This is a genomic window from Microbacterium sp. NPDC058062 (assembly GCF_042885375.1).
In the GTDB taxonomy this organism is placed as follows: domain Bacteria; phylum Actinomycetota; class Actinomycetes; order Actinomycetales; family Microbacteriaceae; genus Microbacterium; species Microbacterium trichothecenolyticum_C.
On the sequence record NZ_JBHVSC010000004.1, the window covers coordinates 1 to 54,585 of the forward strand.

Consider the following 54,585-nt stretch of genomic DNA (forward strand, 5'->3'; position numbering starts at 1 on the left):
CCACACCGCGCCAGAACACCCGCTTCACAGACCTCAAGGAACTGAACATCACACCCCCTCAACTCAGGGTGTTGCGCTCATCCCTTGAAACCGCCCGGGTGACAGGCCGATCCTCGCGGGATTTCCGATTCCGGCGGGGAGATTTGGGGCGGGGACACCTGGCGGCGGACCAACCTTCAGCTAGACTGATGGCATGGAAATCCTCCGCCACGTCGTCGTGCTCGTCCACCTCGTGGGCTTCGCCATCCTCTTCGGCGCCTGGGTCGTCGAAGCGGTGAACGGAAAGCACCAGATCACGCGCCTCATGAACTGGGGCCTCGCGATCGCCGGTCTCGCCGGCCTCATCCTCGCCGCCCCGTGGGGCATCGACTACGACCTCAACTACGTCAAGATCGGCGTGAAGCTGGTCATCCTCGTCGTCATCGGCGCGCTCCTGGGCATCGGCGCCGGCCGGCAGCGCAAGACCGGCTCCGTGCCGGGCGCCATCTTCTGGTCGATCGGTGTGCTCACCTTCGCCAACGCCGCGATCGCGGTGCTCTGGCGCTGACCTCCTGATTCACGAAACGGATGCTGCGGCCCTGGGCTGCAGCATCCGTTTTCCGTCTCTGCGGCCGCCGCGGAATCCCGGGAGTAGGCTGGTCTTTTGTGCCGGGCGACAACGCCCGCACCCACGGTGATCCAGTGCAGTGCCGCCTGACGCGTCACCCTGCGCCCGGCGTCCGCCCACCGCCTCATCCCATCCGGATGCCTCGCTCCGCGCATGCCCCAGGTGAATATGTCCTCCCCCAGCACGACCGCCGCGACCTCCGCGGCACCCGCAAACCCCCGCTCCCGCGTCATCCTCGCGAGCCTCGTCGGCACCACGATCGAGTTCTACGACTTCTACGTCTACGCGACCGCCGCCGTCCTCGTCTTCCCGATCCTCTTCTTCCCGACCGGCAACGACACCACGTCGCTGCTGCTGTCGTTCAGCGTCTTCGGCGCCGCCATGATCGCCCGCCCCCTCGGCGCGATCGTGTTCGGGCACTTCGGCGACCGGTTCGGCCGCAAGGCGACTCTCGTCGCGTCGCTGCTCACCATGGGTATCGCGACGTTCCTCATCGGGTGCCTGCCGACGTTCAACGAGATCGGCGTGTGGGCTGCGATCCTGCTGCTGATCCTGCGCCTGTTCCAGGGCTTCGCGCTCGGCGGCGAGTGGTCGGGCGCCGCGCTCGTCGCGACCGAGAACGCCCCGAAGGGCAAGCGCGCCTGGTACGGCACGTTCCCGCAGCTCGGTGCACCGCTCGGCTTCATCATCGCGAACTCGGTGTTCCTCGCGATCAACTTCCTGCTCCCTCACCCCGACGGCGCGGGTCAGCGCTCGGCCGACTTCCTCGCGTGGGGCTGGCGCGTACCGTTCCTGTTCTCGGCCGTCATGGTGATCATCGGCCTGTGGGTGCGCCTGCGCCTCGTCGAGTCCGACACGTTCGTCAAGGCTGAGGAGAAGGGCGCGATCCGCAAGTTCCCGCTCGGCACGGTCCTGCGTCACCACTGGTGGCACCTGATCCTCGGCACGTTCATCATGCTGGCGACCTACGTGCTGTTCTACCTGATGACGAACTTCACGCTCTCGTACGGCACGAAGGCGGCCGACCTCGAGGTCGCGTCCGCGGCCGCGCAGAAGGCGGCGGAAGCCGCAGGCACCGCGTTCGACCCGGCGGCCTTCGCCGCGCAGTTCTACCCGGGCCTCGGCTTCGGCTACACCGACTTCGTGCTGATGCAGATCATCGGCGTCGTGTTCTTCGGCATCTTCACGCTGCTGTCGGGTCCGATCGCCGACACGATCGGCCGCCGCCGTCTGCTGCTGTGGGTGACGGGCCTGATCATCGTGTTCGGCCTCACGTTCAACCTGTTCCTGTCGCCGCAGCTCGACCCGAAGTTCACCGGCGCCCTGACGCAGGCGTTCCTGATCTTCGGCTTCATGCTGATGGGCTCGACGTTCGGTCCGATGGGCGCCGTCCTGCCCGAGCTCTTCCCGACGAACGTCCGCTACTCGGGCTCGGCGATCTCGTACAACGTGTCGTCGATCCTCGGTGCCGCCCTGGCGCCGATCGTCGCGGTCGCGCTGTGGGCCTGGGCCGACGGCAGCCCGTGGCTCGTCGGCCTGTACCTCTCGGCGATGGGCGTGCTGACCTTCATCGCGCTCCTCCTCTCCCCCGAGACCAAGGACGTCGACTACGACGCCGACCTGGGTGTGGGAGCCACCGGCTCGCTCTAGTCCCGGCTTCTCAGAACCATGGATGCCTCGACCCGGCCGGGTCGAGGCATCCGTCGTCTCCGTTCACGTGCGTCGCTCGTGCCGGACGGGCTTCGTGTGCGAGGGTGCGTCGGCCGCCTCGGGGAAGTCGCAGCGGAACTCACCCTCGTACCCGAACAGGAAGCCGAAGACGCGGTTGCGCACCTCGAGACGGATGCGGAAGACCTGTGCGACATCGTCGTAGCTCTCACGCAGCTCGGCCCGACCGCTGAAGAGCATCGGGAACCGGAAGCCCAACGGGCCCTCGTAGAACCGCTGCCGGTCGGACCGCAGCAGGAGGCTTCCGTCGGGCTCCGCTGTCAGCCGGAGGTCGACTGCGAGGTGCTGATGGGTGCCGAGGTAGTCGAGGATCCGGCCGTCATCGCCGAGGACCATCGTGGCGTCGAAGCGGCGCACGGCACGCGGCATCCGGAAATGACGCACGAAGGTGACCGTCTCGCGTCCGAACGGGTCCCGGTACGGATGGTTCTCGATCGTGAACGCGATGCCCTGCCCCGTCTCGGGAATGAGGATGTTGCGGAAGCGCCCGATCTGCAGGAAGGGGATCGTCCACCAGGGGCCCCGGCGAATCGTGCTCATGGTGCCGCGGCCGACGCACGCGTAGCCCGCCGCGAGCCCGACTCCGAAGCGACGCTGCAGCATGGGGTGGAGGCGGGCGAAGTCGTCCCCCATCGCGCGTGCGAAGATCGACGTCGCGACCGCGGTCTGGGCGCTCACGGGTGCACCAGCTCGTGGAGCGTCGCCGGGGCGTCCTCCATCACCCGACGGCCGCGAGGACGGCGCTCGCACCGGGCGGCGCGAGGACGCTCTGCGCGCCGGAGCCGCAGCACGGATCGCAGCGGCCACCGCTCGGGCGGAGTGCCGGTCTCGGCCCAGATCCGCAGCCGATCGAAGCTCCAGGCGGTCGCCCAGCCGATCAGCGGCCGAACGATCAGATCCAGCGCGCGACCCCACTGCGGGCTGTAGTCGTACCCGGTCGTGAAGACGACGCCATCACCGTCCGGGCGGTACCGCCAGTAGCCCTGACCGGAGCCGAGCGGCGAGAGCCGGCTGTCGCTGTCGAAACGGAGTGCGGACGTGCGCGTTCCATCGGGACGCTCGCGTTCGCCGATCGTCGTTCCGGTGCCTGTGATGGTGCGGCCCGGCAGCTGCCGTTCGTAGACGAAGCGCGTGCCGCCGCCGACCAGGGGCGCGGTCGGAGTGATGCCGCTGAAACGCACGTCCCAGCGCGCGTGCAGCGCCGGGTCCTGGGTGAGCTGCCACACCCGCTCCATCGGCGCGGCGATGCGGATGCTGACGTAGATCGCGCGCCGGGTCACCCCAACGATCCGATCGCCGCGACGAAGAGCCACACCGCCGTGAACGCGACCGGTGCGCCGAGAGCGATGGTGCCCCACACCGTCATCGCGCGGAGGAAGCGCCGCCCCTTCTGCCTTTCGCCGAACATGTTGAGTGAGGACAACGCCGCAACCGACCCCACAATGACCGCCGAAACGGCCGGCATGGCGACGGTGGCGGGAACGACGGGCAGCACGAACATCACCCACGATGCCGCCGTGGGCAGCCCATCGCCCAGCGAGGCAGCCCAGACGCACGCCGACGCGACGACGATGAGCACATTCACCGCCGTGAGAACGCGGAACCACCGCTCGCTCCAGAGCCCCACGTCCGCCGCGGCCGGGGACTCCTCGGATGCACTCGCCGCGGCTTCGCCGTGGCTCACGCCTGCACCTCGGCGATGAGGTCGAGCAGTTCGCGCAGCGGCTTGCGGAGCACACGCAGCCGGACCAGAGGAAGCGACAACTTGAGGAGCCGGAGACCCCGATCGAGGAGCCTCCTCGTGCGCTCCCGGCCGTCGGACGTGTCGTAGACCCAGAACAGGGCGAGCAGCAGGTGACCGAGCATCAGCGCCGACGGCAGATCCTCGTCGAACTCCGCGGGGAGCTTGTCTGCGGCACCGGCGATCGCCTCGCGGAAGAGCCCCACCACGATCTCGCGCGATTCCGAGGAGTCGCTCGACAGCGGGTTGATCGACGACCGCGGCGAGACCGCCGCCGAGAGGAACTCCGGGGCGAAGCGGTGGTAGGGCTCGAGCTGCGCGAGCCCCGTGCGGAAGACGATGCCGAGCCGCTCCACGAGATCGTCGCTCGCCTCGAGGAGCGGGAGCGCCGCCGCGCGGTGCTGCTGCTGCACGTCGAGATAGAGCTCCTGCACGAGGTCGTTCTTCGACGCGAAGTGGTAGTTGGTCGTGCCCACCGACACGCCGGCCTCGGACGCGATGAGCCGGATCGTGGTCTGGTCGTAGCCACGTTCCCGGAACGAGCGCAGGGCGATGTCGCGGATGAGCGCCCTCGTGCGCTCGCTCTTGGTTGCGGTGCCGACAGAACTGGACATGTTCAGAAACTAGTCCCATTTCTGAACACGTTCAATAGCGAGCGCGCAGGACGCCACCGCCGCCGCCGCGGCGAGTGCGATGGGCCTCCGCGTCAGGAAGGGTCGGCGCCGTCGCGGAGCGAGCGGTCGCGCGTGAGCTGCGCCTCGCGCCGGGCTTGCCGACGCTGCCGCAGGGTCTCGCGATCGGCGGCGCGCTCCGCCTGCTCGCGCTCCCGCTGCTTGCCTCCGAAGTGCGCTGACGCGAGCAGCATCGCGATCAGCACGAGCGCGAGCGCGCGGGCGACCCAGAGCAGCGCTTCGGACTCGACGGTGTAGCCGAACGGGATCCCGAGCAGCGCGAACAGCACCGGAAGCGCGCCCGCGCGTCCGGGTGGCAGGTCGTCCAGAGCGAACGCGCCGACGAAGACGAAGGTCGTGAGCAGCGCGCCGGCGGTGCCCCAGAAGAGCAGCCATCCGCCACCGGACTTGCCGGTCAGCAGGCGGAGGATGCCGCGCCCGAGCGCCTCGAGCGGCAGGAGGAACAGGAACAGCGCGAGGAATCCCAGGAGCGCCGCCAGGTACGCGAAGACGAGGATCCAGATCACGTCGACGAAGGGCGGCCAGTCGGCGCCGGTACCGGCGGAGAGCAGTCCCGGCGTGATGATCGCCGTCATCGCCGCGGGCAGGTACCACATCAGCCTCGTGCGGGAGTCGCGCCCGTCGCCGGCCCTCGCCCACCAGATGCGGATGTAGACCGCGACGAGCACCATGAGGATCCCGAAGGTGCCGACGATCTCGCCGAGACTGTCGTCCCACGGCATGGTGCCGAAGCCGATCGAGACGACGACGGCCGACGCGATGCCGATCGCGCAGAAGACGAGTTCGACGACCAGCACGGGATCAGTCGAGGAACAGCGCGCGGAGGCGCTTCGTCGTGAACACCAGACCGATGGCGATCATGACGACGTAGTAGAGGACGTGCCACCACATCTCAGGGGTGAGGATGCCCGTGGTGAGACCGCGGACGAGCTCGACGCCATGCCACAGCGGGAACGCCATGATGATGTGCTGGATCCACTCGGGGTAGATCGTGATCGGGTACAGCGTCGCCGAGAACAGGAACATCGGCAGCAGCACGAAGTTGATCCAGTCCATCTGCTGGAACGTCTTCATGTAACTCGTGACGGCCATGCCGAGGCTCGCGAACCCGAAGGCGATGAGCAGCACCGCCGGCAGCGCCAGGATCGCGGTCCACGCCAGGTTGAGGCCGAGGATCTGCATGATGATCATGAAGCCGGTCGCGTACAGCAGGCCGCGCAGCAGCGCGTAGAGGATCTCGCCCAGCGCGACATCGAGCGGCCCGAGCGAGGTCGCCAGCATGCCCTCGTAGAGCTTGCCGTAGTTGAGCTTGAAGAAGACGTTCCACGTCGAGTCGTAGATCGCGCCGTTCATCGCCGAGACGGCGAGCAGAGCGGGCGCGATGAAGGCCGCGTAGGGCACCTCCACGCCGCTGGAGGTCTGCACGTCGCCGATGAGCGAGCCGAGGCCGATGCCCATCGATGCGAGGTAGAAGACGGGCTCGAAGAAGCCCGAGAGCACGACGGCCCAGCTGGACGAGCGCGCGGCGATGAGGCCGCGCTGCACGACCGACTGCGGGTTGCCCGCCCACAGCGCGCGCACGCCGCCGGCGCGGATCGCGCCCGTCTCGGTCCCGGTCGCGACGGTCATGCGCCGAGCCTCCTCTGGAAGATGCGGCGGCCGATCACGTAGCCGCCGATCGACAGCAGGAGCAGGTAGCCGACGTGCACGACGATCACGAACGGGTCCATGGGCAGGCCGTAGGTGGCGACCCGGCCGAGCTCGGTCGCGTGCCACAGCGGCGACACCCACCCGATCCACTGCAGCCAGAGCGGCAGCGTGGCCAGCGGGTAGAAGGTGCCCGAGAACAGGAACATCGGCATGAAGATGAAACGCTGCACGAGCGCGACCTGGCCCTTGTCGTCGGTGATCGACGCGGCGTACGCCATGTACGGGATGCCGAACGCAAGGCCCGCGAGCAGGCCGATCGGGATCGTGAGCCACCCGGTCTCGGGGTTCGACACCGCCTGGAACAGCCACAGGAACAGGTAGTACGCGACCACCACGACGATGATGCGGGCGGAGGCGCCGGAGATGACGCCGCCGGCGATCTGCCCCGGCGAGAGCCCGGTCGCACTGAAGCCGAAGAAGTACCGGCGCCACTTGAAGCCGGCCATGACCGGATACGAGAACTCCTCCGACGCGACGGAGATCGCGGCGGTCATCAGCAGGGCCGGCGCGACGAACACGAGGTACGAGACCTCGACGCCGTTCTGCGTGATCGGGGCGTCGATGAGCGCGGCGAGGCCGACGGCGAGCCCCAGCAGGTAGAGGATCGGCTGGCCGAGCGCACCGACGATGATGGTCCAGCCGTACGCGCGCATCGCGCGCACCATGTGCTCGGTGACGTACCAGGTGCCGAACGCGCGGGGCTTGCGGCCCCACTGCATCGCCTCTTCGCGCAGCTCGTCGAGCGAGGGCTGCACACGGGTCGTGGCGTCTTCGGAGGGAAGGCTCATTCGATCAGCGACCTTCCGGTGAGCCGGAGGAAGACGTCTTCGAGGCTCGAGCGGCGCACGAGCGACGTGATCGGGGTGAGCCCTCGGTGCGTCACCGTCTCGAGCGCCGCCTCGCCGTCGTTCGCGTAGACGAGGATGCGGTCGGGCAGCACCTCGACACGGTCGCCGATGCCCTCGAGCTGCGGCGCGACCTGCTCGTTGCGGTCGGAGCCGAAGCGCACCTCGAGCACCTCGCGGCTGGAGTGCTCGCGGATGAGCGACGCCGGCGTGCCCTCGGCCATGATGCGGCCCTTGTCGACGACGATCAGCCGGTCGCACAGCTGCTCGGCCTCGTCCATGTAGTGCGTGGTCAGCACGAGGGTGGTGCCGCGCTCCTTGAGGCGGAACAGTCGGTCCCACAGCACATGGCGGGCTTGGGGGTCGAGGCCCGTCGTCGGCTCGTCGAGCAGGAGGATGCGCGGGTCGTTGATGAGGCCGCGCGCGATCGTGAGCCGCCGCTTCATGCCGCCGGAGAGCTGCTCCACCTTGCTCTTGGCCTTGTCTTCGAGCTGCGCGAACGCGAGCAGTTCGTCGGCCTTCTGGTGGCACACCTTGCCGGGCAGGCCGAAGTAGCGGCCGTAGATGTAGAGGTTCTCGCGGGCGTTGAGCTCGCCGTCGAGGTTGTCCTGCTGGGGCACGACGCCCAGGCGTGACCGGATCTCGGGGCCGTAGCGGTCGGGGTCGAGCCCGAGGATCGACAGATCTCCGCCGGTGCGCGTCGACACCGCGCCCACCATCTTCATCGTCGTGGACTTGCCCGCACCGTTCGGGCCCAGGAGCCCGAACGACTCGCCCGGCGCCACCTCGAACGACAGGCCGTCGACGGCGAGGAAGTCGGGCTTGCCTTTGACCTTGTAGGCCTTGACGAGGTTCTCAGCGGTGATCACGGGGGCGGGCACCGGACTACCCTAACGCCCCGCTCCGACACCGCCCAGTGGCCCACCGCGTACGGTCGTCGTCAACTCACGTTGACACCTTGACGAGTGTCAACTACGGTTGACGACGGATGCCGCGGGCCGCGGCATCCGTGACCGAAAACGAGAGGCTGCCCGATGAGCGGCGACGAACTGACCACCCTGATCGGGGCGGCAGGCGGTCGCGAGCCGATCGCGGAGCTGCACCGTCTCGCCGAGGTGCGCCGCGAGCTCGCGCGCGCCGAGGAGGTGCAGGTGCGCAAGGCGCGCAACCTCGGCTTCTCGTGGCAGGCGATCGCGGGCGCCCTCGGCGTGAGCCGACAGGCCGTCCACAAGAAGTACGGTCGAAGGTAAGCCCCCTTCACGAACGAGGTACACCCATGCCCTCCGCCGATCTCGACGAAGCCCCTCCCGCCCCCGCTGCGGCGGAGTCCCCCCGCGCCCGCCGCGGGCGCTCCCGGCGCGGGAAGGCCGAAGAGGGGCCGCGCGCGACGTTCTCGCAGCTGCTCCCCTACCTCTTCGAACACAAGCGCACGCTCGCCGTCGTCGTGGTGCTGAGCATCCTGAGCGCGGGCGCGTCGCTCATCCAGCCGCTCCTGGTGGGCCAGGTCATCACGCGCGTGCAGGAGAACCTCGACCTCGGGCTGCTCATCTGGGCGCTCGTGGGGTTCGTGCTGCTCGCGTCGCTCATCTCGGGCTGGCAGCACTACCTGCTGCAGCGCACCGGCACCGCCGTCGTGTACTCCAGCCGGCGCCGGCTCATCTCGCGCATCCTCCACCTGCCGATCAGCGAGTTCGACGCGCGCCGCACCGGGGACCTCGTCTCGCGCGTCGGCAGCGACACCACGCTCCTCTACGCCGCGCTCACCCAGGGCCTCGCCGACTCGATCGGCAACGGGCTGCTCTTCGCCGGCGCGCTCATCGCGATGGCCATCATCGACCCGGTCCTGCTCGCCATCATCGTGCTCGTGATCGGCATCTCGGTGCTCGGCGTGGTGCTGCTGAGCGGCCGCATCCGCACCGCCTCGACCGAGCAGCAGGAGAAGGTCGGCGCCCTCGCGTCGGGCGTCGAGCGCGCGGTCGGCTCGATCCGCACCGTCCGCGCTTCGGGCGCGACGGCGCGCGAGGTCGACGCGGTCACTGCGCAGGCGACCGAGGCCTACCACGTCGGCGTGCGCATCGCGAAGGTGTCGGCGCTGGTCGTGCCGATCGCCAACGTCGCGCTGCAGGTGTCGCTGCTCGTCGTCATCGGCCTCGGCGGCTTCCGCGTCGCCACGGGCGCGCTGTCGATCGCGAGCCTCGTGACCTTCATCATGTTCCTGTTCATGCTCATCGCCCCGCTCGGTTCGTTCTTCGGCGCCATCACCTCGGTGAGTCAGGCGCTCGGCGCCCTGGGTCGCATCCAGGAGGTGCTCGACCTCCCGACCGAGACGCAGGACGACGACGACATCGCGGCACGCGCGCTTCGACCTGCTCAGGGGGCGGTCGCTGAGCCTGTCGAAGCGGCCGCGATCGAGTTCCGCGACGTGCGGTTCCGCTACCCCGAGAACGTCGTCCAGGCGCGGCGCAAGGCCGAGTCCGAGGCGCTGGCGGTGCTCGAGAGCGCACACGTCGACACCTCGACGATCATCCTGGGCGACGGGGCGGGAGACTCGGGACTGGAGGGGTTGGCGGATGCCGCAGCATCCGTCTCCGCCGACACCGAGGTGCTGCGGGGCGTGTCGTTCTCGGTGCCGCGCGGGGCGCGCGTCGCCCTCGTCGGGCCGTCGGGGGCCGGCAAGAGCACGACCCTCGCGCTCATCGAGCGCTTCTACGACCCGACCGACGGAGCGATCCTCCTCGACGGCACGGACGTGCGCACGCTAGACCGCGACGCGCTGCGGGCGCAGCTCGGCTACGTCGAACAGGACGCCCCGACCCTCGCCGGGACGATCGGGGACAACCTGCGTCTGGCTTCGCCCGAGGCTTCCGATGCGGACTGCGAGGCCGTGCTCCGCGCCGTGAACCTCGGCGAGGTGCTCGACCGCAACCCGCTGGGCGTCGACGCGCCGGTGGGCGAGTCGGGCGTCATGCTCTCGGGCGGCGAGCGTCAGCGCCTCGCGATCGCGCGGGCGCTGCTGGCTGCTCCCCCGATCCTGCTGCTCGACGAGTCGACGTCGTCGCTCGACGGGCTCAACGAGCAGCGCATGCGCGAGGCGATCGACGCCGTCGCGGCCGGCCGCACGCTCGTCGTGATCGCGCACCGCCTGTCGACCGTCGTCGACAGCGACCACATCGTCGTCATGGAGCACGGCCGCGTCGTCGGCCAGGGCACGCATTCCGAGCTCGTGCAGACCACGCCGCTCTACCGCGACCTCGCGAAGCACCAGCTCCTGGTCTGACGCGGAGAGAATAGGCGCCCGGCCCCTCTGCCAAGAAGAGGGCCGGGCGCCGGTCTGTGTGCGACCGTCACCGGTCGCGACCGAGACCGAAGCCTCGACCCCTCGCACAGGCGGGGCCGAGGCGTCGGAACCGGATCAGGCGCGCTGCAGGCGGTACCGGAGCGCGGCGAGCTCGGCCCACAGCGGAGCGGGGACGCGGCCGTCGAAGGTGCGGTAGAACTCCTCGGTGAGGTCGGCCTCGTGCAGCCACAGCTGCGGGTCGACGGCGAACAGCTCGTCGAGATCGGCCTGCGGCACGTCGATGCCGTCGACGTCGAGGTCCTCGGTGCGAGGCAGGCGGCCGATCGGGCTCTCGACCGCGCCGACCTCACCCTCGATGCGGCGGATGATCCAGTCGATGACGCGCGAGTTGTCGCCGAAGCCCGGCCACAGGAAGCGTCCGTCGGCGCCCTTGCGGAACCAGTTCACCTGGAACACGCGCGGTGCGCGGTCGAAGCGCAGCTGCTGTCCGACCTTGAGCCAGTGGCCGAAGTAGTCGGCCATGTTGTAGCCGCAGAACGGGAGCATCGCGAACGGGTCGCGGCGCAGCTCGCCGACGGTGCCCTCCTGGGCCGCCGTCTTCTCCGACGAGATGTTGGAGCCCATGAACACGCCGTGCGTCCAGTCCGTCGCCTCGACGACGAGCGGCACGTTGGTGGCACGGCGGCCGCCGAACAGGATGGCGTCGAGCGGCACGCCCTGCGGGGCGTCCCAGTCGTCGGCGATCTGCGGGCACTGGGCCGCGGCGACGGTGAACCGCGAGTTCGGGTGGGCGGCGGGGCGGCCGGAGGCCGGCGTCCACGGGTTGCCCTCCCAGTCGGTGAGCTGTGCCGGCGGCTCGTCGGTGAGGCCCTCCCACCACACGTCGCCGTCGGGGCGCAGCGCCACGTTCGTGAAGATCGTGTTGCCCCACAGCGTCTCGACCGCGGTGACGTTCGTCGACTGGCCGGTGCCCGGCGCGACGCCGAAGAAGCCGGCCTCGGGGTTGATGGCCCAGAGGCGGCCGTCCTCACCCGGACGCAGCCACGCGATGTCGTCGCCGAGGGTCTCGACGCGCCAGCCGGGGATCGTCGGGCGCAGCATGGCGAGGTTCGTCTTGCCGCACGCCGACGGGAACGCCGCGGCGATGTGGTAGGCGCGACCGGCCGGGTCGATGACGCGGATGAGGAGCATGTGCTCGGCGAGCCAGCCCTCATCGCGGCCGATCACCGAGGCGATGCGCAGCGCGAAGCACTTCTTCGCCAGGATCGCGTTGCCGCCGTAGCCCGAGCCGTACGACCAGACCTCGAGGGTGTCGGGGAAGTGGACGATGTACTTCTCGTCGTTGCACGGCCACGCGACGTCCTGCTCGCCCGGCTGCAGCGGGGCGCCGACCGAGTGCACGGTCTTGACCCAGTGGGCGCCGCCCGCGATCTCGCGCAGCACGTCGGTGCCGACGCGCGTCATGATGCCGATCGACGTGACGGCGTAGGCGCTGTCGGTGACCTGCACGCCGACGTGCGACAGGGGGCCGCCGACCGGGCCCATCGAGAACGGCACGACGTACATCGTGCGGCCCTTCATCGAGCCCTCGAACAGCGGGGTGATGGTTGCGCGGATCTCGTCGGGCGCGGCCCAGTTGTTGGTCGGGCCGGCGTCCTCCTCGCGCTCCGACGCGATGAACGTGCGCGCCTCCGTGCGCGCCACGTCGCTCGGGTGGGAGCGGGCGAGGTACGAGCCCGGGCGCCACTCGGGGTTGAGCTTGATGAGCTTGCCCTCGTCGACCATCTCGCGAAGGAGCATGTCGTTCTCCGCACGCGAGCCGTCGACCCAGTGGATGCGCGCCGGCTGCGTGAGCGCGGCGATCTCGTCGACCCACGCGCGCAGAGCGACCATGCCTTCGCCCTGAACGGTCGGCAGCTCGCCATACGTCCGGGCGAGGGCGGGACGGGCGGTGGTGGAGCCTTCGGTTCGGGGGAAGATGTCGGCAAGGGCCATGGTGTCGCTCCTCGTTGATTCGACCGTCAGATGGTTTCGACGATGCAGATTCGTGCTCTTCCTCTACTTTCGGGCGTAACAGGCAGCTCTTCCCACGAAATCTGGTGTCAAGAGTTGCAATTCTTTCGCTAGCATCAAGGAATGCCCCCGACGTCACTCGAACTGTCGACCCTGGGCCACCGCATCCGTCATCAGCGTCTCGCCCACGGGTACACGCTCGATGAGCTGGGCGCGCTCGTCGGGGTCGCCGGAAGCCAGCTCAGTCTCATCGAGAACGGCAAGCGCGAGCCGAAGCTGTCGCTGCTGCAGGCGATCGCCTCGACGACGGGCGTCGAGGTCGGCGACCTCCTCTCCGCCGAGCCGCCGAACCGCCGCGCGGCGCTCGAGATCGAGCTCGAGCGCGCGCAGTCGGGCTCGGTCTTCCGCCAGCTCGGCGTCACCCCGATCAAGGTGACCAAGGGCATGTCCGACGACACGATCGAGGCGATCCTGGGCCTGCACCGCGAGCTGCAGCGGCGTGAGCGCGAGGCCATCGCGACGCCCGAGGAGGCACGCCGCGCCAACACCGAGCTGCGCCTCATGATGCGCGAGCGCGACAACTACCTCCCCGACATCGAGAAGCTCGCCGAGAAGCAGCTCAAGGCGGCGGGCCACGTGTCGGGCGCCCTCACGCACCGCACCGTCAGCATCATGGCCGAGAAGCTCGGCTTCGAGCTGATCTACGTGAACGACCTGCCCCACTCGACGCGCTCGGTCACCGACCTCGAGCACGGGCGCATCTACCTGCCGCCCGCGTCCATCCCCGGCGGCCACGGCCTGCGGTCGATGGCGCTGCAGGCGATGGCGCACCGCCTGCTCGGCCACAAGAGGCCCACCGACTACGCCGACTTCCTGCAGCAGCGGCTCGAGATCAACTACTACGCCGCGTGCTGCCTGATGCCCGAGACCGCGTCGGTGTCGTTCCTGCAGCAGGCCAAGAAGGACCGCAACCTCGCCGTCGAGGACTTCCGCGACGCGTTCGGCGTGACGCACGAGGCGGCCGGCATGCGCCTCACCAACCTCGCGACGCACCATCTGGGGATCAAGCTGCACTTCCTGCGCGTCGACGGGTCGGGGGCGATCTCACGCGTCTACGAGAACGACGACCTGCCGCTCCCGATGGACGTCACCGGCGCCGTGGACGGCCAGATCGCGTGCCGGAAGTTCTCGGCGCGCGCCGCCTTCTCCGAGCAGAACCGCACCACCGAGCACTACCAGTACACCGACACCCCCGCCGGCACCTACTGGTGCTCGACGCAGACCGGCACCACCGCCGAGGGCGAGTTCTCGATCACGGTGGGCGTGCCCTTCGACGACGCGCGGTGGTTCCGCGGCCGCGAGACGCAGAAGCGCGCGACCTCGACCTGCCCCGACGAGTCGTGCTGCCGCCGGGTGGCCTCCGGCGTCTCGGAGCGCTGGGCGGGCAAGGCCTGGCCGAGCGCGCGCGTGCACATGCAGATGTTCTCGCCGCTCCCCCGCGGCGCCTTCCCCGGCGTCGACGACAACGAGGTGTACGACTTCCTCGACCGCCACGCCTGACGCGCGTCGGGAGGGATGGATGCTGCGGGCCTAGGCGGCCGCCCCGTTCTATGCCGTGATGAAGTCGCGGTAGCGGTCGAGCGCGCCGGCGATCTCCTCGTCGGTCGCCGCCCCCGGGGTGAACAGCTCGGGCACCGGGGACTCCGCGTGCCGGCCCACGGCCAGCGAGTGCGTCCACACGCCGACCGCCTCACCGCGCGCGACGAGGATGGGGCGGACGATTCCGTTCATGCTCGGGCCGATCGCGCTCAAGAACTCCGGCGCGCAGGGCACGGTGCGGTCGGCGTACGACAGGTAGTACTCCTCGAACGGCGGCAGGGCCACCACCTCGGGGGCCGCGGCGCTGCGCCGCGGTGCGGCGCCGGCGACCACGTACTGCCGCTCGGGTTCGTCGGCGACGAGACGCAGGCGATCGGATGCCGCCTCCGCCGCCGCGCGCGAGACCCCGAGCGGGAGCCCGGTCCACCACGCGAAGTCCCGCGCGCCGGCGGGACCGTGCGAGGCGATGTAGCGGACGAAGAACTCGGCCATCGGATCGGCCGGGGTCACGGCATCCGTGATCCACTCGTCGGCGAGCACCAAGAACTGCTCGCGGGTCGGCCCCTTCTCCCGTGGCACGACGGGGCCCTGGCACAGCACGGCGCGCAGCGACAGCGCAACGAGCAGGTGGTAACCCCGCTGCCGGAACGTCGACACGCCGCCCTGCTCCCACACCTCGAACAGCTCCTTGCGCGTGAGGCGGTTGCCCCCGCCGAGCGCTGCCCGCGCGAGGCGCTCGGCGCGGTCGGCCTCGTCGGCGTCGATCCCCTCGTTGCGGTGCACGGCCGCCGCCTGGCGACGCTGGCGCTCGGCGGTCAGCGACAGCACCCACTCCATGTCGGCGGTGGGGATCGTGTGGATCGTCCCGCGCATGGTCCAGGTGCGCACGATCTCGCCCCGGCCGTAGGCGGCGTCCACGTCGCGCACCGTCGTGCGGCCGCGCACGCGGGTCGCGAGCGCCCAGCGCCCGCCCCAGAACTCCTGGCTCTGCGTCGCGAGCATGTGCCGCGCCGCGTCGGCGACCGTCGCCGCGGGGGCGCTCAGGCGGTGCGACCGGAGCCGCTCGGACCGAATGGTCGAGGCTGGGCCCACGCGCCCGGAGGCTCCGGGCGACGCGCCAGCGGCGTCTGGAGAAGGAGTGGGGACCACTCGCCCATCATGGCCCAGGCCGCGGACGCGGGGTGTCCGCGATCGTCAGCGCTGGTGTGCGGCGTCGTAGGCGGCGCGGGAGTCCTCGATCCGCGGATGATTCTCGATGGCCCAGTCGGCGAGCGCCATCGCCAGCTGGATGAGCGTGCCGCCGAGCGGCGTCAGCTCGTACTCGACCCGCGGCGGCACCTCGGCGTGGACGGTACGCGTGATGAGCCCGTCGCGCTCGAGCTGGCGCAGCGTGAGCGTCAGCATGCGCTGCGAGATGCCGGGGATGTGCCGCTGCAGCTCGGTGAAGCGCAGGCGCTCGCGCCGCAGCGTGCCGATGACCAGCAGCGACCACTTGTCGCCGATGCGGTCGAGCACGTCGCGGATGGCACGCCCGTGGTCGGAGCCGGGCGAGGCCTGGTCGCACGAGCGCTCGTAGCCGGTCGGGGTGGGCTCGCCGGGGAGTTCGACCGTGAGGGTGGTCGACATCGCGTGTCACCTACTTACATCCGTGTGCCTTTTGTACGCGTCTTTCCGGTGACGCATCATGGGGTTGCTTACAAACAGTAACAGACCCCACGATCCCTCCCTGGAGTACCCGCATGATCATCGCCCTCTGGATCCTCAACGGCTTGCTCGCCCTCGCGTTCATCGCGGCCGGCACGATGAAGGTCGCTCGTCCCAAATCCGCGCTCGTCGCGAGCGGCCTGAGCTGGGCCGACGACTTCGCCGACCCGACCGTGAAGCTCATCGGCGCCGCCGAGGTCGTCGGCGGCATCGGCCTGATCCTGCCGCTCCTGACCGGCATCGCGCCGATCCTCACCCCGATCGCCGCTGCCGCCCTGACCGTCGTCATGATCGGCGCGGTCGCGGTGCACGTGCGGCGCAAGGAGAACGCGACCCCGTCGATCGTGCTCGCCGTGCTGTCCGCGGCGAGCGCCGTGGTGGGCTTCCTGGTCGTCCTCTGACCGCACGGGCAACGGAGGAGCGGATGCCTCGGCTCGAGGCATCCGCTCTCCTCGGGACTCCCGGCGCGCGATCCGGTTCCCTAAGCTGACGGGATGAGGGTGAACGACGCGGACCCGCGACTCTGCCCCACGTGCGGCGACGCGCTGAACTTCGAGATCCTCGACGACGAGCGCTTCCTGCTCGCCTGGTCGTGCGTGAACTGCGGCCTGATCCGCACGACCGAACCGGTGTAGGAGACTCCATGGGTGATTCGGCGAACGGATCGGACGCGATCTCGGCGGCGGGGTTCCATCGGGCGCCGGGCGTCGCCGACTGGCGGGTCACCGGCACGGGGCCGCAGGCGGTCTTCACCGCGACCTCCCTGTCCCACGCTGCCGGGCTCGTCGCCCCGATCGTCGCCGCCGCGGAGCGATTCGGCCTCCGGCCGGACATCGACGTGCGTCCCGAGGGCGTCGTCGTGCGCATCCCGTACACCGGGCCGGAGGGCATCCCCGCCGCCGCCGTGGGCTTCGCCGCCGTCGTCTCTCAGGCCGCCGCCGAGCAGCGCCTGACCCCTGACCCCTCGCGCGCGCAGTCGATCGGCATCTACGTCGCACAGCACTCCGATGCCGACGTGCGCCCCTTCTTCACCGCGGCGCTGGGCTATGAGGACGTGGGCGACACGGATGCCGCGGATCCGATGCGCTGCGGACCGCAACTCGCCTTCAACCCGATCACCGGGGACTCGCCGTCGAGGGGCCGGACGCACTTCGACGTCTTCGTGCCGGCCGATCAGGCCCAGGCCCGCGTCGATGCCGCGCTCGCGGCCGGCGGGCGACTCGCCGACGACTCGCACGCTCCGGCCTGGTGGTCGCTCGCCTCGCCCGACAACCACGGCGTGGATATCGCGTCGTGGACCGACACCTACGACTGATCCGCGTCGTCGACACCTCCCGTCGCCGCCTGCTTGACGAGAACCGAGGGCGCGGAGCACCCTGAGCACATGACCCGTGAGCTGGCGGATGAGGATCAAGCCCTCTCCGACGTCGTGGACCGGCTGGAAGAGCGGTTCCCCTCGAGAGATCGTTCCGAGATCGAGCGCGCCGTCGCCGAGGCGCGCTCGCACTTCGAGCGCGCGAAGGTGCGCGACTTCGTCCCCGTGCTGGTCGAGCGCGAAGCACGCGCCCGGCTCGAGCATCCGATCCAGTAGTCCGCCCGTTCGGCGCCGTCTCGCCTAGCGGGCCCGCGCGCGCCGCCGTCAGGGGCCGGCCGGCGCGATCGTCTTGCGCATCACGGTCTTGTTCTTGCCGATGTGGCGCTCGAAGGTGAACCCGGCCTTCTCGAACATGGCCCTCGTGCCGTTGTGGAGGAACGACGACGACGTCTTCTTGCCGACCGGGAGCTCGTTGGGGAACGAGACCACCTCGCCGCCGCCCGCCTGCGCGATCAGTTCGAGCGCGCCGTCCAATGCCTCCCGTGCGACTCCCGAGCGCCGGTGATCGCGGTCGACGAAGAAGCAGGTGATGCGCCACGGCGCCGGGTTCGTCTCGCCCGCGTCGTACTGCTTGCGGTGGTAGATACCGGGAAGCTCGGCCGGACTGCCGAACTCGCACCACGCGATCGCGTCATCGCCGTCGAAGACGAGCGCGGCGTGCGCGACCCCCTCGTCCACGAGCCGCTGCTTGAACGTCGGGCGGTCGTACTCGCTCTTGACGGTGTGCTCGGTGTCGCCGTGGAAGTACGAGCAGTAGCACCCGCCCCAGACCCCGTTGTGCTTCTGCGCGAGCGCCAGCCACGCGGGAAACGTCTCGGGAGTGAGCGGCCTGATCACGTGCGACGTCGCCAGGGCCACCTCCTACCGCCCCGACTTCACCGCGGTGATGATCCGCGCCAGCGCCCAGCCGGCGGCGGACACGAGAGGGACGCTCACCATGATCATGGCCACCGGGTTCGGCTGGAACTTCGGACCGTTCGGGCCGTTCACATACGCGCCGATGGGTAGCACGTAGCCGCCGCCGCCCCCGCCGCTGCCTTCGCCCTCACCCTCGGGCAGCCCGCCGCGCTGGGGCCACTTGCCGGATCCGCCGCCACCGCCGAACCCGAAGATGACCAGTGCCGCCGGCGTCACCTGCCGCCCGCCGACATCGATGGTCTCGCCGAACGCCATCTTCGCGCCCCATGACGGCGCGGACTTGGTCAGACTCTCGACCGGTGACTCCATCAACGACTCCTCCGCTTCGGTCCGCACACGCTGACACCCAACATAGAGAGCTGTGCGGAACGCCACCAGAGGCGTCGCGACGGGTCACTCCGGCGCGTACTTGAACGACAGCTGGATCCGCGAACGGAACAGCAGCGCGCCGTCGTCGCCGACGACGACGTCCTGCTTCGTCACTTCGGCGATGCGCAGATCGTGCAGCGATCCCGACGCGGTGCTGATGGCTTCTCGGGCGGCCTCCTCCCAGGACGAGGCACTCGTGCCGATGACGTCGATCACTCGGTAAACGCTCATCTTGACCCCACATCGCTCGATGCCGACACGACCATAGTGATCCCGGTCGCGCCCGGATGGAAGGGGTGCACCGCGACCGGGAGAACGGGGAGAGCGGATGCCCCCTCCCGGGGCATCCGCTCTCCTCATGTCATCGATTCAGGCGTGGGTCAGAAGGGGTTCGGCGTCAGCGTGTACTTGGTCTGGAGGTACTCGTGGATGCCCTCGGCGCCGCCCTCGCGGCCGAGGCCCGACATCTTCCAGCCGCCGAACGGCGCTGCCGCGTTGGAGACGACGCCCATGTTGAGGCCCATCATGCCGGTCTCGAGGCGCTCGATCATCCGCTGGCCGCGCGAGAGGCTCTCGGTGAAGACGTACGAGACCAGGCCGTACTCGGTGTCGTTGGCGATCCGCACCGCGTCGTCCTCGTCGTCGAACGGGATGATCGCGAGCACCGGTCCGAAGATCTCCTCGCGGAGGATCTCCGACCCCGGCTGCACGTCGGTGACCACGGTGGGCTCGTAGAACGTGCCCGGCCCGTCCACGGCGTTGCCGCCCGTGCGCACCTGCGCGCCGCGCTCGACGGCGTCCTGCACGAGCTGCGCCGCCTTCGCGACCGCACGGTCGTCGATGAGCGGGCCGATGGTGACGCCCTCCTCCGTGCCGCGGCCGATGGTGAAGCCGTTCACGCGCTCGGTGACCCGGCGGGCGAACTCGTCGGCCACGGAACGGTGCACGATGAACCGGTTCGCGGCGGTGCAGGCCTGGCCGATGTTGCGGAACTTCGCCGCGATCGCGCCGTCGACCGCCTTGTCGAGGTCGGCGTCGTCGAACACCACGAACGGGGCGTTGCCGCCGAGCTCCATCGACGTGCGCAGCACGCCCTGCGCGGCCTGCTCGAGGAGGCGCTGGCCGACCTGCGTCGACCCGGTGAACGACAGCTTGCGCAGCCGCGGGTCGCGGATGATCGGCTCCGACACGGCACCGGAGGTCGAGGTCGTGAAGACGTTGACGACGCCCGCCGGCACGCCCGCGTCCTCGAGGAGCTTCGCGAACGCGAGGGTGGTCAGCGGGGTCAGCTCGGCGGGCTTGATGACCACGGTGCAGCCCGCGGCGAGCGCGGGCGCGATCTTGCGGGTCGCCATCGCCAGCGGGAAGTTCCACGGCGTGATGAGGAAGCACGGGCCCACGGGGTGCTGCGAAACGATCACGCGGCCGGTGCCCTCGGGGTTCGCGCCGTAGCGGCCCTGCACGCGCGCGGTCTCCTCGCTGAACCAGCGCAGGAACTCACCGCCGTAGGCGACCTCACCGCGCGCCTCGGCCAGCGGCTTGCCCATCTCGATCGTCATCAGCAGCGCGAAGTCCTCCTTGCGCTCCTGCAGCAGGTCGAACGCGCGCCGCAGGATCTCGGCGCGCTGCCGCGCCGGCGTCGCCGCCCATGCCGGGAATGCGTCGACAGCCGCGTCGAGGGCCGCCTTGCCGTCCTCGGGCGACGCGTTCGCGATCTCCTTGACGACCTCGCCGTTCGAGGGGTCGTAGACCTTCAGCGTCTTGCCGCCGGATGCCTCACGCCACTGCCCGCCGATAAACAGTCCGTCGGGGACGGACGCCAGCAGCTCGGACTCACGGGTTTCGGTGATCGTCGTGGTCACGGGGACTCCCTTGTCGGTGGACGGATGCCTCGGCACCCTCTTCGATCGTTGGTCTGGGGCTATTCTGCCCGCGGCCGCCATTGCCGGCCGATGTACATCTCGTACAGTTCGCTGTCATGATTCGCCCGCCTGCACAGCGGTTGCGCCTCTCGCCGGCTTCCTCATTCGAGGTCGAGAGCCGAGATGAGGACCGAACTCGGCCCGCGACCCCTCATCTCGGCTGTGCTCCTCAATTGAGGGCGCGCGCGAACGCCGGAGCGTGCTGGTCGACGAAGGCGCCGGCGAGGAACTCCGAAAGCTCGTCGGTCGCCTCGAGCGGCAGCACCGCGGCGACGTACTGGTCGGGGCGCACGACGACGACCACGCCGTCGCGCGACAGGCCGCGCTCCTCGAAGATGTCGGTGCTCGTCCAGGCGCTCGGCGCGGCCGCGTAGACCTTCTCCCAGTCCGTGAGCCCGAGGGGTCCCGTCTTCGGCAGGAACGGCGCGGGCACGCGGGTGATGTCGACCTCCTCGTGCGGCTGCTGGTAGATCACCTTGACGTCGAACACTGCGTCGACGTCGGCGCCTTCCGGCGTGAAGCGCTGCACCGGAGACTCGGGCGAGGCGATGAACGCGGCCCAGTCGGAGAGGACGGATGCCTCCCCCGGCGCGGGCGCGTCGGCGAAGGCGTAGATCCGCCAGCGGCCGTCGGCCTTCGCGTGGTGGCCGAGGTGCACCGGGTTGCCGTCGCAGACGCGCACGACCTCCGCCGACTTGAACCGCTTGCCCAGCGGGAACCCCTCGGCGAGCGCCTGGTGCGCAGCATCCGTCACGATCATCGACGCGCCGTACTGCGTCATGAATCCCGACGGGAACTCGGCGGTGCCGAGGTAGAAGGTGGCGAGCTCCTGCGGGTCGGAGATCTCCTCGGGCTTGCGGGCCATGAGGGTCGACCACTCGCGGTCGAAGTCGATGAGCTGCTGGGCGACCGGCTGCCGCTCGGCGGAGTACGTCGAGAGGAGGGACGCGGGGCTGAGTCCGGTGAGGACGTGCCCGAGCTTCCAGCCGAGGTTGAAGCCGTCCTGCATGGAGACGTTCATCCCCTGGCCGGCCTTGGCGCTGTGCGTGTGGCACGCGTCGCCCGTGAGGAAGACGCGAGGGTCGTGACCCTGGTCGACGTCGACGTCGTCGAACTTGTCGGTGACGCGGTGGCCGACCTCGTAGACGCTGTGCCACGCGACCTGCTTCACGTCGAGCGAGTAGGGGTGGAGGATGTCGTTCGCCTTGGCGATGACGGCGTCGATCGGCGTCTGACGCACGCGGTGGTCGTCGTCGGCCGCGACCTCGCCGAGGTCGACGTAGACGCGGCAGAGGTAGCCGCCCTCACGCGGGATCAGCAGGATGTTTCCGGCCTCGGAGTTGATCGCGCACTTGGTGCGCCAGTCCGGGAAGTCGGTGTTCACGAGCACGTCCATGACGCCCCAGGCGTGCGCCGAGAACGCGCCGACGTGCCGGCGGCCGATCGCCTCGCGCACCCCGCTGCGCGCACCGTCGCAGCCGACGACGTACTTGGCGCGCACCGTGCGCTCCTCGCCCGCGCGCTCCCCCGCCACGTGCCGCACCTGCACCTCGACCGGGTACTCGCCGTCGTCCTGCACCGTGAGGCCGACGAACTCGATGCCGTAGTCGGGCAGGATGCGACCCGGGCCGTGGGCAGCGGCCTCGGCGAAGTAGTCCAGCACGCGCGCCTGGTTCACGATGAGGTGCGGGAACTCGCTGATCTTGAAGGCGTAGTCCTCGGTGCGCGCGGTGCGGATGATGTTGTCGGGGTTCTCGGGGTCGGGACCCCAGAAGTTCATCCACGCGATGTTGTACGCCTCGGCGACGATCCGCTCGGCGAACCCGAAGGCCTGGAACGTCTCGACGCTCCGCGGCTGGATCCCGTCGGCCTGCCCCAGCACGAGGCGTCCCTCGCGGCGCTCGATCATGCGGGTCGTGACTCCGGGGAACTGCGACATCTGGGCCGCGAGGAGCATGCCGGCGGGGCCGGAGCCCACGATGAGGATGTCCATCTCGTCGGGCAGTTCGGCCGGGCGGTCGATGCCGGTGCCGGCGGCGTCCTGCACGCGCGGATCGGCGGAGACGTAGCCGTGGTGGTGGAACTGCATCGGTGTCCTCCTCGGACGACGGTGTCGAGGGCTCGTGGCCTGGGGCTTGCCGACGAGCGAGGGCGTGTTCTATATTCGAACACACCGTTCTACTATTGAACAGATCGTATACGAAGGGATGCCGCATGACAAGGCTCGACGGCACGACAGCGCCCGCTTCGCAGACGCTGAGCCGTGGCATCCGGATCCTCGAAGTGCTCGCCGACGCTCGCGGTCCCCTCTCCATCGACGAGATCGCCGCGCGGCTCGAGGTGCATCGGTCGGTGGCCTACCGGCTCCTCCGCACGCTCGAGGACCACGGGCTCGTCGAGCGCGACGCCGCCGGCCGCATCGAGCTGGGCGCACGCCTCGCCGCCCTCGCCGCGGGCGTCGCGCACGACCTTCAGGCCGAGGCGCTGCCCGAGCTCACCGCGGTCGCGGGCGACCTCGGCGTCACCTGCTTCCTCGCGGTGCTCGACCACGAGGAGTGCGTCACGCTCTCCAGCGTCGAGCCGCGCCACGCGGTGAATCCCGTCGCGCAGCGGCCGGGCACGCGGCATCCGATCACCCGCGGCGCCCCGGGCAAGGCGATCCTGTCGCTGCTGCCGACGCCGGCGTGGCCGTCCGGTGTGTCACCGGAGCTGGCGGCGGAGGTGACGGATGCCGCCACCCGCGGCTTCGCGACCAGCCACGACGAAGTCATCCCCAGCCTGCGCGCGGTCGCCGTGCCGCTCGTCGTGCGCGGGCGCGGGCCGGCGGCGATCGCCGTGGTGTTCGTCGCGAGTGCGCACTCGGACGCTGAGATCGCCGCGCGTCTCACCCGGTCGGCGACCGCGATCCGCGACGCGCTCGGCGGCTGAGGACCCGGCCTCGGCGAGAAACCTCATTCGCCCCGAGACACCGCGCGCGGGGCGGTTCCGCAGCGCGAAAGTGGTTTCTCAGCGCGAGAGGAACGCGTCGACGGCGGTGCGGAACGCGTCGGGCTGCTCGACCCAGGGGTAGTGCCCGCAGTCCTCCAGCACGACGGACTCGCCGGTGCGGAACAGCTGCGCCGCCGCCACCACGGGCGCACAACCTGTGAGCGCGTCCTCGGCGCCGGCGATCACGAGCACCGGCGCGGAGGTCTCGGACAGGAGGGCGGCGAACCCCTCCGGCGGCGGTGACGAGAAGTACGCGCGCGCCGCCGGGACGGCTCGTGCCCCGACCGCGGCGTGCGCTCGCTCGGCGTCGCCCCAGTGCGCGTAGCCGGCCGCGGCGGTGTCGGCGTCCCACGCGGCGAAGGCGGCTTCGTCGTCGAGCGGTGCCGGTGTCGACAGGTGGGCGAAGGCACGCTCGAAATCCTCGTCGCCGTCGCGGCGCGCGGCGATCGCCGCGACGTCGGAAGGCTCGTCGACGAGGTGCGCGACGGGCGGCGTGACGAGCACGAGACGCCCGACCCGCTCGGGGTGGCGCGCGGCGAACGCGGTCGCGACTCGCGTTCCGGCGGAGTGGGCGACGATGTCGAGCCGCTCGATGCCGAGGTGCGCGCGCAGCGCGTCGAGGTCGTCGCCCTGCGCCCACCACGAGGCGGCGGAATCGTCGGCGGGCAGCGGCGAGCGTCCGACGCCACGAAGGTGAAGGGTGAGGCGGCGGCGACCGGCGCCGATGCCCGCGAGCTCTCCGAGGTATGAGGGGTGGCGCGCCGCGCCGCCCGACACGAACACGACCGGCGCGCCCTCACCGGTCTCGTCGTACCAGAGCTCGGCGCCGTCGGCGGCGCGATACGTCGGCAAGCGTCAGCCCGCGGTCGGGTACTCGGTCACGAGGCGGATGTTGTACTCCGCGACGCGCTGCGGCACTCCCTCGAACGCCTCGGCCCGCGACTCGGACGCCAGGTACTCCTTCTCGAGGGCGACGAACGCGTCCTCGTCGCCGGGGGCGCTCACCGCCCACACGAACTCATTCGTCTCGGGAAGGCCATAGGCGAACTCGATCGTGAAGCCGGCGGCGGGCCGCACCCGCGGCATCCACTCGTTCCACCACGCGACGAAGGCGTCGTACTCCCCGTCGACGAGCGTGTACCGGCGGAGTTGAGTCGTCTTCATGACTCCCATCCTGCCCGAAGACCTATACTCATCACGTCCGGTGGCACCGTCGCCCGCCGGTGCTCGAAAAATGGGCACGCAGCGCGCACGCGCGAGACACATACGGCTCTTGATCCGTTCCGTCTCGAAAGGCATCGCCATGTCTCCTGCCATGAGCACCGTCTCGGCGCACGTCGCCCTCACCCTCGCCCACCACATCGATCACGTGTTCGGCGTGATGGGCAACGGCAACGCGTACTTCCTCGATGCGCTCGAGCGCTCCACCGACGTGCACTTCACCGCCGTGCGCCACGAGGCCGGCGGCGTCGTCGCCGCCGACGCGTACCACCGCGCCTCCGGACGGCTCGCCGCCGCGACCGCGACATACGGCGCCGGCTTCACGAACACGCTCACCGCCCTCGCCGAGGCGGTGCAGGCGCACGTGCCGCTGGTGCTCGTCGTCGGCGACGAGCCGACGTCGGGCCCGCGCCCGTGGGACGTCGACCAGATCGCCCTCGCCTCGGCCGTCGGCGCGCGCACGTATACGGTCGGGCGGGCGGATGCTGCAGCCACCACCATCATCGCGATCGAGCACGCGCTCACCTACCGGGTGCCGACGGTGCTCGCGATCCCCTACGACGTCGCCGCGCGCGACGCCGGCCCCCTTCCCGACGCTCCGGAGCCTCGCCTTCCCGCTCCCCTCGTGCCCGCGGGGCCGTTCGCCGAAGGCGCGGTCGAGGGACTCGTCGCGGCGCTCGCCTCTGCCGAGCGGCCGTTCCTGCTTGCCGGTCGTGGAGCGTGGATCTCGGGCGCCGGCGAGGCCCTCGGCGACGTCGCCGACGCGGTCGGAGCCGTCACGGCCTCGACCGCGCTCGGGCGCGGTACCTTCCCGCGCGCCGAGTTCGACCTCGGCGTCACCGGCGGCTTCGGGGCCGAGGGCGCCATGGAACTCGTCCGCGAGGCCGACGTGGCCGTCGTGTTCGGGGCATCGCTCAACCAGTTCACGATGCGCTTCGGCGATCTGTTCGCGCCGGGCACCCGCGTGTTCCAGGTCGACGTCGCGCCCGCCGCGACCCACCCGCACGTGGGCGGCTACGTGCGCGGCGACGCCGCGGTCGTGGCCCGTGCCGTCGCCGACGGCCTGCAGGCGCGCGGCGGCGCGGCGAGCGGCTGGCGCGAGTCCGTCGACCTCATGCCGCTGCGCGCATATGAGCCTGGCGACGACATCGCGCCGGACGGCCGGCTCGACCCCCGGTCGGTCGCGGCGCGCATCGGCGCGCTGTTACCGGAGGACCGGGTCGTCGTCTCGGACGGCGGCCACTTCATCGGCTGGGCGAACATGTACTGGCCCGTCGCGTCGCCGGATCGCATGACGATGGTCGGCACGGCGTTCCAGTCGATCGGCCTCGGCTGGCCGTCGGTCCCCGGCGCGGCGCTCGCGAAGCCGTCGGCGACCGTCGTGCTGACGACCGGCGACGGTGGCGGACTCATGGCCCTGGCCGACCTCGAGACCGCCGTGCGGGTCGCCGGCGGCCGGGGACTCGCCGTGGTCTGGAACGACGCCGCCTATGGCGCCGAGATCAACCTCTACGGCCTCAAGGGGCTCGCGAAGGAGCCGATGCTCATCCCCGAGGTCGACTTCGCCGCGCTCGCGGCCGGCGTCGGCGCCGAGGGCGTCGTCGTCCGCACCCTGGCCGACCTGGACCGGCTCGCGGAGTGGACGGCCGAGCCCGCAGCATCCCGTCGCTTCCTCGTCCTCGACTGCCGCATCTCGGGATCGGTGATCGCGCCGTATCAGCGCGAGATCATCCGCGTGAACTCCTGACCGGCGAGGGACATGCTCCCGCCGGAGGAGAGCGGATGCCTCCCCCGGGCGGATGCGCTCGATCCGATGCCGGACGAGCATGAACCCATGACCACCTTTCGATTCGGCGTCGTCACGGGCGCTCACGGCGACGCGCACGCGTGGAGCGAGACCGCACGACGGGTCGAGGGTGACGGCTACTCCGCGCTCCTCGTGCCCGACACGCTGTTCACGCCGTCGCCGTTCCTCGTCCTCGCCGTGGCCGCCGCCGCCTCGCGGACGCTGCGGCTCGGCACGTGGGTGCTGGCCGCGCCCCTGCGCACGCCGGCGGCGACGATCCGCGAGACGCGCACGCTCGTCGAACTGTCGGGCGGACGGTTCGAACTGGGCATCGGCGCCGGCCGTCCGCAGGGAGAGCGGGACGCCGAGGCTCTGGGCGTGCCGTGGGGCTCCGGGCGCGAGCGGGTCGATCAGGTGGAGGCCGTGATCAGCGCCGTGCGCGGGCAGCTCGGCGACGAGGCGCCGATCACGCTCGCGGCGGGCGGTGCACGCATGCTGCGCCTCGCGGGGACGCACGCCCGCACGGTCGCTCTGCCTCTCCCGCCCCACGCCGACCTCGCTGCCGTGGCCGACGTCGCCGATCGCGTGCGCGCCTCGACGCCTCCCGATCGGCCGCCGTTGGAGCTGTCGTTGCAGCTCTGCGGAATCGGCGACGACGTACCGGAATGGCTGCGTCGCAGCGCAGGGCTGACTCCCGAGTCCCTGCGGGAATCCGGCGCCGTCGGCTACCTCACCGGGGACGTCCGGCGTGACGCCGAGACCCTGACGGCGCTGCGGGTGGCCACCGGTGTGTCCTTCTTCACCGTGCCCGACGAACTCTCGCGCCAGGTCGCTCCGCTCGTCGGGGAGCTCGCCGGCCGGTGAACCCGCGCGTCACCTGCCGGTGAACTCGGGCCTGCGCTTCTGCTGGAAGGCGGCGAAGCCCTCGCGGTAGTCGCCGGTCGAGCGCAGGGACTCCTGGCCGCGCGTCTCTTCGGCGACGGCGTCCCAGAGGCGCTCGTCGCGGAGACGCGCGATGAGCCGCTTCGAGGCGAGGAACGCCGCGGTCGCCCCTGATGACGCACGCGCCGCGCGCTCGCGGGTGAACGGCAGCACCTCGTCGGCCGGCATCGCGCGGCTGAAGAGTCCCGCCGCCACCGCCTCGGACCCGGTGAGGAGGTCGCCGGTGTAGATGAGGTCGAGCGCGCGGTGCGCACCGAGCCGCTCGTACAGGAGCGCGTGGCCTCCGGAATCGAGCATCGCCCCGAGGTTCGCGAAGGGCGAGCCGACCTTCGCGGAGTCCGCGACGTAGACGACGTCGGTCGCGATCGCGAGCCCGAGGCCCACCCCGAGGCAGGCGCCGTGCACCGCCGCGAACGTGGGCGCCGGGAAGTCCGCCATGCGGCGCATCAGCCGCTCGACCTCGCCGAGGTATCCGGGCACGTCGTCGGTCTCGGGGTCGACGCCGGCGATGTCGCGGCCGGCGCAGAACGCGCGCCCCTCGCCCCGCAGCACGAGAGCACGGACACCGGATGCGGCGGCCTCCGCATACGCATCGTCCAGCTGCCGCAGCGCCTCCAGCGAGAGCGCGTTGAGCTTCTCGGGGGCGTTCAGCGTGATCTCGGCGATGGCGCCGTCGATGGCGAGGTCGATCATGGCGTTCCTCCTAGACGTCGTAGTCGACGACGACGGTATCGGTCGTCGGGTGCGACTGGCAGGTGAGCACGTATCCGCGCTCGAGCTCGTCGGGCTCGAGCGCGTAGTTCTCGGTCATCGTGACCGACCCCTGGAGCAGGCGCGCACGGCACGTGCCGCAGACGCCGCCGGCGCACGCGAACGGCACGTCGGGCCGCACGCGCAGCGCCGCGTTGAGGATCGACTCGTGCGCGGCGACAGGACTGTCGACGGCCTGCGACTGCCCGTCGAGGGTGAACTCGATGCGGCGCACCGGCTCGTCCTCCGCGACGACCACCGGGCGCCCGGCCGCCGGCTCGGCCCGCTCCCCCTCGCCCGTCGTGAACAGCTCGTAGCGCACGTGCGCAGGGTCGACGCCGATGTCGGCGAGGGTGTCGCGGCAGAGCTGCACGAGCTCGAACGGCCCGCACAGGAACCACTCGTCGACGGTGTCGGGCAGCACGAGGTCGCCGAGGATGCGGCGCAGCCGCGGCTCGTCGATGCGGCCCGACAGCAGCGGCGCGGTGCGCTGCTCGCGCGAGAGCACGTGGTGCAGCGCGAGCCTGGTCGGATAGCGGTCCTTGAGGTCCGACAGCTCGTCGAGGAACATCACGTCGAGGCTCGAGCGGTTCGTGTAGACGAGCGTGAACCGCGACGTGCGCGACCGCGCGAGCACCGTCGCGGCGAGCGCCATCAGCGGCGTGATGCCCGACCCCGCGGCGATCCCCGCGACATGCGCGTCGTCGAGGTCGGCGAGTTTCGAGGTGAACGTGCCCTGCGGGCTCATCACGTCGATCTCGTCACCGATCTTCAGCTCTGTCTGCGCCCACGTCGAGAACCGGCCCCCCGAGTCGCGCTTGATCGCGACGCTGATGGTGCGTGGCCCATCACCCGCGCCACCGGCGTCCTCCGCGCGGCACAGCGAGTACGAGCGGCGCACCTCGTGGCCGTCGAGGACCTTCCGCAGCGCGACGTGCTGCCCCGCGAGGTAGTCGAACGCGTCCCTCGACTCCTCGGGGATGGCGAACGTCACTTCCACCGAGGCATCCGTCAGCGGCCGCACCGCCGCGACCCGCAGCGTGTGGAACCGCGCGCGATGCTTGGCGCCGCGCGGGCCGCCGACCGCGGTGGTGAGCAGCGTCTCGGCGATGCGCTCGTTGTCGCTCGCCGCGACGGCGTCGGGCCGCATCAGTGGACCTTGAAGTGGTCGAAGGGCTCGAGGCACGCGCGGCACTCGTACAGCGCCTTGCACGACGTCGACCCGAAACGCGCGAGCTCACGCGTCTCGAGCGACCCGCAGCGAGGGCAGCGCACCGAGAGCTGCAGTCGGATCGGCCCGCTCACCGCGGCACGCCCGGTGGGCGGAGCGATGCCGTACTCGACGAGCTTCTGCTTGCCCGCATCCGTCATCCAGTCCGTGGTCCATGCGGGGGCGAGCGCCAGTCGCACGTCGATGTCGTCGAAGCCCGCCGCCGTGAGGGCGAGCACGACGTCGTCGCGGATCGCGTCCATCGCAGGGCACCCCGAGTACGTCGGCGTGATCGTGACCGTGACGCGCCCGGCGCCGACCACGACGTCGCGCAGCACGCCGAGATCCTCGATCGTGAGGACGGGAACCTCGGGATCGAGAACGGATGCCGCCACCTCCCACGCGCGCTCGGCCTCGCTCACCGGTCGCCGTGTCTCCGCCACCGGTCGCTGAGCCTGTCGAAGCGTCACCATGTCGCCCCCGGGTGCTGCCGGGCGAGCACCTGCATCTCGGCGAGCAGGTAGCCCATCGTCGGGAAGTGCGACCCGTGACGCCCGCCGGCGGACGACATGGGAGTCGTCGGCACCTCGAGCTCGGCCTCGGCGAAGACCGCGGAGCTCACGGCCTCGAATGCCGGCAGCAGCGTCGACGGCCGCACGGCGACCTCGTCGAGGCGCTCGATCAGCGGCTCGTCGCGGAACAGCTCGCCCACGTACGGCCACACGTCCCCGATCGCGCGGATCATGCGCCGACGCGACTCCTCCGTGCCGCCCGCGAGGCGGAGCGTCCACTGCACGGCGTGGTCGCGGTGGTACTCGACCTCCTTCACAGCCTTGGCCGCGATCGCGGCGAGCGTCTCGTCCGACGACCCGCTCAGCGCCGAGTACAGCTCGAACAGGTACACGGATGCCGCCAGCTGACGCGCGATCGTCTGTGCGAAGTCTCCGTTGGGCTGCTCGAACAGCCAGGCGCTGCGGAACTCGGGCTCGTCCCGCCAGTAGGCGAGATCGTCCTCGGTGCGGTCGTCGTATGTACCTGCGTAGCGGAGGAACGACCGCGCATGCCCGAGCAGGTCGAGCGCGATGTTCGCGAGGGCGACGTCCTCCTCGAGCTCGGGCGCGCGGGCGATCCACGCGCCGAGCTGCTGCGACAGCACCAGCGCGTCGTCGCCGAGCCACAGCGCGTACTCGGCGATGTCCGCCGTCGCGGCGCGGCCCTCGCCGCCGGCCAGCTCGGCCGACAGCTCGATGTGCTCGACGGTCACGTCTCCGTGGGGAAGGTCCTGGGTCACAGGTGCGGCACCCCCTCCGACGCCGTGTAGTACGTGGCGTGCCGGTAGTTCTTTCCCGCTGGGCTCTCGAAGAACGCCCCCTTCGAATCGGGATCGCTCGTCGTGATGGCGTCGGCGGGCACGACCCAGATCGACGTGCCCTCCCCTCGGCGGGTGTAGAGGTCGCGGGCGTTGCGCAGCGCGAGCTCGGCATCCGGGGCGTGGAGCGAGCCGGCGTGCACGTGGCTGAGCCCGCGGTTCGCACGCACGAACACCTCCCACAGCGGCCACGACTCGCGCGGCGAGGTACCTGGCGTGGCCATCACGCGGCTCCCTTCATCGCCGCGGCCTCGCGCAGCTGGTGCTTACGGGCGTACTCGGCGGCGGCCTCGCGCACCCACGCGCCCTCCTCGTGGGCGTTGCGGCGGTTGCGGATGCGCTCCACGTTCATCGGCCCGCGCCCGGCGAGCACCTCGTGGAACTCCGTCCAGTCGATCTCGCTCGTGTGCCACCGCTCGGCGGCCTCGTCCCACCGCAGCTCGGGGTCGGGGAGGGTCACGCCCAGGACCTCGGCCTGGGGCACCAGCATCCCGATGAACCGCTGCCGGAGGTCGTCGTTGGAGAAGCGCTTGATCTTCCACGCCATCGACTGCGCCGAGTTGGGTGACTCGTCGTCAGGAGGCCCGAACATCATGAGCGACGGCCAGTACCAGCGATTCACCGCATCCTGAGCCATCTCGCGCTGCGCGGGCGACCCCTGCATGAGCGTCAGCAGGATCTCGAACCCCTGCCGCTGGTGGAACGACTCCTCCTTGCAGATGCGCACCATCGCCCGGCCATACGGACCGTACGAGGCACGGCACAGCGGCACCTGGTTGCAGATCGCGGCGCCGTCCACGAGCCAGCCGATCGCGCCCATGTCGGCCCACGTCGGCGTCGGGTAGTTGAAGATCGACGAGTAGCGCGCACGGCCCTCGATGAGCTGCTCGGTCATCTCGTCGCGCGTGATCCCGAGCGTCTGCGCCGCCGAGTACAGGTACAGGCCGTGACCGGCCTCGTCCTGCACCTTCGCCATCAGGATCGCCTTGCGCTTCAGGCTCGGCGCCCGCGAGATCCAGTTGCCCTCGGGCTGCATCCCGATGATCTCGGAGTGCGCGTGCTGCGAGATCTGCCGGATCAGCGTCTTGCGGTAGGCCGCCGGCATCCAGTCCCGCGGCTCGATGCGCGAGTCCGCCTCGATGATCGCGTCGAACGCCGCCTGCTCGGCGGCCTCGTCGATCAGCACCTCGGTCGTCATCATCGACTCCTTATTTACAGACCGTTCGTTCAGTAAGTCTACTACGGTGATGGATGCCGCAGCCCGGCGTTCACCGCAGGTCGTAGACCCGCTTGTACTTGCCCTCGCTGCGCGGCAGCGTTCCGGGCTCCTCGAGGCGCACCGCGACCGTCGACCCGATGTGCGTCTTGATGCGCTGCGCGAGCACCTCTGCCGCCGCCTCGCACGTCTCACGGGACAGGTCGGGGTGGCGCTCGATGCGCACCGCCATGGCGTCGAGCGTCCCCTCGCGGCTGAGCTCGATGACGAAGTGCGGCGTGAGCGTCTCGATGCCGAGCACGAGCTCCTCGATCTGCGTCGGGAAGATGTTCACGCCGCGGAGGATGATCATGTCGTCGTTGCGCCCGGTGATCTTCTCCATGCGCCGCATGCCCGGTCGGGCAGTGCCCGGGAGCAGCCGCGTGAGGTCGCGGGTGCGGTAGCGCAGCACCGGGAACGCCTCCTTCGTCAGTGACGTGAACACGAGCTCGCCGCGTTCGCCGTCAGGAAGCGGCATCCCGTCGTCGTCGATGATCTCGGGCAGGAAGTGGTCCTCCCACAGGTGCGGGCCGTCCTTGGTCTCGACGCACTCGTTGCCGACGCCCGGCCCCATGACCTCGCTGAGCCCGTAGATGTCGACGGCGTCGACGCCCATGCGACGCTCGAGCTCGGCGCGCATCTCGTTCGTCCACGGCTCCGCGCCGAGGATCGCGACCTTGAGCGAGGTCGAGGTCGGGTCGATCCCCGCCGCCACCATCGCGTCGGCGATCGTCAGCAGGTAGCTCGGCGTGCACATGATGACGTCGGGCTCGAAGTCCCGGATCAGCTGCACCTGCCGCGCGGTCTGCCCGCCCGACATCGGGATCACGGTCGCGCCGAGGCGCTCGATGCCGGCGTGCGCCCCGAGACCGCCGGTGAACAGGCCGTAGCCGTACGCGTTGTGCACCTTCATGCCGGGCCGCACGCCGCTCGCCCGCAGCGACCGGGCGACGAGCGCGGCCCAACGATCGAGATCGCCCTGCGTGTACCCGACGACGGTGGGCCGCCCGGTGGTGCCGGACGACGCGTGGATGCGGCGCACCTGGTCCATCGGCACCGCGAACATGCCGAAGGGATAGGTCTGGCGCAGGTCCTCCTTCGTCGTGAACGGCAGCAGGCGCACGTCCTCGAGCGAGCGGATGTCCGCCGGCGCGACACCGGCGTCATCGAGCTTGCGCGTGTAGAGCGGCACGTTCTCGTAGGCGTGCCGCACAGTCCATTGCAGCCGTTCGAGCTGCAGCGCCCGGATCTCGTCGCGCGACATGCGCTCCTCGGGATCGAGCGTCTCGGTGGGGGCTGCCAGGTTCGCTGTCATCGTCGACATCTCGCCTCTTCTTGGTCGGGTCAGTCGGTCGGGTGGGTGCGCCGGGTCGTCAGCGACCGACCACGGAACTCGGCGACCACGTCGCCGGTCTCGTCGGTCACTGTCACGTCGTAGAGGCCGTTGCGGCCCGAGAGGATGCGGCGCCGCGCATGCGCGGTGAGGGTCTGGCCGGCGTGCGTCGCTTTGAGGAACGAGATGTCGGCACCGGCGGCCACCGTCACGTCGTCGTCCTCGTTGCAGGCCATCGCGAACGCCGTGTCGGCGAGCGCGAACACCATCCCGCCGTGCGTGATGGCGAACCCGTTCGTCATGTCGTCGCGCACACGCATCGACACGATCGCCTCGCCCGGCTCGTCGCGCTCGACGACCATGCCGAGCGCGGCGGACGCACGATCGCGCTGCAGCATGCGGCGCTGACCCACGAAGTGCGCGGCGGGGTCGCTCACGCCGTCACCCCTTCGGCCTCGGCTGGAACGGATGCGGCTGCCGCAGCATCCGTGTCCGCCGTCTTCGCGACCAGCGTGAGGACGTCGTAGGTCGCGACGATCTCGTCGCGCTGGTTGAGGATGACGGCGTCCCACCGCACCTCGCCGTACTCGTCGGTCTCTCGCGGGGTGATCTGCTTGGCCGTGAGCACCACGCGGATCTCGTCGCCGGGTGACACAGGCGTCATGAACCGCAGGTTCTCGAGGCCGTAGTTGGCCAGCACGGGGCCCGGCTCCGGGTCGACGAACAGCCCCGCCGCCCACGAGACCAGCAGGTAGCCGTGGGCGACACGACCCGGGAAGAACGGGTTCGCGGCGGCGGCCTCTTCGTCCATGTGGGCGTAGAAGAGGTCGCCGGTGAAGTTCGCGAACGTCTCGATGTCGTCGAGGGTCACGGGGCGCAGGGGCGAGGCGATCTGGTCGCCGATCGCGAGTTCGGCGAGCGATTTGCGGAACGGGTGACGATCGGATCGGGATGCTGCGCCCTGATGCCACACGCCGGTCAGCGCCGTCAGCATCGCGGGCGAGCCCTGCACCGCGGTCCGCTGCATGTGGTGCAGCACCGCGCGGATGCCGCCGAGCTCCTCGCCACCGCCGGCGCGGCCGGGTCCGCCGTGCACGAGGTGCGGCACGGGCGCGCCGTGGCCCGTCGAGGTGCGCGCGTCGTCGCGGTCGAGGAACAACAGGCGCCCGTTGTACGCGGCGGTGCGGGCGAGGAGGGTCGCCGCCACCGACGGGTCGGCGGTCGCGACACTGGTCACGAGCGACCCGCCGCCGCGGCCGACGAGGTCGGCCGCTTCGTCGACGGTGCGGTACGCGAGCACGCTCGCCACGGGGCCGAAGGCCTCGACGTCGTGCACCGCGTCGGGAAGCGCGTCGGCTGCGCCGTCGAACCCGATGACGATGGGTGCGACGAACGCGCCGTCGGGAGCCGGACCCGTGGAGCCGTCGGCGAGCGTCACGTCCGGGGCATCCGTCGTCCCGAGCAGGATGCGGCCGCCCGCGGACTCGAGCGCGCCGACGGCGCGCAGCACCTCGTCACGCTGCGCGAGCGAGACCAGCGGGCCCATCGTGACGCCGTCGGCGTGGGGGTCGCCCACGACGACGCGTTCGGAGATCTTGTCGCCGAGGGCCTGGATGAGAGGCTCGACGGCGTCGGCCGGCACGATGGCGCGACGGATCGCCGTGCACTTCTGACCCGCCTTGGTCGTGAGTTCGACCATGAGCTGCTTGACGTATGCCTCGAACTCAGGGGTGCCCGGAACGGCGTCGGGCCCGAGCACCGACGCGTTGATCGAGTCGGTCTCGCTCGTGAACCTGACGCCCGGCGCAGCCTGCTCGCGAAGTCGGGACGCCGTCGACGCGCTCCCCGTGAACCCGACGAGGTCGCCGAGCCCGAGGTGGTCGAACAGCCCGGGGACGGCGCCGCTCACCAGCTGCAGCGAGCCGGCCGGCAGCTTCCCGGTCTCGACGAGGATCCGCACCCACGCCTCGGCAACGTACGCCGTCGGCGTCGCGGGCTTCACGATCGTCGGCACGCCCGCGAGGAACGCGGGGGCGAACTTCTCGAGCGCGCCCCACATCGGGAAGTTGAAGGCGTTGATCTGCACGGCCACGCCGGGCAGCCGCGTGTACACGTGGCGCCCGAGGAACGAGCCATCCTTCGACAGCGGCTCGACCGGACCGTCGAGGTACACCTGCGAGTTGGGCAGCTCGCGCCGCCCCTTCGACGAGTAGGTGAAGAGCACGCCGATGCCGCCGTCGACGTCGCTGAGCGAGTCGCGCGTGGTCGCGCCGGCACGCTTGGACAGCTCGTAGAGCTCCTCCTTGCGCGCGGTGAGCGCGATGCCGAACTCCTTCAGCAGCAGCGCGCGCTGGTGGAACGTCAGCGCGCCGAGGCTCGCCTGGCCGACGGTCCGTGCGTGGGCGATCGCCGCGCCGAGGTCGATGCCGTCGGTGCTGACGAGCGTGACGACCTCGCCGGTCGACGCGTCGCGCACTTCCGTCGCGCCGGATTCGGAAGCGGGAGTCCACCATGCGTCGCGCAGGTAGCTGGGGAGGATGTCGGTCACTTGTCACTCCATTCGTAGAAGCCGCGGCCGGTCTTGCGGCCGAGATGTCCGTCGGCGACGAGGCGCCTGAGCAGTGCCGGGGGCGCGAAGCGCTCCCCCAGTTCGCGGTGCAGCTCCTCGGCGATGCCGAGGCGCACGTCGAGTCCGACGAGGTCGGTCGTACGGAGCGGACCGACCGGATGCCGGTACCCGAGCTCCATCGCCGCGTCGATGTCGGCGGCCGAGGCGACGCCCTCCTCGAGCATGCGGATCGCCTCGAGACCGAGCGCGACACCGAGTCGACTCGATGCGAAGCCCGGGCTGTCGCGCACGACGATCGGCGTCTTGCCCAGCGCCGCGATCCAGCCCTTCGCCGCGTCGACGAGCGTGGCATCGGTCGCGGTGCCGGTGACGACCTCGACGAGCTCGGACGCCGGCACGGGGTTGAAGAAGTGCAGGCCCAGGAAGCGCTCGGGCCGGTCCAGACCGGATGCGAGGTCGTCGATCGAGATGGACGACGTGTTGGTGGCCAGTGCCGCCTCCGGCGTGAGCACGCGCTCCGCACGCCCGAGGGCGTCGAGTTTGAGCTCCCGATCCTCCGGGACCGCCTCCACCACGAGGTCGCAGCCGGCCAGCGCCGCAGCATCCGTCGCCGTCTCGACCGCCGCGGCGAGCGCGTCGAACCCGCGATCGGTGGTGCCGCGCTCGACGCTGCGACGCACGCTCTCGAGAAGCCGAGCGGATGCTGCCCCCGCCGCGTCCGCGTCACGCTCGACCACGACCACCTCGGCGCCGGCGAGCACGAACGCGTGCGCGATGCCCGCACCCATGCGCCCGCCGCCGATGACGCCCATCCGCCCGGGCACTCCCGCAGGCTCGGCGCGTTTCGTCTCGCTCCGCTCGCTCAACGACCGGGGGTCCCGGGGGTCTTCGTGCGCCACGCCCATCAGCGCTTCCTCTCGAGGAACGCGGTCATGCGGCGGTCCTTCTCGGGGCTCTCGAAGAGCTGCGCCTGCAGCTCGAGCTCGATCTCGGGGTGTGCGGCGCGCGGGGCGAGGAGCGCCGTCTTCGTGTGGCGCGTCGCGAGCGGATCGTTGCGCGCGATGCGGTCGGCGATCGCGTGGGCGGCGGGGAGGAGGTCGCCCGGCTCGAACAGCGACGACACCAGGCCCCACTCGACGGCGGTGTCGGCATCCAGGATCCGTCCCGTCAGCAGCAGCTCCGCAGCCCGCGCCTCGCCGACGATCTCGGGCAGGCGCCACGTCGCACCGGCGGCCGCGATGATGCCGAGGCCGGTCTCGGGATTGCCGATCTTGAGGCTCGGCGAGCCGATGCGGATGTCGGCCGCGTACGCGAGCTCGGCGCCCCCGCCGAGGGCGTAGCCGTCGATCGCCGCGATGACCGGCATCGGCAGGTTCCGCACCCGGGTGAACGCGCGGGTGTTGATCCCCCGGCGCGCGTCGGAGGCGCGGCGCTCGCGCAGCTGGGCGATGTCGGCGCCCGAGGCGAACACACCGTCGGAGCCCGTGAGGATGAGCGTGCGCGGCTCGCGCTCGAGCTCGCCGCACAGTTCGTGCAGCCGGTCGATGGTGTCCTGGTCGATGGCGTTGCGCACCTCCGGCCGCGACAGCGTCGCGACGACGCGGTCCTCGCGGCGCTGGATCTTCAGCGGCTCAGGCATCCGTCCTCCTGCGTCCGCCTCTTCGCGGATCGGCGCCCATATTACCTGATCGATCGTTCAGTAATGTCACCGTGTCGCACGGCGTCGACACCGGCGGGGTGCGAGACTGGGCGCATGTCCGCGAGCACCGACGCCTCCCCCGCGCGACGCGGCCGCCCCGGCTACGACCGCGATCAGGTGCTCGCGGTCGCCGTCACCCTCTTCAACGAGCAGGGGTACGACGCGACGTCGGTCGCCGACCTCGCCTCACGCCTGGGCCTCACGAAGTCGGCGCTGTACCACCACTTCGATTCCAAGGAGCAACTGCTCGCGCTCGCGCTCGACGAAGCGCTCGACGGACTCGAGGGCGTGCTCGACCAGCCCGAGGCCTCTGCCGGCGACCCGGCGGAACGGCTCGGCGCGGTGCTGCGGGGCGCGGTGCTCGTGCTGGTCGACAAGCTCCCCTACGTGACACTCCTCCTGCGCGTGCGCGGAAACAGCGACGTCGAACGTGCCGCTCTCGAGCGGCGGCGCGCGTTCGACCACCGCGTGACCGCGCTCGTGACCGAAGCGCAGCGCGCGGGTCAGGTGCGGGCCGACGTCGACGGCGCCGTGACCACGCGCCTCGTCTTCGGCATGGTCAACTCGATCGTCGAGTGGTACCGGCCGGGCGGCGCCGTCGACCGCGAGCGCCTCGCGCACGACGTCGTCGCGGTCGCGCTGGACGGCATGCGCACCCGCTGAGCGCACGGATGCCGCGTCCCCGAGCCCGCGCAGGGCTCGGGGACGCGGCATCCGGTGCCGAAGTGGTCAGGCCTTCGAGAGGCCGTAGATCGGGCTGACCGACTGCTCGGCCTCGTGGTCCGGGCCGAGCGGGATCCCGGAGCGGTCGCGCAGGAGCAGCGTCGCGATGAGGCCGACGACGGTCATCCCGGCGAGGTACCACGTGACCGACATCGTCGAGCCGGTCGCCTGCACGAGGGCCGTCGCGATGGTCGGAGCGAACGCGCCGCCGAGGATCGCGCCGATCGCGTACGAGATCGAGACGCCGGAGAAGCGGATGGATGCCGGGAACAGCTCGGAGTAGAGCGCGGCCTGCGGGCCGTACGTGAAGCCGAGGCCGATCGTGAGGATCGCGAGGCCGAGGAACAGCAGCCAGATGTTCCCGGTGTTCACGAGCGGGAAGAGCAGGAACACGCCCACGAGCTGCAGAATCCAGCCGATGATGTACGTCGTGCGGCGGCCGATGCGGTCGGAGATGAAGCCGGCGGCCAGCGTCGACAGCAGCCACGTGACCGCCGAGCCCGCGACGGCCCACAGCACGGGTCCGCGCTCGAGGGCGAGCGGGCCTTCGGGGTTGGTCGAGTAGCCCTGGATGTAGCCGCCCGTGGTCATGTAGCCGACGGCGTTGTTGCCGGCGAACACGAGAGCGGCGATGAACACGAGGAGCAGGTGCTTGCGGAAGAGCGTGATGATCGGCATCCGCGCCTTCTCCTTGCGCTCGGCGAGCTCGGCGAAGACCGGGCTCTCCTCGACACGGCGGCGGACGTAGTAGCCGACGAGGATCAGCACGACGCTGAGCAGGAACGGCACGCGCCAGCCCCACACGAGGAACGCGTCACCGGGGGCGATCATCGCCATGAGCGCCATGACGCCCGAGGCGAGCAGGAGGCCCAACGGCACGCCGATCTGCGGCGAGGCGCCGAACGCGCCCCGGCGCTGCTTCGGCGCGTGCTCGACGGCCATCAGGACCGCGCCGCCCCACTCGCCGCCGGCGGAGATGCCCTGGATGATGCGCAGGAACACGAGCAGGATCGGCGCCCAGACGCCGATCGCATCGTATGTCGGCAGGAATCCGATGAGGGCGGTCGCGGCACCCATGAGGATCAGCGTCCACATCAGCACGACCTTGCGGCCGTACTTGTCGCCGAAGTGCCCGGCGAGGAAGGCGCCGAGCGGGCGGAAGAGGAAGCTCACGCCGACGGTCGCGAAGGCGACGATCGCGCTGTTGGCGCCGAGCGGTGCGAAGAACAGCTGGCCGAAGACCAGGCCGACCGCGGTCGCGTAGATGAAGAAGTCGTACCACTCGACGGTCGTGCCGACGACGGTCGCGAACACGACGCGGCGTCGGTCCGTGGTGGACGCGATGGTTCCGGTGGGGGTGAACCCTGCTGTGGGTCCGGAGGTGCTGCTCATTGTGACTCCTGTGTCGGGGGCTGACGACATCGTCGCCGGCGAACCGCTGGGGAATGGTTGCCGGATGCTGCACGATCATATACGATTTCGAATACGACGCAACAGGTCGCTTCGAGTAAGGGAGCTCATGGACGAGATCATCACGGAGACCGCAGACCGCCGCTTCGCGGCGCTTCGCGGCCGCCCCGGCAAGATCGTCGCCATCCACCTCAGCTACGCGTCGCGTGCGGATCAGCGCGGGCGGCGGCCGCAGCATCCGTCGTACTTCTTCAAGCCGTCGAGTTCGGTCGCGGCGTCGGGCGACGCCATCGAGCGCCCGGACGGCACCGAGCTGCTCGCGTTCGAGGGCGAGATCGCGCTCGTGATCGGCACGCCTGCCCGCCGCGTGCGGATCGCCGACGCGTGGAACCACGTCGCGTGGGTCACGGCCGCCAACGACTTCGGCCTCTACGACCTGCGGGCGAACGACAAGGGCTCGAACGTGCGCTCCAAGGGCGGCGACGGCTACACGCCCGTCGGCCCGTCGCTCATCGACGCCCGTACCATCGACCCCGAGGCGCTGCGTGTGCGCACGTGGCTCAACGGCGAGATCGCGCAGGACGACACGGCCGCGGGCATGATCTTCCCGCTCGCCCAGCTCGTCGCAGACCTCTCGCAGCACTTCACGCTCGAGACCGGCGACGTGATCCTCACCGGCACGCCCGCAGGCTCATCGGTCGCGCGGCCCGGTGATGTCGTCGAGGTCGAGGTCGACGTTCCGGGCGGCCCGTCGTCGGGACGACTCGTGACGACGGTGGCGCAGGGTTCGGCGGCCTTCGATGCCGAGCTCGGCTCGCTTCCCGCGGTCGACGATCTGCAGCGGACGGAAGCCTGGGGCTCGCGCGAGGCGGCCGGACTCCCCGCGGGGGAGGCCGCGACCCCGGCGCTCTCCCCCGAGCTGCGCGCGAAGCTCGAGGCTGTGCCCGTGGCCGGGCTCTCGGCGCAGCTGCGCAAGCGCGGCCTGAACAACGTGCACGTCGACGGCGTGCGTCCGCTGCATCCCGAGGCGAAGCTCGTCGGTGTCGCCCGCACGCTGCGCTTCGTGCCGAACCGCGAGGACCTGTTCGCGTCGCACGGCGGCGGCTACAACGCGCAGAAGCGTGTGTTCGACGCCGTCGGCGACGGCGAGGTCGTCGTGATCGAGGCGCGCGGTGAGGCCGGCTCGGGCACGCTCGGCGACATCCTCGCGATCCGTGCGCACGCGCGTGGCGCCGCCGGCATCGTCACGGACGGCGGAGTTCGGGATGCTGCGGCCGTCGCCGCGGTCGGCATCCCGGTCTATTCCTCCGGCGCGCACCCCGCGGTGCTGGGTCGCAAGCACGTGCCCTGGGACGCCGACGTGACGATCGCGTGCGGCGGCACAACCGTCCAGCCCGGAGACATCATCGTCGGCGACGCGGATGGGGTCATCGTGATCCCGCCGGGCATCGCCGCGGAGATCGTCGACGCCGCCCTCGCCCAGGAGGACGAGGACGCCTGGATCGCCGACCGCGTCGCGGAGGGGCAGCCCGTCGACGGGCTCTTCCCGATGAACACGGAGTGGCGCGCGAAGTACGACGCCCGGAACGCCCGAGAGGAAGGCCGCGCATGAGCCCGACCGAAGCCGACACGCTCAGCAAGTCGCAGCAGGCGTACCGCTGGATCAAGGAGCGCATCGCCAACCAGGAGTTCACGCCGGGCTACCGGCTCGTGCTGGGCAGCATCGCCGGCGAGCTCGACATGAGCGTCGTGCCGGTGCGCGAGGCGATCCGCCAGCTCGAGGCCGAGGGGCTCGTGACATTCGAGCGCAATGTCGGCGCCCGGGTGTCGATGGTCGACGACTCGCAGTACCGCTACAGCATGCAGGCGCTGTCGATCCTCGAGGGCACCGCCACCGCGCTCGCCGCGCGCCGGCTCACCGCCGACGACGTCCGCAACGCACGGCGCATCAACGAGCTCATGATCGAGACGCTCGAGCACTTCGACCCGCGCGCGTTCACCGCGCTCAACCAGGAGTTCCACGCCGCGCTCTTCGAGAAATGCGCGAACCCGCGGATGCTCGACCTCGTGCACGCCGAGTGGGCACGTCTCGGGCACCTGCGCGACTCCACCTTCAGCTTCGTGCCGGGCCGCGCCCAGGAGTCGGTCCGCGAGCACGAGAACATCCTGGTGCTCATCGAGACCGGCGCCCCTCTCGGCGAGATCGAGAAGGCGGCCCGGCGTCACCGCTCGGCGACCCTCGACGCCTACATGATCCACGAGCACCCCGACGAGGCCTTGGGCCTTCCCGCGTTCTGAAACGGATGCCGCTGCCCGCGGCATCCGTCCCCACAACCTCCGACGAAGGAGCAGCAATGACCGACACCACGACCGTCCTCGCGACCCGGCATGTGCCCGAGGGCCTGCCGAGCCGCATCCAGCACTACATCGGCGGCGAGTTCGTCGACTCGGCCGACGGAGACACGTTCGACGTGCTCGACCCGGTGACGAACGAGACGTACGTGCAGGCCGCCGCCGGCAAGAAGGCAGACATCGACCGGGCCGTCGCCGCCGCGCGCCGCGCGTTCACCGAGGGGCCGTGGCCCCGGATGCTGCCCCGCGAGCGCTCCCGCGTGCTGCACCGCATCGCCGACATCGTGGAGTCCCGCGACGCCCGGCTCGCGGAGCTGGAGTCGTTCGACTCGGGCCTGCCGATCACGCAGGCGCTCGGCCAGGCGCGGCGGGCGGCGGAGAACTTCCGGTTCTTCGCGGACCTGATCGTGGCGCAGGCCGACGACGCCTACAAGGTGCCGGGCCGGCAGATGAACTACGTCAACCGCAAGCCGATCGGCGTCGCCGGGCTCATCACGCCCTGGAACACCCCGTTCATGCTCGAGTCCTGGAAGCTCGGCCCCGCGCTCGCGACCGGCAACACCGTGGTGCTCAAGCCCGCCGAGTTCACGCCGCTGTCGGCGTCGCTGTGGGCCGGCATCTTCGAGGAGGCCGGGCTGCCGAAGGGCGTCTTCAACCTCGTCAACGGCCTCGGCGAGGACGCCGGCGACGCGCTGGTGAAGCACCCGGACGTGCCACTGATCTCGTTCACCGGCGAGTCGCGCACCGGGCAGCTCATCTTCGGAAACGCGGCGCCGTTCCTGAAGGGTCTGTCGATGGAGCTCGGCGGCAAGTCGCCGGCCGTGGTGTTCGCCGACGCCGACCTCGACGCCGCGATCGACGCCACCATCTTCGGCGTCTTCTCCCTCAACGGCGAGCGCTGCACCGCCGGCTCGCGCATCCTCGTGGAGCGCCCGATCTACGACGAGTTCGTCAAGCGCTATGCGGCGCAGGCCGACCGCGTCGTCGTGGGCTACCCGCACGACCCGAAGACCGAGGTCGGGGCGCTCGTGCATCCCGAGCACTACGACAAGGTCGTCTCGTACATCGAGATCGGCAAGTCCGAGGCGCGCCTGGTCGCCGGCGGCGACCGCCCCGAGGGGTTCGAGACCGGCAACTTCGTGCGCCCCACCGTGTTCGCCGACGTCGCGCCGGACGCCCGGATCTTCCAGGAGGAGATCTTCGGCCCGGTCGTCGCGATCACGCCGTTCGACACCGACGAGGAGGCGCTCGAGCTCGCCAACGGCGTGCGCTACGGCCTGGCGGCGTACGTGTGGACCAACGACCTCAAGCGCGCCCACAACTTCTCGCAGGCCATCGAGGCCGGCATGGTCTGGCTGAACTCGAACAACGTGCGCGACCTCCGCACGCCGTTCGGCGGCGTCAAGGCCTCGGGCCTCGGACACGAGGGCGGCTACCGCTCCATCGACTTCTACACCGACCAGCAGGCCGTGCACATCACGCTCGGCCCCGCCCACAACCCCACCTTCGGAAAGGCGGATGCCGCCGGCCACTGAGGGCCGCAGCATCCATCTCCGAAAACCCCACGCAAGGACGCGACATGACCCACCGTGACCAGATGACCCGCACCTCCTCCGGCTTCTACGTGAGCCAGGAGGCGCCGATCCTCTCCGACAACCCGATCCCCACCCCGTCCGTGCCGGCGCCCGACATCCTGCGCTGCGCGTACATGGAGCTCGTCGTCACCGACCTGCTCGCCTCGCGCGAGTTCTACGTCGACGTGCTCGGCCTGTACGTCACCGAGGAGGACGAGAGCACGATCTACCTCCGCTCGACGGAGGAGTTCATCCACCACAACCTGGTGCTGCGCCAGGGCCCGGTCGCCGCGGTCGCCGCGTTCTCGTACCGGGTGCGGTCGGCGGAGGACCTCGATAGGGCCGTCGCGTTCTACGAGGAGCTCGGCTGCCGCATCGAGCGCCGCCCCGACGGGTTCACGAAGGGCATCGGCGACTCGGTGCGCGTCACCGACCCGCTCGGCTTCCCGTACGAGTTCTTCTACGCGACCGAGCACGTCGAGCGCCTGTCGTGGCGCTACGACCTGCACACCCCGGGCGAACTCGTGCGCCTGGACCACTTCAACCAGGTCACCCCCGACGTGCCCCGCGCGGTGAACTTCATGCAGTCGCTGGGCTTCCGCGTCACCGAGGACATCCAGGACGAAGAGGGCACCGTCTACGCCGCCTGGATGCGCCGCAAGCCCACCGTGCACGACACCGCGATGACCGGCGGCGACGGCCCGCGCATGCACCACGTCGCGTTCGCCACGCACGAGAAGCACAACATCCTCGCGATCTGCGACAAGCTCGGCGCGCTCCGCCGCTCCGACGCGATCGAGCGCGGACCGGGCCGCCACGGCGTCTCGAACGCGTTCTACCTCTACCTGCGCGACCCCGACGGGCACCGCGTCGAGATCTACACCCAGGACTACTACACCGGCGACCCCGACAACCCCGTCGTCACCTGGGACGTCCACGACAACCAGCGCCGCGACTGGTGGGGCAACCCCGTCGTCCCGTCCTGGTACACCGAGGCGTCCCTCGTGCTCGACCTCGACGGCAACCCGCAGCCCGTGGTGGCGCGCACGGACTCGTCCGAGATGGCGGTCACAATCGGCGCCGACGGCTTCTCGTACACCCGCCCCGACGAGGACTCCATGCCCGAGTACAAGCAGGGTGAGTACAAGCTCGGCCACCAGCTGTAAGGGGAACGGATGCTGCACCCCGACGACATCGCCGCGATCGCGGCCGAGCTGGCCGAGGCCGACCGCACGCACGGTGTGATCCCGCGCATCACGGCGCGGTACCCGGACGCGACGGTCGAGGACTCGTACGCCATCCAGGGTGTGTGGCGCGACCAGAACATCGCCGCCGGGCGCACGCTGGTGGGCCGCAAGATCGGGCTCACGTCGAAAGCCATGCAGCAGGCGACGGGCATCACCGAGCCCGACTACGGCGTGATGTTCGACGACACCGTCTACCGCTCCGGTGCCGAGATCCCCGTCGAGAAGTTCTCGAACGTGCGCATCGAGGTCGAGCTGGCGTTCGTGCTGAAGACCCCGCTCGAGGGCCCCGAGTGCACCCTCGATGACGCCCTCGCGGCGATCGACTACGCGGTGCCCGCGCTCGAGGTGCTCAACTCGCACATCGAGCTCGAGGGCCGCACCATCGTCGACACGATCAGCGACAACGCCGCCTACGGCGCGATGGTGATCGGCGACGTCCACAAGCGCCCCGACGAGATCGACCTTCGCTGGGTTCCCGGCGTGCTGAGCCGCAACGGCGAGATCGAGGAGACCGGCGTCGCCGCCGGAGTCCTCGGGCACCCCGCCACCGGCGTCGCGTGGCTCGCGAACAAGTTCCACCAGCACGGCGCGCGGCTCGAGGCGGGCGAGATCATCCTCGCGGGCTCCTTCACGCGCCCCATGTGGGTGTCGCGGGGCGATACCGTCAGGTGCGACTACGGACCCATGGGAGTGATCGAATGCCGCTTCGTCTGAGCCCGACCTTCCGCGACGCGATCGCGCACGCCGACCGCCCGCTCGCGGGCATCTGGGTGTGCACCGGCTCGCCGCTCGTCGCCGAGATCTGCGCCGGCTCGGGCCTGGACTGGGTGCTCATCGACATGGAGCACTCCCCCAACGGCCTCGAGTCGGTGCTGGCTCAGCTGCAGGCCGTCTCGGCTTATCCGATCACCCCCGTCGTGCGCGTGCCGATCGGCGACGTCGTGACGATCAAGCAGGTGCTCGACCTCGGAGCCCAGAACCTGCTCGTGCCGATGGTGTCGTCGAAGACGGATGCCGAAGCCGCCGTCGCCGCCGTGCGCTATCCACCGAGGGGTACGCGTGGCGTGGGCTCCGCGCTCGCGCGATCGGCCCGCTGGAACCGCGTCGACGGGTACCTCCAGGACGCCGACGCGCACGTCTCGCTGTTCGTGCAGATCGAGACGACGGCCGGTGTCGAGGCGGCCGCCGAGATCGCCGCGGTCGACGGCGTCGACGGCGTCTTCGTGGGTCCCAGCGACCTCGCCGCCTCGATGGGCGTGCTCGGTCAGCAGACCCACCCCGACGTCGTCGCCGCCGTCAGGCACACCTTCGACGCCGTCCGCGCGGCCGGCAAGCCCGTCGGCGTCAACGCCTTCGACCCGGCCACCGCCGACGCCTACCTCGAGGCGGGCGCCTCGTTCGTCCTCGTCGGCGCCGACGTCGCACTCCTCGCCCGCGGCTCCGAGGCCCTCGCCGCACGCTTCATCCCGACCGACGCCTCCGGCGAGCGCGCCTCGTACTGAGGGTCCACGCGGCGGACGCGGCTGGGCCCACGCGCCCAGAGGCTCCGCCCGACGCGCCAGCGGCGGGTGGAGGGGGCGTGGGGACCGTTCCCCTGCCGCTGCCGGACGTGGCACAGTGAATCCATGAAGAAGTGGGTCGTGCGGTTCGCGTCGCTGCTGGTGTTCAACATCGTCGTGCTGCTGATCGTCGGCTGGCTCACGCCCGCGCGCGTCGGCTGGGCCGCGCTCTGGGCGGGCATCGTGCTGACGGCGCTCGTCATCTGGATCAAGCCGCTCGTCGAGAAGTGGTTCCGCTCGATGGCGGCGAAGTCCGCGAACCAGCGGACGAAGGCCGGCGAGAAGCTCGTCGAGTTCCTGCTCGCCTTCGCCGTCGCGTTCCTCGTCTGGATCGTCACCGTCGTCTTCACCGGCGTCTCGATCGGCGGCGGCATCTTCGGCGCGTTCTGGGGCTGGGTCATCCCGCCGGTGATCCTCCTCATCGGCTGGGCGATCTACGGCGCCATCGACGACAAGGTCGAGACGCACGCGGGCACGCTCTACGACAAGGCGACCGGTTCGAAGACGGCGGAGATGGATGCTGCGGCCCCGCCGATCCCTTCCCCCGAGGCATCCGCGGGCCGCCGTGAACTGAACGACGGGCTCACCGACGAGCAGCGACGCATGCTCGACGAACTCGGCAAGGGCTGATTCCGCCCGACCTGTCGATCGGGGCGGGCGCCGATCGTCATCAGGGTGTCGATACCCCTGAAAGAAAGGACGACGCCATGCGGTACGCACTCCTCCTCCACTACCCCGAGATGACCCCTGACGACATGGGCGACGACGCCTGGGCCGAGGGCATGCGCGAGTTCGACGAGTACGCGAAGGCGCTCGACGCCGCCGGCGTGCTCGTGTCGGCCGAGGTGCTCCAGCCGTCCGCCGTCACGACGACGGTGACCGCGCCCGACGGCACGCTGCGCGTGCAGGACGGCCCGTTCGCCGACACCAAGGAGCAGCTCGGCGGCACGTTCGTGGTCGAGGTCGCCGACCTCGACGCCGCGATCGGCTGGGCCGGCAAGGCGCCGTCGATCAGCTGGGGCACCGTCGAGGTGCGTCCGAGCGCGACCTTCTTCGAGAACGGCGCCTGGACCCCGTTCGCGAGCTGATGCCGTCCGCTTCCGACTCCCGCGCGGTCGCGGCACGCACCGCGCGGGAGTCGTACGGCCGCATCCTTGCCGTGGTCGCCGCATCCACGCGCGACGTCGCCCTCGCCGAGGACGCCCTCGCCGACGCGTTCGAGCGCGCGCTGCGCACGTGGCCGGATGCCGGCATCCCCGCCAATCCCGAAGGGTGGCTGGTCACCGTGGCCCGCAACCGACTGCGCGACGCCCTCACATCAGCGGCGCACCGCACGGGTGTCCCGCTCGACGAGGGGATCGCCGCGATACGCGCCGACGAGCGCGAGGTCGACGCGCTCACCGCCCTCGAGCGCGCCGAGGCCATCCCCGACCGCCGACTGGAACTGCTCTTCGCGTGCGCGCACCCGGCGATCGACCCCCCGGTCCGCACGCCGCTCATGCTGCAGACCGTGCTCGGGTTCGACGCGGCCGAGGTCGCCCGCGCGTTCGCGGTCGAGCCCTCCGCGATGGCCCAGCGGCTCGTGCGGGCGAAGCGGCGGATCCGGGACGCCGGCATCCCGTTCCGCGTCCCCACCCGCGCCGACATGCCCTCCCGGCTGCCGGCCGTGCTCGAGGCGATCTACGGCGCGTACGCCATCGGCTGGCTCGACCAGGGCGAGGAGCCGCGCGAGTCGCTGGCCGACGAGGCGCGCTGGCTCGCGGTGCTCACCGCGACCCTCCTCGACGACGAGCCGGAGGCATGGGGCCTCGCCGCGCTGCTGACCTACGCGCAATCGCGCGCACCCGCCCGCGCCAACGTGCCGTGGCCGCCGCTCGACGAGCAGGACCCGGCCGAGTGGGACCGCGCGCTCATCGCGGAGGGCGCCGCTCTGCTGCGCCGCGCGTCGGCACTCGGCCGGCCGCTCGGGCGCTTCCAGCTCGAGGCGGCGATCCAGGCCGTGCACTGCGACCGCGCCCGCACCGGCTCCCTCGATGTCGAGGCGCTCGTGAAGCTCTACCGCGGGCTCGTTGCGATCGCGCCGACCGACGGTGCGCGACGGGCGCTGGCGGCGGCCGAGGCGCGGCTCGCGTCAGCATCGTGATGACGGATGCCGATTCGGGGGCAGCACGAGGAAGTTGCGGAACGGATGCTGCGGGCCCCGGCTCCTCGGCATCGGACGTGTAACAAACCGACCCGCGCGGGCCGTTCCGCCCGGCCCCTCGCCAAGATGGAGGGATCCGCAGAGCGACAGCACGCACGCGCGGACACCCGACTTCTGGAGGCACCCATGTCGCGCAGCATCCGTCTCGTCCGCATCGCCGCCGTCGGCATCGCCGTCGCGGCCCTCGCCCTGACGGGCTGCGCCTCGGGTTCCGCGCCGGCGAGCAGCGAGTCGGCCGCCGCCGACGCGGGCTACCTCACCCCCGGCAAGCTCACCATCGCGACGGGCGAGACGGCGTACGAGCCGTACGTGATCGACGACGACCCGGCGTCCGGTGAAGGGTTCGAGGCAGCGGTCGCGTACGCCGTCGCCGAGGAGCTGGGCTTCGCCGCCGAGGACGTCGAATGGGTGCGGACCAGCTTCGAGTCGGCGATCGCGCCCGGACCGAAGAGCTTCGACTTCAACATCCAGCAGTACACGATCACCGACGAGCGCAAGCAGGCCGTGGACTTCTCGTCGCCCTACTACGAGGCCAGCCAGTCGGTGGTCGCGCTGAAGGGCGGTGCCGCCGAGGGCGTGACCGACATCGCGGGCCTCAAGGATCTGGTGCTCGGCGCGATGTCGGGATCCACGAGCGCGACGACGATCGAAGAGGCGATCGCTCCCACCGCCACGCCGCAGCTCTACAGCTCCAACGAAGACGCGGTCGCCGCGCTCAAGGCCGGTCAGATCGATGCCCTCGTGCTCGACACCCCGACCGCCTACACCGCGGTGAACTTCTACATCGACGACTCCTTCACCGTCGGCGAGCTCCCGGCTGCGGGCGTGCCCGACCAGTGGGGCCTGCTGCTCGCGAAGGACTCCCCGCTGACCGCGGACGTCACCGCGGCCGTCGACACGCTGCGCGAGAACGGGACGCTCGACGCCCTCGAGGAGAAGTGGCTCGCCGTGCTCAGCGAAGGCGTCACACAGCTGAAGTGACCGCGTCCGCTACGTTCGTTCGGTGACCCCGCACCAGCCCAGCGCGCTCGAGCTCGACCGTCGCGCCTACCGGCACCGACGCTCGCGGCGGTCGGTGCTCATCGCGATCGCGTCGTCGCTCGCGTTCGCGGTGATCGTCTGGGTGACGGTCATCAACACCGAGGGCTGGTCGAAGGTCCAGCAGTCGTTCTTCAACCTGGACGTCGCGATCCAGGCACTGCCGAAAGTGTGGGACGGCTTCCTGATCAACCTGCAGGTGCTCGCCTACTCCGTCGTGACCGTCGCGGTCGTAGCACTCGTGATCGCCGTGCTGCGCACCCTCCGCGGGCCGGTCTTCTTTCCCGCGCGCGTCCTCGCGGCGGGGTACACCGACCTCTTCCGCGGCCTGCCGTTCATCATCGTGCTCTACCTCATCGGCTTCGGCCTGCCGACGATCACGAACACGCGCATGCCGGTGGTGCTGCTCGGCGTGATCGCGGTGACGCTCACGTACTCCGCGTACGTCGCCGAGGTGATCCGGGCCGGCATCGAGGCGGTGCATCCGTCGCAGCGCCTCGCCGCGCGGGCGCTCGGCCTCGGCTACGTGCAGTCGCTGCGCCGCGTCGTGCTGCCCCAGGCCTTCCGCAAGATCACGCCGCCCCTCATGAACGACTTCATCTCGATGCAGAAGGACGTCGGGCTGATCTCGATCCTGGGCGCGGTCGACGCCATTGCGGCGGCGAGATCCGTCGCGTCGCTCACCTACAACTTCACGCCGTACGTCGTGGCCGGCGTGCTGTTCATCCTGCTTGCGATCCCCACCATCCGGCTCACCGACTGGTACACCGCGCGACTGCGCGAGCGTGAGCAGGCGGGGGCGATCCTGTGACCGCTCTGCTGCGGGCGACCGGCATCCACAAGTCCTTCGGTGAGCGGGAGGTGCTCCGCGGCGTCGACCTGGAGCTGGCGACGCACGAAGTGGTCGCACTCATCGGCGCGAGCGGATCGGGCAAGTCCACGCTCCTGCGGTGCCTGAACCTCCTCGAGCCCATCGACGACGGGCAGATCTTCCTCGACGACGACGACATCTCCGACCCTCGCGTCGACGCGAACCGCGTCCGCGCCCGCTTCGGCGCGGTGTTCCAGAGCTACAACCTGTTCCCGCATCTCACGGTGCTCGACAACGTCACGCTGGCCTCGCGCGTCGTGCACCGCACTCCTCGACGTGAGGCCGAGGCTCGCGCGCTCGAGCTGCTCGGCCGCATCGGGCTCGCCGACCTCGCCCGCGAGCACCCCGACCGCCTCTCGGGCGGCCAGCAGCAGCGTGCCGCGATCGTGCGGGCCATCGCGACCGACCCGGAGGTGCTGTTCCTCGACGAGATCACGTCGGCGCTCGACCCGGAGCTCGTGGGTGAGGTGCTCGAGCTCGTGCGGCAGCTCGCCGCCGACGGCGCGACGATCCTCATGGCGACGCACGAGATGGCGTTCGCCCGGGATGTGGCCCATCGCGTGGTGTTCCTGGACGCGGGAACGATCGTCGAGCAGGGGCCGCCTTCCGAGGTGCTGACGGCTCCTCGCGAACCCCGCACGCGAGAGTTCCTCGCCCGCTTCACCGCCTGAGTGAGCCGGGCCGCGGTGTCCATATCGCGTGATCTCACCGAGCGCATGCGTCATTTGCGCGCATATCGCATGGTCTCGGGGAGATCACGTGATGTGAACGCAGGGAAGTGAGTCAACTTGTTGACTTAAGGTGAGTCAACTGGTTTACTCGCTGTATGTCCGAACGCCTCACCTTCACCCTCCATGAGCTCATCGCCGAGCTCGACGCGTTCGCCGACTCCGCCCTGCAGGCGGGGTGGGGTGTGACGTTCAACCACTTCCAGTTCCTGGCTGTGCTCTACGACCACGAGCCCGTCGACATGACGACGCTCGCCCGCTGCCTCGGCGTCACCAAGGCCGCCGTCAGCAAGCGCGTGCCCGCGCTCGTCGAGGACGCGTGGATCACCGCGGCTTCCCAGCCCGGCGCGGGCCGCAGCATCCTGCTCTCGCTCACCGACAAGGGCAACGCCCTCGTGCGCGATGCCGGCGAGGTGCTCGAGCGCGAGTTCGCCGCGATGCTCACGCACCCCTCGCTCGCCGGCGACCCCATCGACGCCCCGCGCATGAACGCCCAGCTCGTCGCCCTCACCGCTTTCATCCAGCAACAGCCGGCGCCCGGCCCGGGTGCCGTCCACCACCCTCGGGAGACCCTCGCATGAACGCTCCCCGCATCCTCGTGATCGTCGGCACGCCCTTCGCCGGCAGTCTCAACCACTCCTTGGCCCAGTCGTACGCCGACGCGGCCCGCGCCGGCGGCGCCGAAGTGCGCGTCGTGGATCTCGCGAACGACACGGTGCCGCAGCATCCGTCCGTCCGCGACGACGTGCGCCTGCCGCGCACCGATGCCGACGTGCCGCTCACCCCCGAGGTCGCCGCATATGTCGCCGACGTCGACTGGGCCGACCACTTGGTCTTCTTCTTCCCGCAGTGGTGGGGGTCGCTTCCGGGGGCGCTCAAGACGTGGATCGACCGCGTGTTCGTGCGGGGGTTCGCCTACCGCTACCGCCCGACCGGGCGGCTGTGGGACAAGCTGCTCACCGGGCGCAGCGCGCGCATCGTGATGACGATGGACTCCCCCACGCTCTGGAACGCATGGGTGTACCGCAACGCCCCGATCCGCTCGTTGCGCAACGCCACGCTGGAGTACTGCGGCATCAAGGTCCGCGGTGTCACGCGGCTGGCGCAGGTGCGGCACAGCACCGAGGCCGACCGCGAGCGCTGGGTCCGCGGGATGGCGTCGTTCGGGGCGACGGATGCCGAGTCCGTGCGTCCGCGCGAGCGGTCCGAGCTCGTCGCGGCCTGACGTCAGGCGAGCGAGCGCTCCGCCGCCTCGACGACGTTGGTCATGAGCAGCGCCACGGTCATCGGACCGACTCCGCCGGGGTTCGGCGAGAGGTAGCCGGCGACCTCGGCGACATCCGGGGCGACATCGCCGTAGACGCGGGACTTCCCGGTCTCGGGGTCGTCTTCGCGGGTCACGCCCACGTCGAGCACGGCGGCGCCGGGCTTGACGTCCTCGGCGCGGACGATGTGCTTCACGCCCGCGGCGGCCACGATCACGTCGGCCTGGCGGAGGTGGTGCGACAGGTCGGCGGTGCCGGTGTGCGTCAGGGTCACGGTCGCGTTGATCTCGCGGCGCGTGAGCAGCAGGCCGATCGAGCGGCCGATCGTCACGCCGCGGCCGACGACGACCACATCCTTGCCCTTGAGGTCGTAGTCGTTGCGCAGCAGCAGCTCGATGACGCCGCGCGGCGTGCACGGCAGCGGCGTGGTGATCGGGGAGTTGACGTTGAGCACCAGGCGTCCGAGGTTGGTCGGGTGCAGGCCGTCGGCGTCCTTCGCGGGGTCGATGCGCTCGAGGATCGCGTCGGTGTCGAGGTGCTTCGGCAGCGGCAGCTGCACGATGTAGCCGTGGCACTCGGGGTCGGCGTTCAGGTCGTCGATGAGCGCCTCGACCTCGGCCTGCGTGGCATCCGCCGGAAGCTCGCGCTGGATCGAGTTCATGCCGATCGCCTCGGACTCGCGGTGCTTCATCCCGACGTACAGCTGCGAGGCCGGGTCGGCGCCGACGAGCACCGTCGCGATGCCAGGCGTGACGCCGCGGTCCTTGAGTGTCGCCACGCGCTCGCGCAGCTCGTCCTTGATCTGGGCCGCGGCCGCGCGCCCGTCGAGCTTCTGTGCGGTCATCCTGGGTCTCCTCGTGGGTCGTGCGCCCTCACGCCGGGGCGGGCGGGATGGATGCCGCGGCCCGGCGTCGGGCCGCGGCATCCGTGTCGACAGTGGTACCAGACGGTGCCGCCGCGCCGCGGCGGCACTTCCACTCAGTGGCGGAAGTCGGGGTACAGCGGGAAGGCGGCCGTCAGGGCCGCGACGCGCAGGCGCAGCTCCTCGACGTCGGCGCCGGGCTGCAGCGCGAGCGCGATGACGTCGGCGACCTCGGTGAACTCGGCGTCGCCGAAGCCGCGGGTCGCGAGCGCCGGCGTGCCGATGCGCAGGCCCGACGTGACCATCGGGGGGCGCGGGTCGTTGGGGACCGCGTTGCGGTTCACCGTGATGTGGATCTCATGGAGGAGGTCCTCCGCCTGCTTGCCGTCGATCTGAGCGTTCCGGAGGTCGACGAGCACGAGGTGCACATCGGTGCCGCCCGAGCGGACCGCGATGCCGGCATCCTTCACGTCCTGCTGCGACAGGCGCTCGGCGATGATGTGGGCGCCGCGGAGCACGCGCTCCTGGCGCTCCTTGAACTCAGGGGTGGCCGCGAGCTTGAACGCCGTGGCCTTCGCCGCGATCACGTGCATCAGCGGGCCGCCCTGCTGGCCCGGGAAGACCGCCGTGTTGATCTTCTTCGCGAGGTCGGCGTCATTGGTGAGGATGAAGCCCGAGCGGGGGCCGCCGATGGTCTTGTGCACCGTCGACGACACGACGTGGGCGTGCGGCACCGGGTTGGGGTGCAGGCCCGCCGCGACGAGACCGGCGAAGTGCGCCATGTCGACCCACAGGGTCGCGCCGACCTCGTCGGCGATCGCGCGGAAGGCGGCGAAGTCGAGCTGGCGCGGGTAGGCCGACCAGCCGGCGATGATGACCTTGGGCTTGTGCTCGATGGCGAGGCGGCGCACCTCGTCCATGTCGATGGTCGAGGTCTCGGGGTCGACGCCGTACGCGACGATGTTGTAGAGCCGGCCCGAGAAGTTGATCTTCATGCCGTGCGTGAGATGGCCGCCCTGGTCGAGCGACAGACCGAGCAGCGTGTCGCCGGGGCGGGCGATCGCGTGCAGCACGGCGGCGTTCGCGGTGGCGCCCGAGTGGGGCTGGACG

At 70.7% G+C, this 54,585-nt stretch carries 59 protein-coding genes (1 of these 59 only partly in view); 27 read left to right on the top strand and 32 right to left on the bottom strand.

What is annotated here, in order from left to right; translation table 11 throughout:
• Positions 1-193: 193 nt before the first annotated feature.
• On the top strand, positions 194-547 hold the full coding sequence (locus ACFVSU_RS13345; RefSeq protein ID WP_387143545.1) for a Fe-S protein: 354 nt from the start codon (positions 194-196) through the stop codon (positions 545-547).
• A gap of 228 nt (positions 548-775) precedes the next feature.
• Positions 776-2,257: an MFS transporter gene (locus ACFVSU_RS13350; protein WP_387145223.1), complete on the top strand. Its 1,482-nt coding sequence runs from the start codon at positions 776-778 to the stop codon at positions 2,255-2,257.
• Between the two features lie 63 nt (positions 2,258-2,320).
• On the opposite strand, the gene ACFVSU_RS13355 is transcribed toward ACFVSU_RS13350, so the two are convergent.
• The 8 genes from ACFVSU_RS13355 to ACFVSU_RS13390 form a co-directional block, all read right to left on the bottom strand.
• Complete coding sequence (locus ACFVSU_RS13355; protein WP_387143548.1) at positions 2,321-3,013, bottom strand: DUF4166 domain-containing protein; 693 nt, start codon at positions 3,011-3,013, stop codon at positions 2,321-2,323.
• Complete coding sequence (locus ACFVSU_RS13360; RefSeq protein ID WP_387143551.1) at positions 3,010-3,615, bottom strand: SRPBCC family protein; 606 nt, start codon at positions 3,613-3,615, stop codon at positions 3,010-3,012. The genes ACFVSU_RS13355 and ACFVSU_RS13360 overlap by 4 nt, the downstream gene beginning before the upstream one ends.
• Complete coding sequence (locus ACFVSU_RS13365; protein WP_387143554.1) at positions 3,612-4,019, bottom strand: hypothetical protein; 408 nt, start codon at positions 4,017-4,019, stop codon at positions 3,612-3,614. Before ACFVSU_RS13365 ends, ACFVSU_RS13360 begins: the two co-directional genes overlap by 4 nt.
• Positions 4,016-4,690 (bottom strand): TetR family transcriptional regulator, encoded by a 675-nt coding sequence (locus tag ACFVSU_RS13370; protein WP_387143557.1) that lies wholly within the window; start codon positions 4,688-4,690, stop codon positions 4,016-4,018. The genes ACFVSU_RS13365 and ACFVSU_RS13370 overlap by 4 nt, the downstream gene beginning before the upstream one ends.
• Positions 4,691-4,782: 92 nt before the next feature.
• The gene (locus tag ACFVSU_RS13375) at positions 4,783-5,565 is read right to left on the bottom strand and encodes a hypothetical protein (protein WP_387143560.1); all 783 of its coding nucleotides are present in this window, start codon (positions 5,563-5,565) and stop codon (positions 4,783-4,785) included.
• Between the two features lie 4 nt (positions 5,566-5,569).
• On the bottom strand, positions 5,570-6,397 hold the full coding sequence (locus tag ACFVSU_RS13380) for an ABC transporter permease (protein WP_045300913.1): 828 nt from the start codon (positions 6,395-6,397) through the stop codon (positions 5,570-5,572).
• A complete protein-coding gene (locus ACFVSU_RS13385) occupies positions 6,394-7,266 on the bottom strand; it encodes an ABC transporter permease (protein ID WP_387143563.1) in 873 nt (290 codons plus the stop codon). The genes ACFVSU_RS13380 and ACFVSU_RS13385 overlap by 4 nt, the downstream gene beginning before the upstream one ends.
• On the bottom strand, positions 7,263-8,204 hold the full coding sequence (locus ACFVSU_RS13390; protein ID WP_387143566.1) for an ABC transporter ATP-binding protein: 942 nt from the start codon (positions 8,202-8,204) through the stop codon (positions 7,263-7,265). The genes ACFVSU_RS13385 and ACFVSU_RS13390 overlap by 4 nt, the downstream gene beginning before the upstream one ends.
• Before the next feature lie 153 nt (positions 8,205-8,357).
• On the opposite strand from ACFVSU_RS13390, the gene ACFVSU_RS13395 reads away from it, so the two are divergent.
• A complete protein-coding gene (locus ACFVSU_RS13395; RefSeq protein WP_045300911.1) occupies positions 8,358-8,573 on the top strand; it encodes a transcriptional regulator in 216 nt (71 codons plus the stop codon).
• A 26-nt stretch (positions 8,574-8,599) separates the two neighbouring features.
• Positions 8,600-10,600 (top strand): ABC transporter ATP-binding protein, encoded by a 2,001-nt coding sequence (locus ACFVSU_RS13400; protein ID WP_387143570.1) that lies wholly within the window; start codon positions 8,600-8,602, stop codon positions 10,598-10,600.
• Positions 10,601-10,735: 135 nt separating this feature from the next.
• Here ACFVSU_RS13400 and ACFVSU_RS13405 read toward each other — a convergent pair whose 3' ends face one another.
• Positions 10,736-12,616 carry a phosphoenolpyruvate carboxykinase (GTP) gene (locus ACFVSU_RS13405; protein WP_387143573.1) on the bottom strand — a complete coding sequence of 627 codons (1,881 nt, stop codon included), beginning with the start codon at positions 12,614-12,616 and terminating at the stop codon, positions 10,736-10,738.
• A 141-nt stretch (positions 12,617-12,757) separates the two neighbouring features.
• Between ACFVSU_RS13405 and ACFVSU_RS13410 the strand changes: the two genes are divergently transcribed.
• Entirely contained in the window at positions 12,758-14,194 is a 1,437-nt protein-coding gene (locus ACFVSU_RS13410; RefSeq protein WP_387143576.1) for a helix-turn-helix domain-containing protein, read from the top strand.
• A 48-nt stretch (positions 14,195-14,242) separates the two neighbouring features.
• On the opposite strand, the gene ACFVSU_RS13415 is transcribed toward ACFVSU_RS13410, so the two are convergent.
• Both ACFVSU_RS13415 and ACFVSU_RS13420 read right to left on the bottom strand, forming a co-directional pair.
• A complete protein-coding gene (locus ACFVSU_RS13415; RefSeq protein ID WP_387143579.1) occupies positions 14,243-15,235 on the bottom strand; it encodes a winged helix DNA-binding domain-containing protein in 993 nt (330 codons plus the stop codon).
• 192 nt (positions 15,236-15,427) lie between these two features.
• The gene (locus ACFVSU_RS13420; RefSeq protein ID WP_387143582.1) at positions 15,428-15,859 is read right to left on the bottom strand and encodes a winged helix-turn-helix transcriptional regulator; all 432 of its coding nucleotides are present in this window, start codon (positions 15,857-15,859) and stop codon (positions 15,428-15,430) included.
• 113 nt (positions 15,860-15,972) lie between these two features.
• On the opposite strand from ACFVSU_RS13420, the gene ACFVSU_RS13425 reads away from it, so the two are divergent.
• The 4 genes from ACFVSU_RS13425 (at position 15,973) to ACFVSU_RS13440 (ending at position 17,528) form a co-directional block, all read left to right on the top strand.
• Positions 15,973-16,338 carry a DoxX family protein gene (locus ACFVSU_RS13425; protein WP_387143585.1) on the top strand — a complete coding sequence of 122 codons (366 nt, stop codon included), beginning with the start codon at positions 15,973-15,975 and terminating at the stop codon, positions 16,336-16,338.
• Between the two features lie 93 nt (positions 16,339-16,431).
• A complete protein-coding gene (locus ACFVSU_RS13430; protein WP_387143588.1) occupies positions 16,432-16,572 on the top strand; it encodes a hypothetical protein in 141 nt (46 codons plus the stop codon).
• 8 nt (positions 16,573-16,580) lie between these two features.
• Positions 16,581-17,252 carry a VOC family protein gene (locus ACFVSU_RS13435; protein WP_387143591.1) on the top strand — a complete coding sequence of 224 codons (672 nt, stop codon included), beginning with the start codon at positions 16,581-16,583 and terminating at the stop codon, positions 17,250-17,252.
• 69 nt (positions 17,253-17,321) lie between these two features.
• The gene (locus ACFVSU_RS13440) at positions 17,322-17,528 is read left to right on the top strand and encodes a three-helix bundle dimerization domain-containing protein (protein WP_387143594.1); all 207 of its coding nucleotides are present in this window, start codon (positions 17,322-17,324) and stop codon (positions 17,526-17,528) included.
• A gap of 48 nt (positions 17,529-17,576) precedes the next feature.
• Here ACFVSU_RS13440 and ACFVSU_RS13445 read toward each other — a convergent pair whose 3' ends face one another.
• The 5 genes from ACFVSU_RS13445 to ACFVSU_RS13465 all read right to left on the bottom strand — a co-directional run bounded on the left by ACFVSU_RS13445 (position 17,577) and on the right by ACFVSU_RS13465 (position 22,610).
• Positions 17,577-18,149, bottom strand: coding sequence for a GNAT family N-acetyltransferase (locus tag ACFVSU_RS13445; RefSeq protein WP_387143597.1), 573 nt, complete (start codon positions 18,147-18,149; stop codon positions 17,577-17,579).
• Between the two features lie 24 nt (positions 18,150-18,173).
• The gene (locus tag ACFVSU_RS13450) at positions 18,174-18,539 is read right to left on the bottom strand and encodes a hypothetical protein (RefSeq protein WP_387143600.1); all 366 of its coding nucleotides are present in this window, start codon (positions 18,537-18,539) and stop codon (positions 18,174-18,176) included.
• Positions 18,540-18,623: 84 nt separating this feature from the next.
• On the bottom strand, positions 18,624-18,830 hold the full coding sequence (locus ACFVSU_RS13455) for a dodecin family protein (RefSeq protein ID WP_159845939.1): 207 nt from the start codon (positions 18,828-18,830) through the stop codon (positions 18,624-18,626).
• A gap of 149 nt (positions 18,831-18,979) precedes the next feature.
• Positions 18,980-20,449, bottom strand: a complete 1,470-nt coding sequence (locus tag ACFVSU_RS13460) for an NAD-dependent succinate-semialdehyde dehydrogenase (protein ID WP_387145226.1) — start codon at positions 20,447-20,449, stop codon at positions 18,980-18,982.
• Positions 20,450-20,690: 241 nt separating this feature from the next.
• Positions 20,691-22,610 carry an FAD-binding monooxygenase gene (locus ACFVSU_RS13465; RefSeq protein WP_387143603.1) on the bottom strand — a complete coding sequence of 640 codons (1,920 nt, stop codon included), beginning with the start codon at positions 22,608-22,610 and terminating at the stop codon, positions 20,691-20,693.
• A gap of 125 nt (positions 22,611-22,735) precedes the next feature.
• Between ACFVSU_RS13465 and ACFVSU_RS13470 the strand changes: the two genes are divergently transcribed.
• A complete protein-coding gene (locus tag ACFVSU_RS13470) occupies positions 22,736-23,449 on the top strand; it encodes an IclR family transcriptional regulator (RefSeq protein WP_387143606.1) in 714 nt (237 codons plus the stop codon).
• 78 nt (positions 23,450-23,527) lie between these two features.
• On the opposite strand, the gene ACFVSU_RS13475 is transcribed toward ACFVSU_RS13470, so the two are convergent.
• Positions 23,528-24,361, bottom strand: coding sequence for an alpha/beta fold hydrolase (locus tag ACFVSU_RS13475; RefSeq protein WP_387143609.1), 834 nt, complete (start codon positions 24,359-24,361; stop codon positions 23,528-23,530).
• Positions 24,362-24,364: 3 nt separating this feature from the next.
• Complete coding sequence (locus ACFVSU_RS13480) at positions 24,365-24,673, bottom strand: hypothetical protein (protein WP_387143612.1); 309 nt, start codon at positions 24,671-24,673, stop codon at positions 24,365-24,367.
• A 151-nt stretch (positions 24,674-24,824) separates the two neighbouring features.
• Here ACFVSU_RS13480 and ACFVSU_RS13485 point away from each other — a divergent pair, with 151 nt between their 5' ends.
• Positions 24,825-26,477, top strand: a complete 1,653-nt coding sequence (locus ACFVSU_RS13485; RefSeq protein WP_387143615.1) for a thiamine pyrophosphate-binding protein — start codon at positions 24,825-24,827, stop codon at positions 26,475-26,477.
• 87 nt (positions 26,478-26,564) lie between these two features.
• Positions 26,565-27,380: an LLM class flavin-dependent oxidoreductase gene (locus tag ACFVSU_RS13490; protein WP_387143618.1), complete on the top strand. Its 816-nt coding sequence runs from the start codon at positions 26,565-26,567 to the stop codon at positions 27,378-27,380.
• Positions 27,381-27,389: 9 nt separating this feature from the next.
• Here ACFVSU_RS13490 and ACFVSU_RS13495 read toward each other — a convergent pair whose 3' ends face one another.
• From ACFVSU_RS13495 to ACFVSU_RS13545, 11 genes are all read right to left on the bottom strand, one after another.
• Positions 27,390-28,151 (bottom strand): enoyl-CoA hydratase/isomerase family protein, encoded by a 762-nt coding sequence (locus tag ACFVSU_RS13495; RefSeq protein WP_387143621.1) that lies wholly within the window; start codon positions 28,149-28,151, stop codon positions 27,390-27,392.
• A gap of 10 nt (positions 28,152-28,161) precedes the next feature.
• Positions 28,162-29,358, bottom strand: a complete 1,197-nt coding sequence (gene paaE / locus ACFVSU_RS13500; RefSeq protein WP_387143624.1) for a 1,2-phenylacetyl-CoA epoxidase subunit PaaE — start codon at positions 29,356-29,358, stop codon at positions 28,162-28,164.
• Positions 29,358-29,891 (bottom strand): 1,2-phenylacetyl-CoA epoxidase subunit PaaD, encoded by a 534-nt coding sequence (paaD, locus tag ACFVSU_RS13505; protein WP_387143627.1) that lies wholly within the window; start codon positions 29,889-29,891, stop codon positions 29,358-29,360. Before paaD ends, paaE begins: the two co-directional genes overlap by 1 nt.
• Positions 29,885-30,709, bottom strand: a complete 825-nt coding sequence (gene paaC / locus ACFVSU_RS13510; protein WP_387143630.1) for a 1,2-phenylacetyl-CoA epoxidase subunit PaaC — start codon at positions 30,707-30,709, stop codon at positions 29,885-29,887. The genes paaD and paaC overlap by 7 nt, the downstream gene beginning before the upstream one ends.
• Entirely contained in the window at positions 30,706-31,011 is a 306-nt protein-coding gene (gene paaB, locus ACFVSU_RS13515) for a 1,2-phenylacetyl-CoA epoxidase subunit PaaB (protein ID WP_310241776.1), read from the bottom strand. Before paaB ends, paaC begins: the two co-directional genes overlap by 4 nt.
• Entirely contained in the window at positions 31,011-31,988 is a 978-nt protein-coding gene (paaA, locus tag ACFVSU_RS13520; protein ID WP_387143635.1) for a 1,2-phenylacetyl-CoA epoxidase subunit PaaA, read from the bottom strand. Before paaA ends, paaB begins: the two co-directional genes overlap by 1 nt.
• 67 nt (positions 31,989-32,055) lie before the next feature.
• Entirely contained in the window at positions 32,056-33,366 is a 1,311-nt protein-coding gene (gene paaK, locus ACFVSU_RS13525; protein WP_387143638.1) for a phenylacetate--CoA ligase PaaK, read from the bottom strand.
• Positions 33,367-33,386: 20 nt separating this feature from the next.
• Positions 33,387-33,812 carry a hydroxyphenylacetyl-CoA thioesterase PaaI gene (gene paaI, locus ACFVSU_RS13530; protein WP_387143642.1) on the bottom strand — a complete coding sequence of 142 codons (426 nt, stop codon included), beginning with the start codon at positions 33,810-33,812 and terminating at the stop codon, positions 33,387-33,389.
• Positions 33,809-35,923, bottom strand: coding sequence for a phenylacetic acid degradation bifunctional protein PaaZ (gene paaZ, locus ACFVSU_RS13535; RefSeq protein WP_387143645.1), 2,115 nt, complete (start codon positions 35,921-35,923; stop codon positions 33,809-33,811). Before paaZ ends, paaI begins: the two co-directional genes overlap by 4 nt.
• Complete coding sequence (locus tag ACFVSU_RS13540; protein WP_387145229.1) at positions 35,920-36,756, bottom strand: 3-hydroxyacyl-CoA dehydrogenase family protein; 837 nt, start codon at positions 36,754-36,756, stop codon at positions 35,920-35,922. The genes paaZ and ACFVSU_RS13540 overlap by 4 nt, the downstream gene beginning before the upstream one ends.
• Before the next feature lie 92 nt (positions 36,757-36,848).
• Positions 36,849-37,583: an enoyl-CoA hydratase/isomerase family protein gene (locus ACFVSU_RS13545; RefSeq protein WP_387143648.1), complete on the bottom strand. Its 735-nt coding sequence runs from the start codon at positions 37,581-37,583 to the stop codon at positions 36,849-36,851.
• Positions 37,584-37,697: 114 nt separating this feature from the next.
• Between ACFVSU_RS13545 and ACFVSU_RS13550 the strand changes: the two genes are divergently transcribed.
• The gene (locus ACFVSU_RS13550) at positions 37,698-38,306 is read left to right on the top strand and encodes a TetR/AcrR family transcriptional regulator (RefSeq protein WP_387143651.1); all 609 of its coding nucleotides are present in this window, start codon (positions 37,698-37,700) and stop codon (positions 38,304-38,306) included.
• 66 nt (positions 38,307-38,372) lie between these two features.
• Here ACFVSU_RS13550 and ACFVSU_RS13555 read toward each other — a convergent pair whose 3' ends face one another.
• Positions 38,373-39,758: an MFS transporter gene (locus ACFVSU_RS13555; protein WP_387143654.1), complete on the bottom strand. Its 1,386-nt coding sequence runs from the start codon at positions 39,756-39,758 to the stop codon at positions 38,373-38,375.
• Positions 39,759-39,885: 127 nt separating this feature from the next.
• Here ACFVSU_RS13555 and ACFVSU_RS13560 point away from each other — a divergent pair, with 127 nt between their 5' ends.
• The 14 genes from ACFVSU_RS13560 (at position 39,886) to ACFVSU_RS13625 (ending at position 52,573) form a co-directional block, all read left to right on the top strand.
• The gene (locus tag ACFVSU_RS13560) at positions 39,886-41,388 is read left to right on the top strand and encodes a fumarylacetoacetate hydrolase family protein (RefSeq protein ID WP_387143657.1); all 1,503 of its coding nucleotides are present in this window, start codon (positions 39,886-39,888) and stop codon (positions 41,386-41,388) included.
• A complete protein-coding gene (locus ACFVSU_RS13565; protein ID WP_310289106.1) occupies positions 41,385-42,074 on the top strand; it encodes a GntR family transcriptional regulator in 690 nt (229 codons plus the stop codon). The genes ACFVSU_RS13560 and ACFVSU_RS13565 overlap by 4 nt, the downstream gene beginning before the upstream one ends.
• Positions 42,075-42,130: 56 nt before the next feature.
• Entirely contained in the window at positions 42,131-43,663 is a 1,533-nt protein-coding gene (gene hpaE, locus ACFVSU_RS13570) for a 5-carboxymethyl-2-hydroxymuconate semialdehyde dehydrogenase (protein WP_387143661.1), read from the top strand.
• Positions 43,664-43,707: 44 nt separating this feature from the next.
• The gene (gene hpaD / locus ACFVSU_RS13575) at positions 43,708-44,868 is read left to right on the top strand and encodes a 3,4-dihydroxyphenylacetate 2,3-dioxygenase (RefSeq protein WP_387143664.1); all 1,161 of its coding nucleotides are present in this window, start codon (positions 43,708-43,710) and stop codon (positions 44,866-44,868) included.
• Positions 44,869-44,877: 9 nt separating this feature from the next.
• Positions 44,878-45,663, top strand: a complete 786-nt coding sequence (locus tag ACFVSU_RS13580) for a 2-keto-4-pentenoate hydratase (RefSeq protein ID WP_387143667.1) — start codon at positions 44,878-44,880, stop codon at positions 45,661-45,663.
• A complete protein-coding gene (locus ACFVSU_RS13585) occupies positions 45,648-46,451 on the top strand; it encodes an HpcH/HpaI aldolase/citrate lyase family protein (RefSeq protein ID WP_387143670.1) in 804 nt (267 codons plus the stop codon). Before ACFVSU_RS13580 ends, ACFVSU_RS13585 begins: the two co-directional genes overlap by 16 nt.
• A 123-nt stretch (positions 46,452-46,574) precedes the next feature.
• Positions 46,575-47,138: a hypothetical protein gene (locus ACFVSU_RS13590; RefSeq protein WP_387143673.1), complete on the top strand. Its 564-nt coding sequence runs from the start codon at positions 46,575-46,577 to the stop codon at positions 47,136-47,138.
• A 77-nt stretch (positions 47,139-47,215) separates the two neighbouring features.
• On the top strand, positions 47,216-47,596 hold the full coding sequence (locus ACFVSU_RS13595) for a YciI family protein (RefSeq protein WP_310289093.1): 381 nt from the start codon (positions 47,216-47,218) through the stop codon (positions 47,594-47,596).
• On the top strand, positions 47,596-48,651 hold the full coding sequence (locus tag ACFVSU_RS13600) for an RNA polymerase sigma factor (RefSeq protein WP_387143676.1): 1,056 nt from the start codon (positions 47,596-47,598) through the stop codon (positions 48,649-48,651). Before ACFVSU_RS13595 ends, ACFVSU_RS13600 begins: the two co-directional genes overlap by 1 nt.
• A gap of 186 nt (positions 48,652-48,837) precedes the next feature.
• Positions 48,838-49,692: a transporter substrate-binding domain-containing protein gene (locus tag ACFVSU_RS13605; protein ID WP_387143679.1), complete on the top strand. Its 855-nt coding sequence runs from the start codon at positions 48,838-48,840 to the stop codon at positions 49,690-49,692.
• 22 nt (positions 49,693-49,714) lie between these two features.
• The gene (locus ACFVSU_RS13610) at positions 49,715-50,560 is read left to right on the top strand and encodes an amino acid ABC transporter permease (RefSeq protein WP_387143682.1); all 846 of its coding nucleotides are present in this window, start codon (positions 49,715-49,717) and stop codon (positions 50,558-50,560) included.
• Entirely contained in the window at positions 50,557-51,291 is a 735-nt protein-coding gene (locus ACFVSU_RS13615; RefSeq protein ID WP_387143685.1) for an amino acid ABC transporter ATP-binding protein, read from the top strand. Before ACFVSU_RS13610 ends, ACFVSU_RS13615 begins: the two co-directional genes overlap by 4 nt.
• 155 nt (positions 51,292-51,446) lie before the next feature.
• On the top strand, positions 51,447-51,929 hold the full coding sequence (locus tag ACFVSU_RS13620) for a MarR family winged helix-turn-helix transcriptional regulator (protein ID WP_387143688.1): 483 nt from the start codon (positions 51,447-51,449) through the stop codon (positions 51,927-51,929).
• Positions 51,926-52,573, top strand: coding sequence for an NAD(P)H-dependent oxidoreductase (locus ACFVSU_RS13625; RefSeq protein WP_387143691.1), 648 nt, complete (start codon positions 51,926-51,928; stop codon positions 52,571-52,573). Before ACFVSU_RS13620 ends, ACFVSU_RS13625 begins: the two co-directional genes overlap by 4 nt.
• Before the next feature lie 2 nt (positions 52,574-52,575).
• On the opposite strand, the gene ACFVSU_RS13630 is transcribed toward ACFVSU_RS13625, so the two are convergent.
• Positions 52,576-53,457: a bifunctional methylenetetrahydrofolate dehydrogenase/methenyltetrahydrofolate cyclohydrolase gene (locus tag ACFVSU_RS13630; protein ID WP_387143694.1), complete on the bottom strand. Its 882-nt coding sequence runs from the start codon at positions 53,455-53,457 to the stop codon at positions 52,576-52,578.
• A 134-nt stretch (positions 53,458-53,591) separates the two neighbouring features.
• Positions 53,592-54,585: the 3' portion of a serine hydroxymethyltransferase gene (gene glyA, locus ACFVSU_RS13635; RefSeq protein WP_387143697.1), read on the bottom strand. 281 nt of this gene lie beyond the right edge of the window; 994 of the gene's 1,275 nt are visible here — the last part of the coding sequence; the start codon falls outside the window, past its right edge; its stop codon occupies positions 53,592-53,594.

What these genes read in the sequence shown, in the direction of transcription:
- ACFVSU_RS13345 (WP_387143545.1), top strand. Translation starts at nt 194, where the DNA reads ATGGAAATCCTCCGCCACGTCGTCGTGCTCGTCCACCTCGTGGGCTTC.
- ACFVSU_RS13350 (WP_387145223.1), top strand. Translation starts at nt 776, where the DNA reads ATGTCCTCCCCCAGCACGACCGCCGCGACCTCCGCGGCACCCGCAAAC.
- ACFVSU_RS13370 (WP_387143557.1), bottom strand. Translation starts at nt 4,690, where the DNA reads ATGTCCAGTTCTGTCGGCACCGCAACCAAGAGCGAGCGCACGAGGGCG.
- ACFVSU_RS13380 (WP_045300913.1), bottom strand. Translation starts at nt 6,397, where the DNA reads ATGACCGTCGCGACCGGGACCGAGACGGGCGCGATCCGCGCCGGCGGC.
- ACFVSU_RS13385 (WP_387143563.1), bottom strand. Translation starts at nt 7,266, where the DNA reads ATGAGCCTTCCCTCCGAAGACGCCACGACCCGTGTGCAGCCCTCGCTC.
- ACFVSU_RS13395 (WP_045300911.1), top strand. Translation starts at nt 8,358, where the DNA reads ATGAGCGGCGACGAACTGACCACCCTGATCGGGGCGGCAGGCGGTCGC.
- ACFVSU_RS13400 (WP_387143570.1), top strand. Translation starts at nt 8,600, where the DNA reads ATGCCCTCCGCCGATCTCGACGAAGCCCCTCCCGCCCCCGCTGCGGCG.
- ACFVSU_RS13405 (WP_387143573.1), bottom strand. Translation starts at nt 12,616, where the DNA reads ATGGCCCTTGCCGACATCTTCCCCCGAACCGAAGGCTCCACCACCGCC.
- ACFVSU_RS13410 (WP_387143576.1), top strand. Translation starts at nt 12,758, where the DNA reads ATGCCCCCGACGTCACTCGAACTGTCGACCCTGGGCCACCGCATCCGT.
- ACFVSU_RS13415 (WP_387143579.1), bottom strand. Translation starts at nt 15,235, where the DNA reads ATGCTCGCGACGCAGAGCCAGGAGTTCTGGGGCGGGCGCTGGGCGCTC.
- ACFVSU_RS13420 (WP_387143582.1), bottom strand. Translation starts at nt 15,859, where the DNA reads ATGTCGACCACCCTCACGGTCGAACTCCCCGGCGAGCCCACCCCGACC.
- ACFVSU_RS13425 (WP_387143585.1), top strand. Translation starts at nt 15,973, where the DNA reads ATGATCATCGCCCTCTGGATCCTCAACGGCTTGCTCGCCCTCGCGTTC.
- ACFVSU_RS13430 (WP_387143588.1), top strand. Translation starts at nt 16,432, where the DNA reads ATGAGGGTGAACGACGCGGACCCGCGACTCTGCCCCACGTGCGGCGAC.
- ACFVSU_RS13435 (WP_387143591.1), top strand. Translation starts at nt 16,581, where the DNA reads ATGGGTGATTCGGCGAACGGATCGGACGCGATCTCGGCGGCGGGGTTC.
- ACFVSU_RS13440 (WP_387143594.1), top strand. Translation starts at nt 17,322, where the DNA reads ATGACCCGTGAGCTGGCGGATGAGGATCAAGCCCTCTCCGACGTCGTG.
- ACFVSU_RS13450 (WP_387143600.1), bottom strand. Translation starts at nt 18,539, where the DNA reads ATGGAGTCACCGGTCGAGAGTCTGACCAAGTCCGCGCCGTCATGGGGC.
- ACFVSU_RS13455 (WP_159845939.1), bottom strand. Translation starts at nt 18,830, where the DNA reads ATGAGCGTTTACCGAGTGATCGACGTCATCGGCACGAGTGCCTCGTCC.
- ACFVSU_RS13465 (WP_387143603.1), bottom strand. Translation starts at nt 22,610, where the DNA reads ATGCAGTTCCACCACCACGGCTACGTCTCCGCCGATCCGCGCGTGCAG.
- ACFVSU_RS13470 (WP_387143606.1), top strand. Translation starts at nt 22,736, where the DNA reads ATGACAAGGCTCGACGGCACGACAGCGCCCGCTTCGCAGACGCTGAGC.
- ACFVSU_RS13480 (WP_387143612.1), bottom strand. Translation starts at nt 24,673, where the DNA reads ATGAAGACGACTCAACTCCGCCGGTACACGCTCGTCGACGGGGAGTAC.
- ACFVSU_RS13485 (WP_387143615.1), top strand. Translation starts at nt 24,825, where the DNA reads ATGAGCACCGTCTCGGCGCACGTCGCCCTCACCCTCGCCCACCACATC.
- ACFVSU_RS13490 (WP_387143618.1), top strand. Translation starts at nt 26,565, where the DNA reads ATGACCACCTTTCGATTCGGCGTCGTCACGGGCGCTCACGGCGACGCG.
- ACFVSU_RS13495 (WP_387143621.1), bottom strand. Translation starts at nt 28,151, where the DNA reads ATGATCGACCTCGCCATCGACGGCGCCATCGCCGAGATCACGCTGAAC.
- paaE (WP_387143624.1), bottom strand. Translation starts at nt 29,358, where the DNA reads ATGCGGCCCGACGCCGTCGCGGCGAGCGACAACGAGCGCATCGCCGAG.
- paaD (WP_387143627.1), bottom strand. Translation starts at nt 29,891, where the DNA reads ATGGTGACGCTTCGACAGGCTCAGCGACCGGTGGCGGAGACACGGCGA.
- paaB (WP_310241776.1), bottom strand. Translation starts at nt 31,011, where the DNA reads ATGGCCACGCCAGGTACCTCGCCGCGCGAGTCGTGGCCGCTGTGGGAG.
- paaA (WP_387143635.1), bottom strand. Translation starts at nt 31,988, where the DNA reads ATGATGACGACCGAGGTGCTGATCGACGAGGCCGCCGAGCAGGCGGCG.
- paaK (WP_387143638.1), bottom strand. Translation starts at nt 33,366, where the DNA reads ATGTCGACGATGACAGCGAACCTGGCAGCCCCCACCGAGACGCTCGAT.
- ACFVSU_RS13540 (WP_387145229.1), bottom strand. Translation starts at nt 36,756, where the DNA reads ATGGGCGTCATCGGCGGCGGGCGCATGGGTGCGGGCATCGCGCACGCG.
- ACFVSU_RS13545 (WP_387143648.1), bottom strand. Translation starts at nt 37,583, where the DNA reads ATGCCTGAGCCGCTGAAGATCCAGCGCCGCGAGGACCGCGTCGTCGCG.
- ACFVSU_RS13550 (WP_387143651.1), top strand. Translation starts at nt 37,698, where the DNA reads ATGTCCGCGAGCACCGACGCCTCCCCCGCGCGACGCGGCCGCCCCGGC.
- ACFVSU_RS13555 (WP_387143654.1), bottom strand. Translation starts at nt 39,758, where the DNA reads ATGAGCAGCACCTCCGGACCCACAGCAGGGTTCACCCCCACCGGAACC.
- ACFVSU_RS13560 (WP_387143657.1), top strand. Translation starts at nt 39,886, where the DNA reads ATGGACGAGATCATCACGGAGACCGCAGACCGCCGCTTCGCGGCGCTT.
- ACFVSU_RS13565 (WP_310289106.1), top strand. Translation starts at nt 41,385, where the DNA reads ATGAGCCCGACCGAAGCCGACACGCTCAGCAAGTCGCAGCAGGCGTAC.
- hpaE (WP_387143661.1), top strand. Translation starts at nt 42,131, where the DNA reads ATGACCGACACCACGACCGTCCTCGCGACCCGGCATGTGCCCGAGGGC.
- hpaD (WP_387143664.1), top strand. Translation starts at nt 43,708, where the DNA reads ATGACCCACCGTGACCAGATGACCCGCACCTCCTCCGGCTTCTACGTG.
- ACFVSU_RS13580 (WP_387143667.1), top strand. Translation starts at nt 44,878, where the DNA reads ATGCTGCACCCCGACGACATCGCCGCGATCGCGGCCGAGCTGGCCGAG.
- ACFVSU_RS13585 (WP_387143670.1), top strand. Translation starts at nt 45,648, where the DNA reads ATGCCGCTTCGTCTGAGCCCGACCTTCCGCGACGCGATCGCGCACGCC.
- ACFVSU_RS13590 (WP_387143673.1), top strand. Translation starts at nt 46,575, where the DNA reads ATGAAGAAGTGGGTCGTGCGGTTCGCGTCGCTGCTGGTGTTCAACATC.
- ACFVSU_RS13595 (WP_310289093.1), top strand. Translation starts at nt 47,216, where the DNA reads ATGCGGTACGCACTCCTCCTCCACTACCCCGAGATGACCCCTGACGAC.
- ACFVSU_RS13600 (WP_387143676.1), top strand. Translation starts at nt 47,596, where the DNA reads ATGCCGTCCGCTTCCGACTCCCGCGCGGTCGCGGCACGCACCGCGCGG.
- ACFVSU_RS13605 (WP_387143679.1), top strand. Translation starts at nt 48,838, where the DNA reads ATGTCGCGCAGCATCCGTCTCGTCCGCATCGCCGCCGTCGGCATCGCC.
- ACFVSU_RS13620 (WP_387143688.1), top strand. Translation starts at nt 51,447, where the DNA reads ATGTCCGAACGCCTCACCTTCACCCTCCATGAGCTCATCGCCGAGCTC.
- ACFVSU_RS13625 (WP_387143691.1), top strand. Translation starts at nt 51,926, where the DNA reads ATGAACGCTCCCCGCATCCTCGTGATCGTCGGCACGCCCTTCGCCGGC.
- ACFVSU_RS13630 (WP_387143694.1), bottom strand. Translation starts at nt 53,457, where the DNA reads ATGACCGCACAGAAGCTCGACGGGCGCGCGGCCGCGGCCCAGATCAAG.